Below are 55,813 nucleotides of genomic sequence, written 5' to 3'. Positions count from 1 at the left end.
CTCGGCGGGAGCAGCAGTGTGTAACGTCAGCAGGCTCTCGGCCACCATGTCGGCGACCAACACCCGGGCGACGCCAAGCGGCATCCGGGTGTACGCGGCGATCTCCGCCAACGACTGTGCTCGGCCCTCACAGACCGTGGCGATGCGGTGCTTGTCGTGCCCGGCGAAGCGGGACTCGGCCACCTGGGTGAGAGACGCGGTGAGGACTGCCTCGAGGGCGATGTCCTGGCGAGGCTCGGTCCGACCACGGGTGACCGCGTACGGACGTACCAGTGCGCCGCGCGGGTCAGCGCGTCGTTGGTCCATCCCTGATCACCTCCTCGTTGCCGGTGGAGCCGGTGTGTGCCGTCTCCCGTCTCTGACTCGGCGCGGTCCGGGCGCCGTTTCGTGCTACGAGCGCACCGCGTCCCGCGGCAGCGGCACCAGCGCGGCGCCCACCCGCTCGACCAGCAGCGCCATCTCGTAGCCGACCTGGCCCACGTCGCAACTGCGCGCGGCCAGCACGGCCATCGACGAACCGTCGCTGATCGACATCAGGAAGAGATACCCGCTGTCCATCTCGATGACTGTCTGCAACACCCCACCCGCGCTGAACATCCGGGCAGCGCCCTCGGTCAGGCTCACCACGCCGGAGGTGATCGCGGCGAGCTGGTCGGCCCGGTCCCCCGGCAGATCCCGGGAGGACGCGAGCAGGAGCCCGTCGGCGGACACCGCCACCACGTGGGCGATGCCCGCCACGCTGTCGGCGAAGTTGGTGAGCAGCCAACCCATGTCCTGCATGGCAGCTGGCCTGTTCATCGGCTCTCCTTGGTCGAGGTGCTGTTCAGGTCCGTTCCGGCCGTCCGACCACGTTGTACACCGCGGTGGTAGGCCGACAACAGACCTCGTACTTCATCGGGGGTCCGCCGGCTGCGGTCCCGACCGCTCTTCGGTTCGATGCCGCCCGGCACGAGCTGCGCCTGCGGCACCCGCTTGGGCAGCCCGGAGCGGGTGGTCCCGGCCGGAGCCGGCTCGGCGGCCCGGCTGGCCCGGGACCAGCCCTCGTCCGCGGCCGTCCGCCAGGCATCCGGGTCCACGGGTGGGGCGGCGGGCGCGGCGGGGGCGGCGGGCGCGGCCGACCGGGCGGCCGGCGGCGGGGAGTACGACTGCGGTGTGCCGAAACCACCGGCGGTCGCGCCGCCCCGGCCCGAGGTGCCCGGCGTGGTGACGCTGTCGGTGTTGGAGCTGCCCGGCGTGCGGGTCGGCAGGGGCGGTCGGGCCGGCGCCGCGGTCGGCCTGGGGGCGGCACCCGGCTGGGCGCGCAGCCCGGCATCGGCCGGAGCGGCGGTGGCGGGCGGTGGCGGCTCGTCGAACTTCGGCCGGGTGAAGATCGCGGTGGCGTCGTCACCGTGCGACCGGAACCAGACCGCCTCCATCTCCCGGAAGATCGGCGCCTCGGCGGGGAATTCGGGCCGGGTGCTGACCGGCGCGGCGGGTACCGACGGCGCGGGGGGCGGTGCCACCGCGCCGGCGCCGGCGACCGGCCCGACCGGCAGACCCGGTGCGTTGCGCCCGTCCGCGGCGTCCGCGGTCGAGCCGCGCCGGGGCAGCGGGTCGATCGTCGGATAGGCCACCGTCGGGCCGCCCGACGAGGTGCCCGCGCTGGTGCTGTACGCGGGCCGCGCCGGCGGGGTCGGGAGGACGGGCGCCGGGGCGGCCGGGGGCGGCGCCGTCGAGCGGGCACCGCTGTAGCCACCCGCGTGTACGGCCGGGGTGGTGTCCCGCGAGTCCAGCGGCGACTGCCACTGGGTGGGAGCGGGCGTGTTGGTGCGCCACTGGTCGGGCAGCGTCGCCGCCGAGGTCGCGGCACCGGCGAACTGTTCGGTGTGACCGGCCGGGGTGAGCGGCGTCTGCTCCACGGCCATCGGCTGACGCGGACGGGTGAGCACCTGCTCACGGCCCCGGTTGGTGGGCAGCACCACGGTGGCGGCGGGCAACGTCACCTGGGCGACGGTGCCGCCCTCGACGTTGCGGCGCAGCTCCACACGGATGCCGTAACGGGCGGCGAGCCGGCTGACCACGGCCAGGCCCATCAGCCGGAACGCGGCGACGTCGACGCTCGGCGGGGCGGCCAGCCGGCGGTTGAGCGAGTCGAGCTGCTCGTCGGTGAGGCCGAGCCCGCGGTCCTCGATCTGGATCAGGACGTAGTCGCGGATCCGGCGACCGTCGGCGACCACCGTGGTGTTCGGCGGTGAGAACCGGGTGGCATTGTCGAGCAGTTCGGCGACGAGACGGACCACGTCGTTGACGGCGTGCGCGGCGACCGAGACGTCGGTGTCCACGGTTCCGAACTCGATGCGGTTGTAGAGCTCCACCTCGGACTGGGCGGCGCGCAGCACGTCCACGACCAGGGCGTCGTCGCGACGCGGCACAGCGGAGTCGGCGCCGGCCAGGACCAGCAGGTTCTCGTCGTTGCGGCGCATTCGAGTGGCCAGGTGGTCGAGCTCGAAGAGTTGCGCGAGCCGCTTCGGGTCCTCCTCGCCGCGCTCGATCGCGTCCAGCTCGCCGATCATCCGGTCGACCAGGGTCTGACTACGACGTGCCAGGTTGAGGAACATCGCCGAGACGCTGGTCCGCAGCGCGGCCTGCTCGGCGGCGACCCGGACCGCCTCCCGGTGGACGACGTTGAAGGCCAACGCCACCTGGCCGACCTCATCGCGGCTGTTGAGCTGGATCGGGTCCCGAACCTGGCGGACGATCTCGTCCACCCCGCCGTCGCCCACGCTGCCCATGTTCTGCAGCCGCCGCACCGCGTCGGGCAGGTCGTGGTTGGCCACCGAGAGGGCGCCCTCACGCAGCCGGCGCAGCGAGTGGTTGAGCGAGCGGGCCAGCACCACGGCCAGCGACACGGCGATGATCAGGGTCAGCAGCACCAGGATCGACTCGATCACGGCCTGCCGAATGACGTTCGAGCGCGCCGTCTCGGCCTGCTGGAGCAGTCGGTCCTGCAGTTGGATCTCGGCCCAGCGCATCAGGTCGTTCACGGCGCCGATGGCGGCGGTGGCGTCCTGCGCGGTGACGAGCGGGCGCTGCCCGACCGATCGGCTGATGTCGGTGGCGACCCGGTCGGCCAGGCCGACCGCGTCACCGGAGACGGTGCTGTCGACCAGGGAACGCTGCACCGGGTCGGCGGCCAGCGAGAAGGAGACCAGCGCCTCCTGCTGGCTGGTGAGCGTCGCCACGAAGGAGGAGAACTGCTCCGAGTCGAGTTGGCCCGCCGTCAGCGCGGTGAACGCGACCGCCTCCTCCTCGGCGACGGACGCCTTGGCGCGGGCGAAGGCGGAGACGGCGCGGCGGCTGTCCGCCAGGCTCTCGTCGCCGGGCAGCTGAGCCAGGCCATCACCGTAGGAGACCAGGTCGGTGAGGATGACGCCGTAGCGGAGCACGACCTCGGACACCGCCATCTGCCGGCCGTCCAGCACCTCCTTACGGGTGTCGTCCAGGGTGGCCAGGTGCTCGTCGATGGCCTTGAGGCGGTCTCGCAAAGCCGCCGGCACTTCACCGATCCGGCCGCGCTCGGCGCGGTACCTGTCCACCTGCTGCTGCGTCTCGCGGACCCGCAGGTTGTACGCGTCGGCCGGCTGCTGTGGATTGGCCAGGTAGGCAGCCGCGGCCATCCGCTCGACCTGGAGGTCCTGGGTCAGCGCGCTGACGTCGATGGAGAGGGCCGTCAGTGACCGGGCTCGGGTGGCGTCGAAGGCGCCCTCGCCGACGGAGATCAGCCGGACCGTGGCCAGCGCGATCACCGCCGCCACCGGGACGACCAGGATCAACGCCAGTTTGGACCGGATCCGGGCGTCTCGCAGCCTCGGCATCCGCCGGCGCGTCGGTCGAGCGCTGTCGCCGAGCGCGGGCAGGGTCGTCGGTCCGGTGCTCACGACATCGCCTCCGTCGTTTCTTCCCCGCCTGACCCACTGAGCCATGCCGTAAGCGGAGGGGACCACGCGCGGCACGGCCGCGATTTCATCAGAGATGATCCTGTTTGGGAAGCCGCAGTGAGGTAGGAAACGGTCGGACGGAGCGCATCCCGTGATCCGGGCAACTGATACCTTCATTTCCGCAAGCCCCTGAACAGGGCATGTAACTCCTGAGTGGTCACGCGTGTATGCAAAGTGAGCTTTTGCAAACATTGCGTTACCCCAGCATGTGGGATGACCGTCCCGAAAATGCTACCGGGGTCCGCGCTTGACCACAGCGCCGGCCATTGGCAAGGTTTTGCAGGCTTCGCGCACACCGTACGGCAGAGGAGATCCCGTCTTCCACTGAGGACGGATTAGCGGCGGTGACCGGGCAGCGCCCGCGCCCGCACCTGGAGGACTGAGTTGAGCCCCATCCGCTCCGCGACCATCGCGGCGCTCGCATCGGCCGTAGTGGCCACCACGCTCACCGGCTGCCAGTTTGGCGGGGCGGAGCAGGACACGAGTCCGATCGTGATCGCTGCCGACCTCGAACTCTCCGGCGCCGCCGCCCCCGTCGGGCAGGCATACAAGCACGCACTGGAACTCAAGCGGGACCAGTTGAACTCCTCCGGCGCGCTAAACAACCGGAAGATCGAGCTGAAGGTGAAGGACAACCGTTCCGACTCGGCCGAGTCACTTCGCAACATCGTCGACTTCAGCAGCGATTCCCGGGTCAGCGCCATCATCATGGGTGGCTGCAACGAATGCGCCGTCGGCGCAGTTGGAACCATCAACGAGAAGCGGATTCCCACCATTGCGCTCGCCGCTTCCGGGGCCATCGCCAGCCCGGTCGCGCAACGACGCTACGTGTTCAAACTCGGACCCAACGCCCTGGACAGCGCGGCCGCGCTGACCACCGAACTGCGTCGCAACAACATCCGCAAGGTGGGCCTGCTCGTCAGCGACAACGACTACGGCCAGGAGGGCGCGGCCGCGCTCCAGAGCGAGCTGAACAAGGCCAACATCACGTTGCGCGAGCAGCGGGTCAGGACCACCGACACGGACGTCAGCCAGCAGGTCCGACAGCTCGTCACTGTGGGCAAGCCCGACGCGCTCGTCTTCTGGACCCCGCCGGAGCAGGCGACGCTTGCCGCCACGAGCGCCTCGCAGACCACCTTCCGCGGGTCGCTCTTCTTCGACGCGGGCGCGGCCGGTGACCTCTTCCTCGGCGCGGCGGCCAGGGCGACGGAGCGGGCCACGCTGATCTTCACTCAGACCATGGTGATCGACGACGTCATCGCGACCACACCCGCCAAGGCGGCACGGCGGCAGTGGTTCCAGGACTACACCGCGCGCTTCGGCGGCTACAACGGCTCGTCGTCCTTCGCGGCGGACGCCGTCCAGCTGATCGCCGACGCGGAACTTCGCGCCGGTGGTGAGGCCGGGAAGGTGAACCGTAACGGCATCCGGGACGTGCTCGAGACGTCCCAGATGGACGGCCTGTCGGGTCCGATCCGAATGACACCTGACAACCACAGCGGGCTGATGCCGCAGGCGCTCACCACGCTTGTCGCCCGTAACGGCCGTTGGCGCCTGGCGGGGTAACGGTCTCCGGGCCCACGCGCCACGGATGATCAACTCGACGTCCTTGATCTCGCGGTGATCGGGACGCGCAGAAACCCCGACGTCCCGAAAGCCGAGTCGATCAAGAAAGGGCCGGCCTCCCGATGGGAGGCCGGCCCTGCGCATTCCAGATATTGATCTTGCCGCTCGGGTCAGCGGCTGCTCGTGGTTTCGCGCACCCAGGGCAGCGCGATCCGTTCGATCAACAGAAGCGCCGAGTAGAGCAGAATGCTCACCAACGCCACCAACATGATCGCCGCCCACGCGGTGGCGGTGTCACCGACGCCCGCGTACTGCGTGATGACGTAGCCGAGGCCACTCTCGCCGGCCTGGAACTCACCGATCACCGCGCCGATCGCGGCCAGCGGCATGGCCACCTTGAGCCCGACGAAGATCTGCGGCAGCGCGGCCGGGAAGCGCACCTTGCGGAACGCCTGCCAGCGCGAGGCGTTCCAGGAGCGCACCAGCTCGGCCAGATCAGCGGGCGTGGTGGTGAGCCCGGTCGCGGTCGAGAGCACGATCGGAAAGAAGCAGAGCAGGAACACCATCGTCAGGATCGGTGTCTGACCCCAACCGAGCGCCACCACCAACAACGGGCCCAGCGTGATCTTCGGCACCGCGTTCACCGCGACCAGCAGCGGGGTGAACATCCGCTCCACCGTGCCGGAGCTGGCCAGGGAGAGTCCGATCAGGACACCGGCCACCGCCGAGAGCGCGAAGCCGATCAGGATCTCCAGCATGGTGGCCCAGGTGTGCTCCAGCATCTGGGCCGGCTTGTCGACGAACGCGGTGAGCACGTCGCCAGGCGGCGGCAGAGCCGCGGGATGGACCAGTTCCAGCCGGGCGATCAGCCACCACGCCGCCAGGGCGATCAGGAGGCCGGCCGCCGGCAGCAGCGCCGCCCCGGCCCCGGCGCGCAGACCGGCGCCTCGATCCGCCCGCCCCGCCCCGGCTCCGACACCCACGGGTGGGGATGCCGCCACCGCCGAGTCCACCGACCGGACGTCGGTCATCTTGTCCTCCTCGAAATCCCACGGCCCCCCGGGGGCCGACGAGCGACGGGGGTACGCCCCACCGGAAACCGGCGGGACGTACCCCCTGATGACGACCGGACGATCAGGCCTTCGGCGCGAGGCTGAAGTCGATGATCTGCTCGGGGGTGATGTTCTGCTTGAGCGCACCGGCGCCCTGCAGGATGGCGATGCTCTTGGCGACCCGGCCACTGTCCAGGGTGCCGATCGCGGTGCCGGTGTTGCCGGACCGGACGTACGCGGCCATCAGCTCCAGCTCGGCGGCGGCGGCGACCGGGTTGGCGGCGTCCACGTTCTTCTTCAGGATCTCGCCGGCCTCCTTGGGGTTGGCCAGGCTGTACTCCAGACCCTTGAGCAGCGCCCCGGTGAACTTCTTCACCATCTCGGGCTTCTCCTTGGCGATCTTGGAGGAGGTGATCAGCACGTTGCCGTAGAGGTCCTGCATCACGTTGCTGTACGGCAGCATGACGGCCTTCTTCTTGGCCACCGCCTCGATGGTCGGCTGACCGACGACGAACTGGCCGATGCCGTCCACCGCACCGGAGGCGAGCGTGCCGATCAGTGCCTGCGCCTCACCGTTGACCCAGGTCACCTTGCTCGCGTCCACACCGGCGAGCCGGGCGTACGTCGGGAAGAGGTTGCGGACCACGGACCCCGGGGTGTCGGCGAGCTTCTTGCCCTCCAGGTCCTTCGGCGAGGCGATGTTCTTGCCCTCGACCGAGGCGATGCCGGCCATGGTGCGCTGCTGGATCGCGGCCACCACGGTGAAGTCCTTGGCCTGGCCGTTGCCGACCTGCAGCAGGCTGCCGGTGAGGTCGACCGGGCCGAACTGGGCCTGGCCACCGACGATGGTCTGGATCACGCCGCCGGTGCCCTGACCTGGCTTGATCTCGACGTCGAAGCCGGCGTCCTTGAAGAAGCCCTTGTCCTTCGCCACCCAGGCGTAGGAGTCACGGCCGAAGTTGCCGAAGGAGGTGAGGTAGGTCACCTTCTCCAGTGCCCCGCCCTTGCCGCCCTTGGCGTCAGACGAGTCCGACCCGCTGCTGCAGGCGGAAACGAGAGCGAGGGCAGTGGCCAGCGCGGCCGTAGCGACCGTACGGGTCAGCCTTCTCATCAGTAGCACCATGTCCTTTCCAACCGGGGCCGAAAGGCCGCCGGAGGGGGTTGTCATGACGGGCCGGCGGGAGGGGTGGAAGCCGGACGCCGCCGTCGTGGGGGGACTCTTCGCGGGCACAGCGTACGAGAAACCCACAGTTGTGACGCCAGGCGTATCGGGTTGCGGAACGGAAACAACCTCATGACCACCCCGGACCGTGCGATACGAGGGCAGGCCAGCTAGCCTTTGCCGAATTCCTGACCGTCCACTCAGCGGAGGTCCGCCGGAGATGATCCAACTGGCCGGGGTGTCCCGTACCTTCGAAGGCCGATCAGGCCGGGTCGAAGCGCTGCGTGGCATCGACCTCGACGTCGCCGAGGGTGAGTTCGTCGCCGTGCTCGGCCGCTCCGGCTGCGGCAAGTCCACACTGCTGCGCCTGATCGCCGGGCTGCTCCCGCTGACCGCCGGTGAGATCACCGTGGCCGGCACGCCGATCTCCCGTCCCCGCCAGGACATCGCCATGCTGTTCCAGAGGCCGGCGCTGCTGCCCTGGCGCACCGTGCTGGACAACGTCCTGCTGCCGGTGGAGATCTTCGGCTGGAGCCGCGCCAAGCACCGCGAGCGCGCCCGGCAACTGCTCGACGTGGCCGGGCTGGCCGGGTTCGAGAAGCGGCTGCCGCACGAGCTCTCCGGCGGCATGCAGCAGCGGGTGTCGCTGTGCCGGTCGTTGATCGGCGAGCCCCGGGTGATGCTGATGGACGAGCCGTTCTCCGCGCTGGACGCGCTCACCCGCGAGGAACTCTCCGGCGAACTCCAGCGGGTCCACATGGAGAACAAGCCGACGATCGTCTTCGTCACCCACTCGATCGACGAGGCGGTGCTGCTCGCCGACCGGGTGGTCGTGCTGAGCCCCCGCCCGGGCCGGATCCGCAAGGTGGTGGACGTCACCATCCCCCGGCCCCGCACCCTGGGCCGCAACGCCCACCTGGCCGATGTCGCACGCGTCAGCGCCGACCTCCACGAGCTGCTGATGGAACGCGACCAGCCGGCGACCGCCGGCGCGGAAGGACGATGAACATGCGGGTGTCGGTCTTCACCGAACCGAACCGCGGCGCCAGCTACGACACGCAGCTCCGGTTCGCCCAACTGGTCGAGGCCTGCGGGTACGAGGGCTTCCTCCGCGCCGACCACTACCAGTCGATGGGCGCCGACCCGGGCCTGCCCGGCCCGACGGACGCCTGGCTGACCCTCGCCGCGCTGGCCCGAGAGACCAAGCGGATCCGACTCGGCACTCTGGTGACGTCGGCCACCTTCCGCCTGCCCGGCCCGCTCGCGGTGATGGTCGCGCAGGTCGACCAGATGAGCGGCGGCCGGGTCGACCTGGGCATCGGCGCCGGCTGGTACGAGCGCGAGCACACCTCGTACGGCATCCCGTTCCCGCCGGTCGGCGAGCGCTTCGACCGGCTGGCCGAGCAGCTTGAGGTGCTCACCGGGCTGTGGCGGACCCCGGTCGGGGAGACCTACAGCTTCAGCGGCGACCACTACCGCCTGGTGGACGCGCCGGCCCTGCCCAAGCCGGTGCAGGTGCCCGGACCGCCGATCATCGTGGGTGGGCGCGGCCCCAAGCGCACCCCCGAGCTGGCCGCCCGGTACGCCGACGAGTTCAACATGCCGTTCAAGTCCGTGGCGGACACCGCCGCAGCGTTCGACCGGGTGCGTGAGGCGTGCGAGCGCACCGGTCGGACGGAGTCCGGTCGTCCGCCGCTGGTGCTCTCCGCCGGGCTCGTCGTGGCCGTCGGCCGCACCGACGCCGAGGCCCAGCGTCGGGCCGCGCCTCTGCACGAGAAGAGCGCGTTGCCGCCGGAGGACCCGGTGGTCGGCTCCCCCGCGCAACTCGCGCAGCGCATCGGCGAGTTCGCCGCGATCGGCGCCACCCGCGTCCACCTGCGCCTGATCGACTTCGCAGACCTCGACCACCTTGAGCTGATCGCCGCCGAGGTGCTCCCCCAACTGGACGGAGAACGATGACCGACGTGATCGACGGAACCGAACTCGGGCCGGTGGGCCAGGAGATCGTGTACGAGAACGACCGGGTCCGGGTCTGGCACATCCGGCTCGAGCCGGGTGAGCGGCAGCCACTGCACAGGCATGACCACCCGTACCTGGTGGTGGCGATCGAGGGCGCGAAGAACGTCGTGCAGACGATCGACGGCACCCGGATCGACGCCGACGAGCCCACCGGCGGAGTGGTCTACCGGGACCCCGGGGCCGTACACATGCTCACAAATGTCGGAGACACGACTTACCTGGCCCGACTGGTCGAACTCAAGTAGACCCGCCGAACGCGAGCCGACGCGCGGCGCGGCGCGCCGGTGGCGGTCGGGTGTACGGGGTGCGTAACGTGCCGGACATGGCCTTTCGGACCTGGGGCAGACTGCTGCTCACGGCGCTCGGGGTGAGCGTGCTGGCCGGGGCCGGCCAGCTCGGCGTCGCGTACGGTTTCGGCATCGTCCGGTTGACCGGCGCCTTCACCGGTACGACCGTCAACCAGTGGCCGGCCCAGCTCGTCTGGGTGGGCTGGTTCGCCGCGAACGCCGCCGTCGCCGGCGCTGTCCTGACCGGACGCCTCGCGCGCGGCGATGCTCCGCCGGCAAGCACCGGCCGGCAGCTGGCGATCGGCGGCGCGGCGGCGCTCGGCGCCACCGTCATCGCCCCGCTCTGCATGCAGCCCGCCCGCGCCGCGGAGCTGGTCTCCGTCGACCCGGTCTGGGCGGTGGGCATCTGCGCCGTACTGGGCGCGGTGATCGGAGCGGGCGCTGCGATCGCCGTGCTGCTCCGGCCCGAGCTGGGCTGGAACATGGCGGCCGTGGCCGGCGTGGTCTGGCTGTTGGCGCTGATCTCCGTCCTGCCGTCGCTCGGCACGACCGGCCCACTGCCGACCGTCCGGCTCGGTGTGCTGGAGCCGAGCTGGCTGAGCGACTCCACCGCACAGCGGCTGGCGCTGCTCCTACTGCCCACCGTGGCACTGCTGGCCGGGGCCGCGACCGCCGGGTTGGCGCGTTGGCGGGGGCAGGACCCCCTGATCAGCGGGGCGACCGGGGTGGCCGGTCCGGTGCTGGTGGCGTTCGCCTACCTGACCGCCGGCCCGGGCGACTCCGTGGACCGCTACCAGGTCACTCCGTACTACGGCTCGTTGATCGCGATCCTCGCCGGTGCGCTCGGCGCGGCCGCCGCCGCGCTGCTGCGCTGGCCGGCGGGCGCCCGCACCCCGGATTCGCAGGCGATCGAGCCCAGCGACATCCTGGACGCGCTTCCCACCGGCCCGGCCCTGCCCAACGCCGCGTCGCCGAGTACGGCGAACGATCCGGACGCCGCCGAGCGACCCGCCGCGCCCTCGGCCGGCCTTGAGCCCACCCGGTCGCCAGCCGGCGGCGATCTGAGCGGCGCCACCTCGGGTCCGCGCGCCGCAGGCGGCTCCGATGGCGTACGCACCGTGCCCGCCCACTGGGACTGGCCGGCGGACGCCACAAGCGGCCAGCACGGTGTGACCCCCGCCGCTCCGGCGACGTCCGCGGCCTGGCGGACCGATCCGACAGGTGAGTTCACCGCCGGGAGGCGGACGCCCCCGGCGAGCCGGGACGACGTCACCTCCCCGATGGCTACCGCCGCCACCAGCCCGACCGACGCCACCCCGACAGGTGTTCCCCCAGTCGATGGGCCGACCGCTGGCGCGGCGGGCACGAGCGGTGGGCGGTCCGGCGGACGCAGCACCCGCAAGGACACCGTCACCACCAGCCCGACCAGCACGGAAACGGCCGACGCGGGCGCGACGAGCACGGAACCAGCCGCCGTGAACCCCACCAGCATGGGAACAGCCGGCGCGAACGCCACCGACGCGAAGAGGGCCACCACCACGGACGGGACCAGCACCGGAAGCGCCGACACGGGCGCGGCCAGCACGGCAGCCGCCGACGCAGGAGCGGCCAGTACGGCGACCGCCGACGCGGGCGCGGCCAGCACCGTAACCGCCGACGCGAACAAGGGCAGGACGGCAACCGTCGACGCGGGCGCGACCGCCGTCGACGCGGGCGCGGCTGGCACGGCAACCGTCGACACGAGTGGGGCCGAGCCTGGCAGGGCCGATGCGCCGTTGACGGTCAAGCCGCGTCGAGCCCGTAAGGCGAAGGCCAGCCCGCTCGACGCCACCACCGATCCAGCCGACAGCACGTCGGGGTCGAAGGTCACCGACGAGCCGGCTGCCGGCGCTACCGAGCCCGACAGGGAGAGCCGGGACACCACGTCCGGCCCGGCCCCCGGGGCCACCCCGACCACCGCGACCCCGGCCGGGGCAGCGGCCCCGACCAGCAGGACCGGTCGGACGAGAACCCCCGTGACCCCGACAACCACAGGTCCGACCGGGGTGCCGGCTACTCCGGCCAGCGCCAAGGATGCGGCGGTCGATCCACCGCGTACCCCGGACGCCGTCAGCGCCGCTCCCACCGCGCGACCGGCCGGGGAGTCGGCTGCCGCCGGGGTTGGCGACACCACCAGCGCCCGGCCCACCAGCGCCCGGCCCGCCAGGGACAGTGCCGCCAGCGCGCCGACCGTCGGGGACAGTGTTCCCACCAGCGCGCGGACCGCCGGGGACGCCTCCGCCGCCGGTGCGCGGACCGTCGGGGACAGTGTTCCCACCAGCGCGCGGACCGCCGGGGACGCCTCCGCCGCCGGTGCGCCGACCGCTGGGGACGCTTCCGCCGCCGGTGCGCCGACCGCCGGGGACGGTGTTCCCGCCGCCAGCGCGTGGACCGTCGGGGGCGGTGCCGCCGCGAGTGACCCGGACGCGGTCCTCTGGACGCCAGCGCCGTCCGCCTGGACGGTCACACCGGCCTGGACGGTGCCGCCGCAGGCCTCCGAGTCGGGAGCCACGGCAGCGGAGCCGCCGACCGGGCCGGACGAGTCGACCGGGCAGACGCCGAAGCCCCGCCACCGGGTGCCGCTGCCGGATCTGAGCCGGGCCGGCACCTGGAACGCGTTCGACACCACCCGGCGTGCCGCCCCGACCGGGTCGCCGGACAGCTCGACCCGGCCGGCGACAACCGGGCCGATCGTGGCCAGCGAGTTGGCCGCTCCGACCAGACATCCGATCCCGGCCGAGCCGCCGGTCGCGCCGGGCAGGGCTGGGGCGCCCACCGGCACGGGCAACCCGACCACCACCGGCGAACGGACAAGCACCGGCGACCCGGTGAACACCGACGACCGGGCAAGGACCGGCAACCCGGCCAGCACCGCCGACTGGGCGAACACCGGCGAGCGGGCAAGGATCGGCAACCCGGCCAGCATCGGCGGGCAGGCGAACACCGACGACCGGGCAAGGAACGACGACCCCGCGAGCACCGACGACCCGGCCAGCACCGACGCGACACCGGCTGGGCCGACCTCCGCGAAGGTGGCCGAGCAGCCCTCCCGGCGCGGACGGCTCGGCGGTCTGTTCCGCCGCAACAGGTCCCGCAGCGACGAGAAGGGCACGGAGACGTCAGACGCGACGGAGGCCCTGCCGACCCAGGACGAGGAGTTCGTCGACTGGGTCGCTGGTCTGGGCAAGCCGGTGTTGGACAACGAGCCGGAACAGGAGAGCGGCCGACGCTCGCTCCGCTCCACCGGCCGGCACCACCGCGACTAACCGGCCAGCACCACCACCACCACCACGGCCGGCGGACCACCACGACGGCCGGCGGACCACCCGCCCGTCGATCATGAGGTTATTGCCGTCCATCTCGGCGCGTCCTGACAATAACTCCATGATCGACGGGCGGAGTCCGAAGATCCGCGCAAGAGCCGTCCGTTTTGGCCGTTGGGTCCGCTCCGCACTTGGGCCGCCGCGCCGCAGGAAAGTCGGTCTAGTGATGATCGACTCGGGTTCATGGAGGTCGGGGCATTCCGGTGCCCGGATACCGCGTTATCAATGAACTCGAGTGGATCATCTCGGGACGGCGGGTTCGCCGCTCTCGGTGCGGGTCAGGTCAGGCCAGCGGCAGGTAGACCCGACTGCCGCCGGTGACGAACTCCTCCGACTTGTCCTTCATGCCGCGTGCGGCGTACTCCTTGAGCTCCTGGGTGATCTTCATGGAGCAGAACTTCGGGCCACACATCGAGCAGAAGTGCGCCGTCTTCGCGGGCTCGGCAGGCAGCGTCGCGTCGTGGTACGAGCGCGCCGTCTCCGGGTCCAACGAGAGGTTGAACTGGTCCTCCCAGCGGAACTCGAACCGCGCCTTCGACAACGCGTCGTCCCAGTCCTGTGCGCCGGGGTGCCCCTTGGCCAGGTCCGCCGCGTGGGCCGCGATCTTGTACGCGATCACGCCCGCCTTCACGTCGTCCCGGTCCGGCAGGCCGAGGTGCTCCTTCGGCGTGACGTAGCAGAGCATCGCGGTGCCGAACATGCCGATCATCGCGGCGCCGATCGCCGAGGTGATGTGGTCGTACGCCGGTGCGATGTCGGTGGTCAGCGGGCCGAGCGTGTAGAAGGGCGCCTCGTGGCACCACTCCTGCTGAAGGTCCACGTTCTCCTTGATCTTGTGCATGGGTACGTGACCGGGACCCTCGATCATCACCTGCACGTCGTGCTCCCAGGCGATCTTCGTCAGCTCGCCGAGGGTGCGCAGCTCGGCGAACTGCGCCGCGTCGTTGGCGTCGGCGATCGAACCGGGACGCAGCCCGTCGCCGAGGGAGAACGTCACGTCGTAGCGGGCGAGCAGCGCACACAGCTCCGCGAAGTTGGTGTAGAGGAAGTTCTCCTCGTGGTGCGCCAGGCACCACGCCGCCATGATCGAGCCGCCCCGGGAGACGATCCCGGTGACCCGATCCACGGCCAGCGGCACGTACGGCAACAGCACCCCGGCGTGCACAGTCATGTAGTCCACGCCCTGCTCGGCCTGCTCGATAACGGTCTCCCGGAACACCTCCCAGCTCAACTTCACCGGGTCGCCGCCGACCTTCTCCAACGCCTGGTAGATCGGCACCGTCCCGATCGGCACCGGCGAGTTCCGCACGATCGCCTCGCGGGTCTCGTGGATCCGCTTCCCGGTGGACAGGTCCATCACGGTGTCCGCGCCCCAGCGGGTGGCCCAGGTGAGCTTCTCCACCTCCTCGGCGACCGACGAGCTGACCGCCGAGGTGCCGATGTTGGCGTTCACCTTGACCAGGAACGCCTTACCGATGATCGCCGGCTCGCACTCCGGGTGGTTCACGTTGAGGGGCAACACCGCCCGACCTGCGGCGATCTCGGCCCGGACCAGTTCCGGGTCGACGTTCTCCCGGATCGCCACGAACTCCATCTCCGGCGTCACCACACCGGCCCTCGCGTACGCGAGCTGCGTCGGCCGGCGACCCTCCGCTCCGGCGAGCGGCGTACCCGCGCCCCGCACCGGCGCCACGTCACCCCGCTCGGCGATCCACGGTCCGCGCATCGCGGGCAGCCCCACCTCCGGGTCCGACCCCGGGCCGGACGTGTCGTAGAGCCGCACCGGTGGTAGGTCCCCGGTCAGCCCCACCTCCGCGAACGGCACCCGGACATCGGGTCGTGAACCCTCGACGTACACCTTGCCTCGTGCCTGCATGACAGCCTCCCTGGTGATCAAGCGGACCAACCGAAGTGGTCCAGCGGTCCACGCCCCGCGCCCAGCTCCCAACCCCGTGCGCCGGTCAGCGCACGGAGCACGTACTCCTTCGCGGCCCCCACCGCCGCCGGCACCGGATCGCCGAACGCGAGCCGCACGGCGATCGCCGCCGAGAACGAACACCCGGTGCCGTGGGTGTGCCGGGTGTCCACCCGGGGGGCGCGCAGCAGGGTGGTCTCGCCGCCGCCGTGCAACACGTCGACCGCCTCGCCGCCGTCCAGGTCACCGCCGGTGACCACGACGTACTCCGGGCCGCCGGCCCCGAGGGCCTCGGCGGCCACGACCATCCCGGCCACGTCGTCCACTCCGCGTCCGGTGATGGCCGCGGCCTCCGCGCAGTTCGGTGTCGCCACCCGGGCGTACGGCAGCAGCCGCTCCACCGCACCCACCACGCCGAGCCGGTGTCCACTCGTGGCGACCAGCACCGGGTCGACGACGAGCTGCGGCAGCCGGCCGTCCCGGGCGGCCTCGGCTACCGCGTCGGCGACCGCCTCGGTGCCGAGCATCCCCGTCTTGACCGCACGCACGCTGAAATCCGTGAGTACGCTGTCCAACTGCTCGACGACCGTGCGCGGCGGCAGCGGCAGCACGGCGTCGACACCCCTGGTGTTCTGCGCGGTGACCGCGGTGAGGACGCTCGTGCCGTACGCGCCGAGCGCCGCGAAGACCTTGAGGTCGGCCTGGATGCCCGCGCCACCACCGGAGTCCGAGCCGGCGATGGTGAGGATGGTGTGGGGGGTCACTTCTCCTCCTTGGTTGCGGTTGGGGGTTGGTTGTCTGTGGTTGCGGTTGAGGGCTGCGGCGTGGAGACCTTGGTGACCCCGCGCCGGGTTTGGGTCAGCTCTGGGGTGACCGCCTCGACATAAGCGCTGGCCAAAATCGCGGCTGTCTCGGTTGGGTCTTTGGCTCGCATCAGTGCGCCCAGGACTGCTACTCCGACGGCTCCTGCTTGGACGCAGGCGGTTACCTGGTCCGGCGTTTCCACTCCGCCGAGGGCCAGCAGGGGCACCGGGCTGGCGCGCACCAGACTGCCCAGCCCCGCAATGTCCAGGGGTGGGCCGTAGCCGGGCTTCGTCTTGGTGGGGTGGATTGGGGAGACGGTGGCGTAGTGCTCGGTGGTCAGGCGGTTCAGCTCGGTTTCGTCATGGCAGGAGCGGCCGACCAGGCGGTGGGTCGGCGGCGGGTACGGGCCGGCCGCCGGCAGGTGGACGGCGTCGCCGCCGAGCGGGTCGGGACCGGCCACGACGAGGGTTCCGCCGACGTCGGCGAGGATCGCGCGCAGGGCGACGGCGAGGGCGGCGCGCTCGACGCGGGGCAGGTCCTTCTCCCGCAGCACCACCCACCGCACTCCCCCAGCCACAGCACCCGCGACAACCCGCTCGAGCCCGCCGCGAGCGACAAGCCGATCGGTAAGAACGACAACCCCAGACGGCACGGTCCTCAACGAGATCTTGGAAGGAATGGGCCCCTCCAGGAGCGGTTTGCTTCCAAGATCTGCCGGCGGCGGCGCGCCTCCCGGCGGCAGCGGCCCGGTCACAGGTCGGGTCTTCCCTCGTCGGGGGTGGAGGCGAGCGCGTGGAAGCGGCGCTCGATCCGGCCCGCGCCGGCCGCCAGATGCCCCGCCTCGACCGCGTACCGCATCGCGGTGGCCATCGCCACCGGGTCCGCGGCCCGGGTCACCGCGCTGGCCAGCAGCACACCGTCGCAGCCCAACTCCATGGCCAGGGCCGCGTCGGAGGCGGTGCCGATGCCGGCGTCGAGGATCACCGGCACGTCGACGCCCTGCCGGATGAGCCGGATGTGGTGCGGGTTGGCGACGCCGAGCCCCGAACCGATCGGGGAGCCGGCCGGCATCACCGCGGCACAACCCACGTCGGCGAGTCGGCGGGCGAGCACCGGGTCGTCGCTCGTGTACGGCAGCACGGTGAAGCCGTCGGCGACCAGCTCCTCGGCGGCGCGGAGCAACTCCACCCCGTCGGGCAGCAGGGTCCGCTCGTCGCCGATCACCTCCAGCTTGACCCAGTCGGTGTCGAACGCGTCCCGGGCCAGCCGGGCCACCTTCACCGCCTCGGTCGCGGTGTGGCAGCCGGCGGTGTTGGGCAGCAGCCGTACCCCGCAGCGGTCCAGCAGGTCCAGCAGCCCGCCAGCCGTGCCCGGGGCGGTGTCCACCCGGCGCAGGGCCAGGGTGACCAACTCGGTGCCGGACGCCCGGATCGCCTGCTCCAGCACGTGCAGGTTGGCGGCACCACCGGTGCCGAGGATCAGTCGCGAGGTGAACGTCCGCCCACCCAGCTCGAACGACACGTTCCTCACCCGCCCTGCGCCGCGGTGAGCACCTCGACACGGTCCCCGTCGCGCAGCGCCGTGGTCGCCCAGCCCGCCCGGGGCACCACCTCGCCGTTGACGGCGACGGCCACCCCACGCGGTTGCGGGGCGACGGCACCGACCAGGTCGGCCACGGACATCTCACCCGGGACGCTTCGTCCGGCCCCGTTGACAGTCAACTCCACTGGTCCCCCTTCATCGTCGGTTCGGGCCCGCCACCGGCAGCCGCACCGGCGAACCGGTCCGGCCGGAAGGACGCGAGCAGCGGATCGGGTACGCCTGTGCACACCAGGTCGGCGATCAGGTCGGCGGTGACCGGGGTGAGCACGATGCCGTGCCGGTGGTGACCGGTGGCGGCCAGCACGTCCGGCCGGTCGGGCAGCGGCCCGAGGATCGGCGCGTTGTCCGGGGTTCCTGGGCGCAGCCCGGCGACCGCCTCGACCAGGTCGTACTCGGCCAGCTCGGGCAGCAGGTCGACGCCGGCGCGGAGCAGGCGTTGCACCGCGCCGGCGGTGACAGTGGTGTCCGACAGTTCCTCGACCGTCGCGCCGAGCACGACCTCGCCGTCGGGTCGGGGCACCAGGTAGACGGGTTCACCGTCGGCGTACCCCCGGATCACGTGCCGGAAGCCCGGCGCGACGCCGCCGGGCGCGCGGAGCCGGAGGATCTGGCCCTTCACCGGCCGCACGGGCAGGCCGGTGAGCGCGGCGGCCCCGCAGCCGGCGGCGACCACAGTGATTCGCGCGTCCACGTCGGACAGATTCGCGACGGCCTGCGGCACCAGCACCGCGCCGGCCCGCCGCGCGGCCGTGCGCAGCGCCGGCACCAGCAGTCGGGGGTCGACCTGGTGGTCGGTGGGCGCGAGCGCGCCGCCGCGCACCCGCGGGGCGAGCGCCGGCTCGCGGTCGCGCAGCTCGCTGGGGCGCAGCGGGGTCACCGGCAGACCCAACCCCTGCTGGTACGCCCAGAGCCGACGCGCCTCGGCCAGGTCGTCGGCGGTCAACCCGATCAGCAGGGTGCCCTCGGTCCGGTAGCCGATGTCGGCGCCTGCCGCTTCGGCCAGCTCGTCGGCGAACGTGGGCCAGCGGGCGGCGGACGCCAGCAGCAGCTCGGTCAGCCGGTGCTCACCGAAGTACGCCTCGGCGACCGGGGCGAGCATGCCGGCGGCCACCGCCGACGCCCCCGAGCCGGGCGCCGGATCGTGCACCACCACCCGCAGCCCCCGGGCGGCGCAGCGCCAGGCGATCGCCAGCCCGATCGGCCCGGCACCGACCACCGCCACGTCCGGCCGGGCCCGGTCGTTCGATGACGCCGACTCCGACCGGCCGGTCAGCACGTCAGGGCCTCGACCAGCGTGGCGGTCGCCCGCGCCGGGTCGGCGGCGGCCGACACCGCCCCGACCACCGCCACCCCGTACGCCCCGGCGGCCCGCAGCTCCGGCACCCGGGCTGCGGTCACGCCACCGATCGCGATGACCGGCGCGTCGACGGCGTCGGCCACGGCGCGGACCCCGGCCGGCCCGATCGGGTCCGGCAGGCCGGACTTGGTGCTGGTCGGGTGGCAGGGGCCGACGCCCAGGTAGTCGGCTCCCGCCGCGACGGCCTCGATCGCTGTCTCCGGTGCGCGGGCTGTTGCTCCCAGCACGCCGGTGGGGCCGAGCACCCGACGGGCGGCGGCGACCGGGAGGTCGTGTGCTCCGATGTGCCCGCCGGCCGCTCCCACCGCAAGCGCCACGTGCAGCCGGTCGTTGACCAGGCAGGTCGCGTCGTACGACACGCAGAGCGCCAACACCCGCCGGGCCAGGTCGTACGCCTCGCGGTCGGTGGCGGAGTCCTCGACCCGGACCTGCACCACCAGGTCGGCGCGGGCCACCGCGAGGGCAGCCCGGACCACGGTGAGCGGGTCCCGACCGGGTCGGGTGTCGGTGATCAGATGCAGTCGCCCCAGGGACGGCACGGCAACTCTCCTCCCTGCGCCGGCATTATCCGGATCAGGTTCGACGGTCGGGGGCTGTCAGCCCCCCTCTCAGCCCGGTACACCGGGCTCCCGTGGGTTACTTGCGTGTCACCGTACGACAGATCCGTCGGTCTGCCAAGGCGAGGTTCGGCGGCGGCCGGTGGGCCGGAACGCACCAAATCGAGCTAGATCTGTGTGGCGGTTCATGCGGTCCTGTTCGGAATGTCGCCTGCCGTTGCAGAACCGTTACCCGCTCGCATCTTGCCGGACATCGAGCCAGTCGAATTAATTTGTTTAGCGATTCGACAAAATGTCGGTGGGGGCACCTTGGCACGGTGTGACCACCGGCTCCATCAGGGACGGCCTTCGGCGTGCCGACTCCCGCGATCTCCGTCACTACGACACAGGAGGCGGCGTGTCCCGTTCTCGTCGTGCCCGCGTACCAATCACCGCAACCCTCATCTCCCTGGCCCTCGCCTCGACGACCCTGTTCAGCACGCCCGCGCAGGCAGCGCCGGCCGCCGCACAGGTCCCCCCACGGGAGGCAGCGGCCGGAACCCCGGTCACCCAGGTGGCGCCGAAGGCGCCCCAGCAGGCCGCCGACGATCCCTTCTCGGTCCTGGTCTTCTCCAAGACCGCCGGCTTCCGGCACGACTCCATCCCCACCGGTGTCGCCGCCATCCAACAGCTCGGCGCCACAAACGGTTTCACCGTGGACACCTCCGAGGACGGCGCCGCGTTCAGCGACACCAACCTCGCGAAGTACAAGGCCGTGATCTGGCTCTCCACCACAGGTGACGTCCTCAACGCCGAGCAGCAGGCGGCGTTCGAGCGCTACGTGAAGGCCGGCGGCGGTTACGTCGGCATCCACGCCGCGTCGGACACCGAGTACAGCTGGGCCTGGTACGGCGACCTGGTCGGCGCGTACTTCGCCAACCACCCGCAGAACCAGCAGGCCACGGTCAAGGTGGAGGACCACGCCCACCCGTCCACCGCCGAACTGCCGGACCGCTGGTCCCGGTTCGACGAGTGGTACAACTTCCAGACCAACCCGCGGCCGGACGTGCACGTGCTGGCCAGCCTGGACGAGAAGAGCTACACCCCGGGCGCGGGCGCGATGGGCGCCGACCACCCGACCTCCTGGTGTCAGGACTTCGACGGCGGTCGCTCCTGGTACACCGGCGGTGGGCACACCCGGGAGTCGTACGCCGAGCCCGAGTTCCTGTCCCACCTGCTCGGCGGCATCCGGACCGCGGCCGGTGTCGAGGACGCCGACTGCGGCGCCACGAAGACCTCGAACTTCGAGAAGGTCTCCCTGGACAGCAACACCAGCAACCCGATGGAGCTGGACATCGCCGGAGACGGGCGGGTCTTCTACATCGAGCGCGACGGTCGGGTGCAGATCATCAAGCCGGACACCGGCAACACCGTCACCGCCGTCGACCTGGACGTCTTCACCGGCAACGAGGACGGCCTGATCGGCATCCGGCTCGACCCGGACTTCGCCACGAACAAGTGGGTGTATCTCTACTACGCCCCGAACGACAACGTCACGCGCAACCTGCTGTCCCGGTTCACGGTGACCGGCGACACCATCGACCTGGCCAGCGAGAAGCAGGTCCTGCGGGTCGACACGCAGCGCAACACCTGCTGCCACGCCGGTGGCAGCATGACGTTCGACAGCGCCGGCAACCTCTACCTGGCCACCGGTGACAACACCAACCCGTTCGAGTCGAACGCGTACTCGCCGCTCGACGAGCGACCGGGCCGCCAGGACTACGACTCGCAGCGCACGTCGGCGAACACCAACGACCTGCGCGGCAAGGTGATCCGGATCCACCCGGAGGACGACGGGACGTACACCGTTCCGACGGGCAACCTCTTCGCTGCGGGCACCGAGAAGACCCGTCCCGAGATCTACGCGATGGGCTTCCGCAACCCGTTCCGGATCGGCACCGACCCGAAGACCGACACGCTGTACGTCGGGGACTACGGGCCGGACGCCAACGCGAACAACCCGGACCGGGGCCCCCGCGGTCTGGTCGAGTGGAACATCGTGACCCCCGGCAACTACGGCTGGCCGTACTGCACGGGGACGAACGAGGCCTACAACGACTACACGTTCCCGTCCGGCCCGAGCGGCGCGAAGTTCGACTGCGCCGCGCCGGTGAACAACTCGCCGAACAACACCGGCCTGACAAACCTCCCACCTGTCGTCCCGGCCACCGTCGACTACGGCTACGCCGGTGACGCGCGGTACCCGGAGATCGGTGGCGGTGGCGCGCCGATGGGCGGCCCGGCCTACCGGTACGACGCCAACCTCAACTCCACCCGCAAGTGGCCGGCGTACTACGACGGCAAGGCGCTGCTCGGCGAGTGGAACCAGAACAAGATGTACACGATGCAGGTGACCGCCGACGGCAAGTCGCTTGTGGACATCAACCAGTTGCTCACCGGGATGAGCATGATCCGGCCGATGGACTTCGAGTTCGGCCCGGACGGCGCGCTGTACCTGATCGAGTGGGGCAGCGGCTTCGGCGGCAACAACGACAACTCCGGCATCTACCGGATCGACTACACCGCCGGTGACCGCGCGCCGATCGCGGCGGCGTCCGCCAGCCCCACCTCGGGTCCGGCGCCACTGGCTGTCACCTTCTCCAGCGCCGGCTCCCGGGACCCGGACGGTGGCGCGCTCACCTACGCCTGGGCCTTCGGTGACGGGCAGACCTCGACCGAGGCGAACCCGACACACACCTACGCGACGGCGGGCAACTACACCGCCCAGCTCACCGTGACCAACCCGAAGGGCCGTACCGCGGTGGCCAACGTGCCGGTCACCGTGGGCAACACCGCACCGACGGTGAGCATCGAGTTCCCGCCGGACGGTGGCTTCTTCAACTGGGGCGACCAGGTCAAGTACACGATCAAGGTGACCGACCCCGAAGACGGGGAGATCGACTGCGCCAAGGTGAACCTCCAGGTGCTGCTCGGTCACGACGAGCACGCCCACCCGCTGGAGCAGCACACGGGCTGCACCGGCACCGTCCAGACGTCGCTCGCCTCCGGGCACGGCGCCGAGGCGAACGTCTTCGCGGTCTTCGAGGCCACCTACACCGACGAGGGTGGTGCCGGCGGCGCCGGTGCGCTCACCGGTCGGCAGATCGAGATCCTGCAGCCCAAGCAGAAGCAGGCCGAGTACTTCACCGCCACCGGGCGGACGCCGGTGAGCACCGGCGGCGGAGACGCCGGCGTGCAGCGTGAGGCCGGGGCCGACACCGCGGGTGGCGGCCAGAGCATCGCGTTCATCGAGGACGGTGACTGGTGGTCGGTCGCTCCGGCGGACCTGACAAACATCACCGAGATCCGGTTCCGGGCCGCCTCGGCCGCCGCAGGCGGTCGGATCGAGGTCCACGCGGGTGCTGTCGACGGACCGGTGGTCGCCACGGCAGTCGTGCCGTCGACCGGTGCGTGGCAGACGTACACGGACGTGAGCGCGCCGGTCACCGGTGCCGCGAGCGGCTCGCTGTTCTTCGTGGCCCGCGATCCGAACGGCGGAACGGGTTCGCTGTTCAACGTCAACTGGATGGACTTCGTCGGCCGCGGTGTCACCGAGAACGCGCCGCCCGCGGTCAGTGCCACGGCCACCCCGGCCACCGGCACCGCGCCGGTCACCGTCGCCTTCGACGGCACGGCCACCGACGCCGAGGGCAACACCCCGCTGACGTACGCCTGGGACTTCGGTGACGGCGGCTCGGCGACCACCCTGGACGCCAGCCACACCTACACCAACCCGGGCACCTTCACGGCCACCCTCACGGTGACCGACAGCTTGGGCGCCAAGGCGTACGCCACGGTGCCGGTGCGGGTGGACGCTCCGGACACGTCCTGCTTCGGGGCGCGCTCGGACGACTTCAACGGCAACAGCCTCGACAAGGCCCGCTGGACCAGCGTGATCCGGGAGAACCAGCTCTACTCGCAGAGTGGCGGCGCGCTGCGGCTGCCCACCGGCGTGGGTGACCTCTACGGGGCTCGCAACGACGCCACGAACCTGGTGCTCCAGGCGGCGCCGACCGGCGCCTGGGAGATGACCACGAAGGTCACCCTCCCGGTGACGGCCAACTACCAGCAGGCCGGCCTGCTGGTGTACGGCGACGACGACAACTACGCCAAGGTCGACCTGCTCTACAACGGCAGCCGGCGGGTGGAGTTCATCCGGGAGGCGGCCGCCACGCCGCGCAACGAGGCCGCCGACGCCACAAACGCACCGGCGGGTGACACCGTGTACCTGCGGATCACCAGCGACGGGACGAACCTGACCGCGTCCGCCTCGGGCGACGGGCAGACCTTCACCCCGGTCGGCCGTTCGGCCGCGCTCGCCGGCATCACCAACCCGCGGATCGGGGTCTTCGCCCTCAACGGAGGCACCGAGGCGCCGGTTGTCGACGCCGCGTTCGACTCGTTCCAGGTCACGCCGGACGCTCCGGCCGGCCCGGTCGACCCGTCGGACGAGTTCACCGGCAGCTCGCTGGACAAGTGCCGGTGGGACGCCATCACGCGGGAGGACCCGGCCGGTTACCGGGTCGCCGATGGCGCGCTGCGGATCGACGTGCCCAACGGTGACATCTACGGCACCGACAACACCGGGCCGAAGAACTTCATCCTCCAGACCGCGCCGTCCGGCGACTGGACCCTGGAGACGAAGGTCGACGGCAGCCTGCTGAACGAGCAGTACCAGCAGGCCGGTCTGCTCGTGCAGGCGGACGACGACAACTACATCAAGTTCGACTTCATCGCGGACAACCAGGCCGGCCAGGCGGTGACGCGGCGGATCGAGTTCCGCAGCGAGGTCGCCGGGGTGGTGCAGAACCCGCAGCCCGAGGCCACCAGCCTGACCTCGGCGGTGTGGCACCTGCGGCTGGCCCGCACGGGCGACACGTTCACCGCGTCGTACTCGGCCGACGGGACGACCTGGACCGCGTTGGAGGCACTTACCAACAGCGCGGTCGGGGCCACCCCGAAGGTCGGGCTGTTCACCCTCGGCGCCAACCAGACGGCGTCGAAGACCGCCTCGTTCGACTACTTCCGGCTCAGCACGGAGGTGGCCGACGAGACCGCGCCGGTCACCACCGCGGCGGTTTCCGGCACCCCGACCGACGGGTGGTACACCGGGCCGGTGACGGTCACGCTCACCGGCGCCGACGAGGCTGGCGGTAGCGGTCTCGCCGGTACGGAGTACCAGCTGGACGGGGCGACCGCCTGGACGGCGTACACCGCACCCGTGGCCATCAGCGGTGACGGCGAGCACACCCTGCGGTTCCGCTCGACCGACAAGGCCGGCAACGTGGAGGAGACGAAGACCGTCTCCGCCAAGATCGACGCCACCGCGCCGGTGACCACTGCGACGTTCGCTCCGGCGAACGACGCCGGCTGGCACAACGGGACGATCCCGGTCGTGCTGACCTCGACCGACGCCGGTTCCGGCGTGAAGACGGTGGAGTGGTCGCTGGACGGTGGCACCTGGACGCCGTACACGACGCCGGTCGAGGTGACCGGTGACGGGCAGCACGAGCTGTTGTTCCGCTCGACCGACAAGGCGGGCAACGTCGAGACGCTCAAGTCGGCGGTGCTGCGCATCGACGGCACCAAGCCGACGCTGCTGGTGTCCGGGATCGCCGACGGCCAGCTCTACGGAGACAGCCAGGACGTTCGGGTGTCCTGGCAGGCCGTCGACCCGACCTCGGGCATCGCGACCGTGGTCGGCACGTTGGACGGCCAGGCGTACACCAGCGGCACCCTGCAGGCCATGTACGAGCTGCCGCTCGGCCTGCACGAGCTGACCGTGACCGCGACCGACAAGGCGGGCAACCAGACCACCTCGACGGTCCGGTTCTTCGTCACCACCTCGTTCCGGGACATGCAGAACCTGCTGGACCGGTTCAAGGCGACGGGTCGACTGTCGGCCAAGGCGCACAAGCAGTTGACGGCGAAGCTCGACGCGGCCCGTCAGGCCGAGGCGGCCGGCAACGACAACAAGGCGATCAAGCAGTTGACCGCGTTCCGCACGCTCGCCGCCGACGCCACCCTGGTGGCCGAGGCGGAGGTCCGGGACGTCCTCGTCCGGGACACCGACGCGATGATCGTTCGTCTCGGCGGCGCGGCCAGCAAGGCCGGCGTCAAGGCGAACGACGGCGAACCGGTCAAGGGCACCGGGCGGCTCGGTGGCGATGCCACCCGGCTGGCACCTGGTCGCCAGCTCTGATCCGACGAGGCCCCTCCCCGACGCTTCGGCGTCGGGGAGGGGCCTCCCTCATTCGTAGTCGAGGAGATGTCCGTGACGGTTATCCGCAAGGTGTTGGCCGCCGTGTTCGCCGGCCTGGCCCTGACCCTGCTCTCCGCCGCCCCGGCGGCCGCCCGGGCCGACAAACTCAAGCTGACGGTGGCCGGCGACGGGGCGGAGGGAGTCACCATCCAGGCCACCTACACCGATGGTCGGCGGCTGGACCGGGTGGTGCGCCTGGTGCTCACCGCCATCGGCCCGGACGGGCAGAAGGTCGGGCCGGTGCAGTTGGAGCCGCAGCCCGAGGGGCAGGGCTTCTACAGCAGCGGGCCGGTGCTCAGCGCCGGCACCTGGAAGGTGCAGGTGGACTCCCCCGCTCCCCTGCCGGGCAAGGCCACCGCCACGGTGCAGGCCCGTGCCGCGCAGTCTCCGCCGGCACCCAAGCCGGTGGCGGTCAACAAGCCGGCCGACGGCGGTGGCGGGGCGGGTGCCGGCTGGTGGCCGTTCGCGGCGGCCGGCCTCGTGCTGGTCGCCGCGGCGATGGGGGCGGCCATGCTGTTCGGCCGCCGCCGCGCCAACACGCCGAACGACTGACCGACGAACACACCAGCGCCACAACCGGGCCGGGCCGCGACAAGCGGCCCGGCCCGTCGCGGTCCAAGCGGCCCGTGATCGACTCGGCCTGAGCGGCCCGTCGGCGCCCAAGCGGCCCGTGATCGACTCGGTTTCTTTGAAGTCGGGCCTTCCAAGGCCGCAGGTCACCCCGACTTCAAAGAACGCGAGTGGATCACGAGCGGCGCACGCGTCCCTCCCGGATCAGGCCAGCGCGTGCGCCGCACCTCGGTCAGAGGATGGCGCGCAGCGCCGCCAGGTCCTCGTCGCTCGGCTCCCAGGTGCCGGCGGCGGCGTTGGCGCGTACCTGCTCGGGCGTGGTGGCACCGGCGATCACCGAGGTCACCGCCGGCTGGGCGGCCAGCCCACCGATCGCCACCTGGAGCATGCTCAGACCTCGCTCGGCCGCGTACGCCTCGATCGCCTCGATGGTGTCCCAGTCGGCCGCGGCGAGCCGCTCCGCGTACCGGCCACCGCCGGACAGCCGACTGCCGGCCGGCGGCTGACCCGAGCGCTTGTACTTGCCGGTGAGCAGCCCGTTGGCGAGTGGGAAGAACGGCAGCATGCCGAGGCCGAACCGCTCGCAGGCCGGAATGATCTCGGTCTCCACCGAGCGCTCCAGCAGGCTGTAGTGGTTCTGCGCGCTGATGAAGCGGGCCCGGCCGTTGGACGAGGCGACCCAGTCCGCGTCGGCGATCTGCCAGCCGGCGAAGTTGGAGTTGCCCAGGTAGCGCACCTTGCCGTCGCGGACCAGATCGTCCAGGGCGGCGAGGGTCTCGTCGATCGGGGTGCCCGGGTCGGGCTCGTGCATCTGGTAGAGGTCGATGTGGTCGGTGCCGAGCCGGCGCAGCGACGCCTCCACCGCGCGGGCGATGTAGCGCCGCGAACCGCGGGCCCCGAAGTCCGGCCCGTTGAGGCCGTTCATATCCATGCCGAACTTGGTGGCCACCACCACGTCGTCGCGGCGTCCCTTGAGGGCCTGCCCGAGCAGTTCCTCGGAGCCGCCCTGCGGCTCGCCGTAGATGTCGGCGGTGTCGAACAGGGTGATCCCGGCATCCAGGGCGGCGTCCACCACGGCGCGCGTGCCGTCGAGGTCGAGCTTCCGGCCGAAGTTGTTGCAGCCGATGCCGACCACGGACACCACGAGCCCGGAGTCGCCCAGCCGGCGATAGGTCATCTCAGTCACGCGATCCACCCTATGCCGGCCGGACGCCGCCGGCCCGGGGACCGCTCAGCCCACGTCCCAGACCGGTTCCGGGGTCTCCACCACCTCGCTGTCGCCGCGGAACAGCACGAACCGGTCGAAGGATCGGGTGAACCAGCGGTCGTGGGTGACGGCGATGACCGTCCCCTCGAACGCGTTCAGGCCCGCTTCGAGTGCCTCCGCGCTGGCCAGGTCGAGGTTGTCGGTGGGCTCGTCGAGCAGCAGCAGCGTCGCCCCGGACAGTTCCAGCAGCAGCACCAGGAACCGGGCCTGCTGACCACCGGAGAGCGTGCCGAAGCGCTGGTCGCCCTGCGCGGCCAGCTCGTAGCGGCTGAGCACCCCCATCGCCGCCTGCCGGTCCATCCCGGTGCGATGCTCGTCGCCCCGCCAGAGGATCTCGACGAGCGTCTTCGACATCAGCTCCGGCCGGTCGTGGGTCTGGGAGAAGTGCCCGGGGCGGACCCGGGCGCCCAGCCGCACCGTGCCGTCGTGCGCCACCGGCGCGAGCGCGCCCGCCCCGTCGACCGGCCCGTTGGCCGGGTCCGGGTCGGTGCCACCCCGGGCCAGCAGCCGCAGGAAGTGCGACTTGCCGGTGCCGTTGGCACCGAGCACCGCCACCCGATCGCCGTACCAGATCTCCAGGTCGAAGGGGTAGGTCAGGCCGTCGAGCTCGAGCTGCTCGCAGATGACCGAGCGCTTGCCGGTCCGCCCGCCGCTGAGCCGCATCCGGATGTCCTGGTCCTTCGGGGGTACGGGCGGCGGCCCGGCCTCCTCGAACTTACGCAGCCGGGTCTGCGCGGCCTGGTAGCGCGAGGCCAACCCGTCGTTGTACGCCGCCTTCTGCTTGTACATCAGCATCAGCTCGCGCAGTTTCTGGTGTTCCTCGTCCCAGCGTCGACGCAGCTCGTCGAGGCGGGCGTGCCGGGCCACCCGCGCGGAGTGCCAGCTCGCGAAGCCGCCCGGGTGCACCCAGGCGCTGCCACCTTCGACGGCCACCACCCGGTCGGCGCTCTGGGCCAGCAACTCCCGGTCGTGCGAGACGTAGAGCACCGACTTGGTCGACTCGCGCAGTCGCGCCTCCAGCCAGCGTTTGCCGGGCACGTCGAGGAAGTTGTCCGGCTCGTCGAGCAGCAGCACCTCGTCGGGGCCGCGCAGCAGCAACTCCAACGCGAAGCGCTTCTGCTGGCCGCCGGAGAGGGTACGCACCGGTCGGTCCCGGACGGCGTCCCAGGGCTGACCGAGCACGATTGTCGCGACGGTGTCGAAGAGCACCTCCGCGTCGTACCCACCGGTTTCGCCCCAGGCGCCGAGCGCGTCGGCGTACGCCAGCTGGGCCTTGCCCGCGGCGTTGCTGAACTTGCCGTGCGCCTCGGCCGCCCGCATGGCAGCCTCGGTCTCGCCGAGCCGGCGGCCGGCGGCCCGCAGTGGCGGCGGGGCCAGGGAGAGCGCCAGGTCGGCGAGCGTCGACTCGTCGCCGATCATGCCGATGAACTGCCGCATCACGCCGAGGCCACCGGCCCGGGCGACCGCGCCGGTGCGCACCGGCAGGTCACCGGCGACCATCCGCAACAGTGTCGTCTTTCCCGCGCCGTTCGGGCCGACCAGGGCGACCTTGCTGCCCTCACCCACCCGGAACGACACGTCGGCGAAGAGTTCCCGACCGTCGGGCAGGATGTGCCCGACCGCTGCCACATCCACGTATCCCACGCCGGGATCCTGCCCCAGCGAGGGCCGGAGGGACATCCAATTACCGGGTGACCCGCAGCACCCGGAAGCCCTTCTGGCTGGCGTACCGCTCGACCTGCCAGCTCTGCTCGGTGAGCCAGCGTTGCAGCGAGTCGCCACCGAGGTGGCGGGCGACGACCAGCCAGCCGACGCCGTCCGGTGCGAGTCGGGGCAGCCAGCGCAGCAGCAGCTCGTGCAGCTCGTCCTTGCCGATCCGGATGGGCGGGTTGGACCAGATCTGGGCGAACCGGGTGTCCGCCGGCACCTCGTCCGGGGCGTGAACCCGGACCCGGTCGGCGGCGTCGACCCGGGCCGCGTTGGCCGCGGTCAGCTCGCGGGCGCGGGCGTTGACGTCGACCGCCCAGACCGTGCTCGCCGGCGCCAGGTCGGCCAGCACGCACGCGATCGGGCCGAACCCGCAGCCGAGGTCGAGCAGGTCACCGGCGGTGTCGGCGGCGGGCAACTCGGCCTTGCGCAGGAGTACGCCGGTGCCCGGGTCGAGACGGCTGGCGGAGAAGACGCCGCCGGCCGAGACGAGCCGGTAGTCGCGGTCGGCGACGGAGAACTCGACCTCGCGCGGCGGAGCGTCGCTGGCGGGCTGAGCGGTGAAGTAGTGGTCGCCGGTCACGCCGGCAATTCTCGCACCGGCCCGGGCCGACCATGACGCGACCCACGCGCACATTTCCCCGATATTACCCCCTAAAGGGACATTCGCTCCTACTCTGGGCGACATGGTGTATCGGTACGAGTCCGATGAGGACGCTTTCGAGGAGTACCCGGAGCCCGGGTCCGACCTGTCGGTGTTCGGCGCCGGTCCGCCCCCGCCGGCCGGGCCCTCTCCGTCACGCTTCCCCACGCCGTCGTTGCCCCGGGCGAACCAGCTCGCACTGCCGTCGACGCAACCACCGCCGACCCGTGCCGACATTCCGCAGGCCCCGCCCCGCAGCCAGGTCTACACCTCTGCCACCGCCTCGGAGCCCGGTGCCCGCCGTGGCAGCGGCCGGCTGTGGCAGGTGCTGATCGGCGGCGCGGCCGTCCTGGTGCTGCTCGCACTCTGCGGCCTCGGCGCCGCCGCGCTGCTCGACGAGCGCGACGGGCAACCGGCGGCCGAACCGACATACCAGCCGAACGCCACGCCGACGTCCGCCACGCCGGAACGGCTCGCCCTCGACTCCCGGGAATCCGACCAGGCCCCGCTCACCGCCAAGGAACTCTTCCCCGGCAAGGAGCTGAAACTCACCTCCGGCCAGCCGAGCTACCAGGTGCTCAAGACACAGTCCAGCGGAAGCTGCGCCGTCGCCGCCACCGGCGAGGTAGCCGACCTGCTGGCCCTCCTCGGCTGCAACCAGGTCGTCCGGGCCACCCTGCGTACGCCCGACGGCGCCCACCTGGTCACCGCCGGGTTGTTCAACCTCACCGACCGGGCCAGCGCGGAACGGGCCCGGGACCGGATCCGCCCACTCCTCGACGAACGGCAGGGCCGCTTCCGTGGCCTCACCGCCGGCGACGGAGAAGGAACCGACGTGCTGGCCAGCGCCCCCGCACGGGTCGGCTGGCAGGTGCGCGGTCACTACCTGGCGTACGCGCTTGTCGTCCGCGCCGACGGGGCGGCGATCAAGGCTGGCGACACCGCGGTCCGCGAGATCCTGTTCGACATGATCGACCTGCACCTCAGCCGGGGCGTCCTGCAACAGCGGGCCGACGGCGGCACCGCCGCCCAGCCGACACCGGAACCCACCACCGCCCAACCGACGCCGGAACCCACGGGCGGCAGCGGCGACGGCGGCCTGCCCGGGGAGTGAGCCCCCGCCGCGCCGTCGGCCCTCAGCCCTCGATCGGGACCCGCAGCCGACGGGTGAGGTCGGCCCGGCGGGCGTACTCGGACGGATCGGCGGGGTAGCCGACGGCGACCAGGGTCAGCCCGCGCGCGGGAGCCACCGTCACCTCGCTGGAGCGGTCCTGTCGGGTGAGCAGGCTGCCCGGCCACTCGACCGGACGGCGACCGTCCCCGGCCACCAGCATCGCCCCCACCAGACTGCGCACCATCGCCTGGCAGAACGCGTCGGCCTGCACGGTGGCGACCAGGATGCCGTCCGGATCACGGCGCCAGTCCAGCCTGGTCACCTCGCGCAACGTGGTCGCGTTCTCCTTGCGCCGGCAGTACGCGGCGAAGTCGTGCTCGCCGACCAGGCCGGCCGCGGCGGCGTTCAACGCGGCCAGGTCGAGCGGCTTCGGCCAGGCCAGCACCTCGTGCCGGCGTAGCGGCTCCGCGCCGAAGGGCGCATCGGTCACCCGGTACTCGTAGCGCCGGAAGGTCGCCGAGAACCGGGCGTCGAAGTCGGCCGGCACCTCGGTCATCGCGCGGACGCGCACGTCGGTGGGGAGCAGCCGGGCCAGGCGTCGCAACAGCCGCCCCTCGTGCTGCCGCCACACGTCGACAGGCAGGTCCAGGTGGCAGACCTGCCCGGTGGCGTGGACTCCCGCGTCGGTTCGCCCGGCGACCGTCAGCCCGGTGACCGTGCCGGCACCGAGGACCAGGTCCAGGGTCTCGACGAGCACACCCGCGACGGTGCGCCGGGTCGGCTGGGCGGCCCAACCGGAGAAGCCCGTGCCGTCGTACGAGACGTCCAGCCGCAGCCGGATCCGCTCGTCCACCTCGTACCTCCAGTTACGGATCGGGCCCGGCACCCCTGAGGGGTGCCGGGCCCGAACGACGCCCGAAATCAGGCCTTGTTCTCCTCGGTGGCGAGGTCGCTGTCCTCGCGCGCCGCAGCGGTGTCACCGGACGCCGACACCGGTGCCTCGGAGTCCTGGTCGGCCGAGGCCGACTGCGGGGCCTCGTCGGCCGGGGCGAGCGCCTCGACCTTGTCCTGCTGCGCGGCCTTGCGGGCGGCGGTCTTCTTGTTCACCTTGGGCTCGGCGACTTGAAGCTCTTCCACCAGCTCGATGATGGCCATCGGCGCGTTGTCACCCTTGCGCGGACCGGTCTTCACGATCCGGGTGTAACCGCCGGGGCGGTTGGAGTACCGGGGCGCGATCTGGTCGAACAGGGCGTAGACGACGTCCTTGTCCTTGACGACACCCAGCACCCGCCGCCGCGAGGCGAGGTCACCGCGCTTGGCCTTGGTGATGAGCTGCTCGGCCAGCGGGCGCAGCCGCCGGGCCTTCGTCTCGGTGGTCTGGATCTTGCCGTGCTGGAACAGCGCGGTCGCCAGGTTGGCGAGCATCAGCCGCTCGTGCGAGGGGCTGCCGCCGAGGCGGGGGCCCTTGGTGGGCGTGGGCATTTTTGGTGCTCCTCAGTTGTGGCGGCAGCGCGGACTAGAGCTGCTCGGTCTCGCGGTAGTCGTCGGTGTCGTAGTCGGCCTCGCCGAAGGTGTCCACGACGTGCGCCGGGTCGAAGTTCGGAGCCGAGTCCTTCAGCCCGAGACCCATCCCGGCGAGCTTCATCTTGACCTCGTCGATCGACTTCTGACCGAAGTTGCGAATGTCGAGGAGGTCGGCCTCGGTACGCCCGATGAGCTCACCAACGGAGTTGATGCCCTCGCGCTTGAGGCAGTTGTAGGAGCGGACGGTGAGGTCCAGCTCCTCGATCGGCAGGGCCAGGTCCGCCGCCAGCTGGGCGTCCTGCGGGGACGGCCCGATGTCGATGCCCTCGGCGGTCTCGTCCAGCTCCCGGGCAAGCCCGAACAGCTCCACAAGCGTCGAACCGGCGGAGGCCAGCGCGGTACGCGGACCCATCGACGGCTTGGTCTCGACGTCGATGATCAGCCGGTCGAAGTCGGTGCGCTGCTCGACACGGGTCGCCTCGACGCGGTAGGTCACCTTCAGCACCGGCGAGTAGATCGAGTCGACCGGGATCCGGCCGATCTCCGCGCCGGACTGCTTGTTCTGCGCCGCCGTCACGTAGCCCCGGCCCCGCTCGACGGTCAGCTCCATGTCGAGCCGGCCCTTGCCGTTGAGGGTGGCGAGCTTGAGATCCGGGTTGTGCACCGAGACGCCGGCCGGCGGCTGGATGTCGCCCGCGGTCACGTCGCCCGGGCCCTGCTTGCGCAGGTACATGCTGACCGGCTCGTCGTGCTCGGAGCTGACGCACAGCTCCTTGATGTTCATGACGAGCTCGACCACGTCCTCCTTGACACCGGGGATCGTGGTGAACTCGTGCAGGACACCGTCGATCTTGATCGAGGTGACGGCCGCGCCCGGGATCGACGACAGCAGCGTACGCCGCAGCGAGTTACCCAGGGTGTAGCCGAAGCCCGGCTCGAGCGGCTCGATGGCGAACCGCGACCGGGTCTCGTTGATCGACTCCTCGGAGAGGGAGGGTCGCTGGCTGATGAGCATCTTTTCTCTTCTCTTCCGGGGCGCCCGCTATTTGACGCCCACGACACAAACTGTTCCGGTGGCCCGCCCCGAAGGACGGGCCACCGAACGAGCTCGGACTACTTGGAGTAGAGCTCGACGATCAGCTGTTCCTGGACCTGCGTGTCGATGACCTGCCGGGCCGGGAGGGAGTGCACGAGCACCTTCATCTGGCTCGGGATGGCCTCAAGCCACGCCGGAACCGTCTTCGAGCCGGCCTGAGCCTGCGCGACGATGAACGGGGTGAGCTCCTTGCTCTTGCCCCGAACCTCGATGATGTCGTGCTCCTTGACGCGGTACGACGGGATGTCGACCTTCTTGCCGTTCACCGTGAAGTGACCGTGCTTGACCAACTGGCGGGCCATGTCCCGCGAGTGGGCGTAGCCGGCCCGGTAAACGACGTTGTCCAGCCGCGACTCGAGGATCTGCAGGAGGACCTCACCGGTCTTCGCCTGCTTGCCAACGGCTTCCTCGTAGTAACCGCGGAACTGCTTCTCCAGCACGCCGTAGACACGACGGGCCTTCTGCTTCTCGCGGAGCTGGAGCAGGTACTCCGTCTCCTTCGTGCGGCCGCGGCCGTGCTGCCCGGGCGGGAACGGCCGGGACTCGAACGGGCACTTCGGACCATCGCACTTGCTGCCCTTGAGGAACAGCTTCATCTTCTCCCGCCGGCAACGGCGGCAGTCTGCACCGGTGTAACGAGCCATCTCTCTCTACCTCTCAGACCCGGCGACGCTTCGGCGGACGGCACCCGTTGTGCGGCTGCGGGGTGACGTCGGCGATCTGCCCGACCTCGAGGCCCACGGCCTGCAGCGAACGGATGGCGGTTTCCCGGCCGGAGCCGGGGCCCTTGACGAACACGTCGACCTTGCGCATGCCGTGCTCCATGGCGCGACGCGCGGCAGCCTCGGCGGCCAGCTGCGCGGCGAACGGAGTCGACTTGCGGGAGCCCTTGAAGCCCACCTGGCCAGCGGAGGCCCAGGAGATGACCGCACCGGTCGGGTCCGTGATGGACACGATGGTGTTGTTGAACGTGCTCTTGATGTGCGCCTGCCCGTGGGCGACGTTCTTGCGTTCCTTGCGCCGGACCTTCTTGACAGCGGCTCCGGCACGAGCCTTCGGTGGCATAAGTCTGTGCGCTCCTAGTTGACTTTCCGGATTGGGTTGCGGCCTGACCCACCTCGGCGGCGGCCGACCCCGTCATCCGGTCAAGAACTACTTCTTGCCGGGCTTCTTCTTGCCGGCGACGGTCCGCTTCGGGCCCTTGCGGGTCCGTGCGTTGGTCTTGGTCCGCTGGCCACGCACGGGCAGGCCCCGGCGGTGCCGGATGCCGGCGTAGCAGCCGATCTCAACCTTGCGGCGGATGTCAGCGGCGACCTCGCGGCGCAGGTCGCCTTCAACCTTGTAGTTGCCCTCAATGTGGTCGCGGAGCTGCACGAGCTCCTCGTCCGTGAGGTCCCGAGCGCGCTTGTCCGGCGAGATGCCGGTAGCGGCGAGTGTCTCCTGGGCGCGGGTGCGACCGAGCCCGAAGATGTAGGTGAGCGCGATTTCCATCCGCTTCTCGCGGGGGAGATCCACGCCGACTAGACGTGCCATGTGCGGGCGTACTCCTCATGATGTGTGGCGGAGGTGTGGACCCGTCCCGTCCCGCTACCGGCCGTCCCGTCTTTCCGACGCGGTGAGCGCCGGCGACCGGGATCGGTCGCTGCCCGAGCGGGCCCCGGCCTCCGACCGGGGGTCAGCCACGAAGGAGTACGACTCGCGTACCGCTCGCGGCTGGGACGAGCATGTGTGATGTGTGTGTCGCTGAGGATCCGCCTGGACCAACGCCACCCGGCCGGTGTTACGGCCGGACGGGCTGAGTCAGCCCTGGCGCTGCTTGTGGCGCGGGTCGCTGCAGATGACCATGACCCGGCCGTGCCGTCGGATAACCCGGCACTTCTGGCAGATCCTCTTGACGCTCGGCTTGACCTTCACGGTTGCCTTACTTCCCATCTGGCCCGGGGCCGCGGTGCGCGACGCCGGACGTCGAAGACGGACACGGGACTTCCCGGCCGTCGTCAGGACTACTTGTAGCGGTAGACGATGCGCCCGCGGGTCAGGTCGTACGGCGAGAGTTCGACGACGACCCGGTCCTCCGGAAGGATGCGGATGTAGTGCTGCCGCATCTTGCCGCTGATGTGAGCCAACACCTTGTGGCCGTTCGCGAGCTCCACCCGGAACATGGCGTTCGGCAGGGGCTCGATGACCCGACCCTCGATCTCAATGGCTCCGTCTTTTTTCGGCATGTCCTCCGCTGTCCTGACGTCGATTGCTCCGGGCGGCCCACAACGTCTTACACGGAAATCTGATCAGAATCAGAAGACCGCGCCAGCCGCGGCTCCAGGTCCCACCGAAGCGCAGGGTGGGCATGCCGGAGTGGACGCTGTGCGCCGATCTGAAAGTGTACGCCGGCCTGCGGGCACCCGCCAAACCGGCCACCCCCAACCCACGCGCCGCCCCACCCAACCCCAGCCCACCCCCTGAACCCCACCCCCGTTGATCATGGAGTTATTGTCGCGACACGCCGGGATTGGTGGCGATAACGTCATGATCAACAGGGTGGGGATGGGGTTCAGGGGGTTGGTGGGGTGTCGTCTGGCTTGATGGCGCGCTTTGCCTTCTTACGCTCTCGGCGGCGTTGGCGCTTGATGGCCTGACGCTGGGGCTCCTTCGCGGCCAGCCCGGAGACCGTACGGATCACCAGCACCGCGCCCCAGGGCCCCGCCACCCAGACCGGCCAGAAGTAGAGCAGATCCTGGCTGAGCAGCGACGTCACCGCCCAGATGGTCACCACGATGGCGATCACCCGTAGGTACGGGAACCACACCTCAGCCAACCAGCGGGCCGTGACGCCCCTGGTGGAGGCCGGACCGCGCTGGTCGTCCAGCGGGCTCACGGTCTGCCCGGCGGCCAGCGCCAGGCCCGACCGCTGCGCCGGCGCCACCGGGGGCAGGTCGGTGAGCAGGGCCTCCAGCTCGGCGTACGTACGCGCCGCGTAGGCCCGCTGCACCCGCTCGTCGTACTCGTGCAGGTCCAACCGGCCCTCGCCGAGGGCGACCCGCAGCCGGTCGGCAACCACCTCACGGTCCGCGTCCGCCGCCCGCATCTCGTCGCGCCCGTCCATGCCGGCAAGCATGCCACCGCTGCGCCACTCCCGTCCGACCCGGGAGCCCGGTCGATCATGACGTTATAGCCACCGTTCCCGGCGTGTCATGACTACAACATCATGATCAACGCGTGGGGAGGGGGTGGGGTGGGGTGGGGTGGGGTCAGGGGGTGGTGGAGGCGGCGGGTTGGCGGGCGGTCACCAGGTCGCCCAGGCGGGCGCGGCCCCCGTCGAAGGCCGTGAGCACCCACACGCCGTCGGGCAGCAGCGCCATCGAGTGCTCGACGTGCGCCGCGATCGAGCCGTCCCGGGTGACGACCGTCCAGCCGTCGGCCAACTCGACCGTACGCGGGGACGCCATCGTGATCATCGGCTCGATGGCCAACGCCATGCCGGGCACCAGACGTGGGCCCTTGCCCGGCCGGCCGTGGTTGAGCACGTGCGGATCCTGGTGCATCTCGGTGCCGATGCCGTGCCCGCCGTAGCCGTCGACGATGCCGTACCGGCCGCCCTTGCGAACCGCGCTCTCCACCGCGTGCGAGATGTCGGTGAGCCGGCCCTTGCCACTGGCCGCGCCACGGGCGGCGGCGGCGATGCCGGCCCACATGGCGTCCTCGGCGACGACGGCCATCTTCAGCAGTGCCGGGTCGACGTCGCCGACCCCGACGGTGATGGCGGAGTCGCCGTGCCACCCGTCCAGCACCGCACCGCAGTCGATGGAGATCAGATCACCGGCCTGAAGCACCTGCTTCGGCGACGGGATCGCGTGCACGATCTGCTCGTTGACCGAGGAGCAGATCGACGCCGGGAACCCGTGGTAGCCCTTGAACGACGGCACGCCACCCGCCTCGCGGATGGTCGATTCGGCGATGGCGTCCAGATCGGCGGTGCTCACACCAGGGGCGACAGCCTCCCGCATCCGGCGGAGCGCCTCGGCGACCACCAGACCGGCGGCGCGCATCTTCTCGATCTGGTCAGGGGTCTTCAGCTGGATGTCCAGCTGGGGACGACGCATGGAGCGATTACCTTTCGTTGCCGAAGAGCGGGGCACGTCTCGCGTACCCCGCTCTTCGCACTCTATCCGCCGTGGTCCGGCGGGACCTCAGCCGCCGTACGACCGCAGTGCGTCGATGGCCCGGGTGGTGACGTCCTCCACCGGACCGGTGGCGTCGATCCCGACCAGCTTGCCCTGAGCGCCGTAGTAGTCGACCAGGGGTGCGGTCTTCTCGCTGTACTCACGAAGCCGGGTGGCGATCGTCTCGGGCTTGTCGTCGTCGCGCTGGAACAGCTCGGCGCCGCACCTGTCGCAGATGCCCGGCCGGGTGGTGGCGTCGAACTCGACGTGCCAGATCTTGCCGCAGCCCCGGCAGGTACGCCGACCGGACAGCCGCCGGATCACCTCGTCGTCGTCGACCACCAGCTCCAGGACCAGATCCAGCGCGGTGCCCAGGTCGGCGAGGAGCTTGTCCAGGGCGGCCGCCTGCGGAGTGGTCCGCGGGAAGCCGTCGAGCAGGAAGCCCTCGCTGGCGTCGGGCTCGGCCAGCCGGTCCCGGACCATGTTGATGGTGACCTCGTCCGGAACCAGCTCGCCTGCGTCCATGTAACGCTTGGCCTCGACGCCGAGCGGCGTGCCCTGGGTGACGTTCGAACGGAAGATGTCTCCGGTCGAGATCTTGGGTACCGACAGGTGCGCAGCGACGAACTCAGCCTGCGTGCCCTTACCCGCACCCGGCGGGCCAACCAGAACGAGTCTCATCTACCGCAGGAACCCTTCGTAGTTCCGCTGCATGAGTTGGCTCTCGATCTGCTTCACGGTCTCCAGACCGACGCCGACCATGATGAGCACAGCGGTGCCACCGAACGGGAAGTTCTGGTACTGCTGGCTGTCCAGCCAGATGAAGAAGAAGTTCGGCAGGATCGAGACGATGCCGAGGTAGAGCGCGCCCGGCAGGGTGATCCGGCTGAGGATGAAGTCCAGGTAGTCGGCCGTCGGCTTGCCCGGCCGGATGCCCGGCACGAACCCGCCGTACTTCTTCATGTTGTCCGCGACCTCGGTCGGGTTGAACGTGATCGAGACGTAGAAGTACGTGAAGAAGATGATCAGCAGGAAGTAGACCGAGATGTAGATCGGGCTGTTCGGAGCGACCAGGTTGTTCTGGATCCACGCCTGGACCTTGCCCGGATCGTTCTGGTCGAAGAACTGCAGGGCCAACTGCGGCAGGTAGAGCAGGGACGAGCCGAAGATGACCGGGATCACACCCGCCTGGTTGACCTTCAGGGGGATGTAGGTCGAGGTGCCGCCGTACATCCGCCGGCCGATCATCCGCTTGGCGTACTGCACCGGGATCCGGCGCTGCGACTGCTCGATGAAGGTGACTGCGGTGATGACCACCAGGACCAGCGCGATGACCAGGGTGAACTTGCCCCAACCCTTGGCGGACAGGATCTGCCCACCCTCACCGGGCAGCCGGGCCGCGATGGAGGTGAAGATCAGAACGGACATGCCGTTGCCGACGCCCCGGTCGGTGATCAGCTCGCCGAGCCACATGACCATGCCGGTGCCGGCGGTCATGGTGATCACCAGGATGGCCAGGGTCAGCCAGTCCGGGATGCCGGTGCCGGTCGGGATGATCGGGAACTGGTCGCACTTGTTCTGGAACAGCTGCCCGGAGCGGGCCAGGGCCACGAAGGCCGAGGCCTGGAGCACACCGAGGCCGAGGGTCAGGTAGCGCGTGTACTGCGTGATCTTCGCCTGGCCGGCCTGGCCCTCCTTGCGGAGCTGCTCCAGCCGGGGGATCACGACGGTCAGCAGCTGCAGGATGATCGACGCGGTGATGTAGGGCATGATGCCCAGCGCGAAGACCGAGAGCTGTAGCAGCGCTCCGCCGGAGAAGAGGTTGAGCAGATTCAGCGGGCCCGTCGTGTCACCCGAGATGGAGTCGAGGCACTTCTGCACGTTGCCGTACGAGACGCCCGGGCTGGGGAGCGTCGCACCCAGCCGGTAGACCGCGATGATGCCTACTGTGAACAGCAGCTTCTTGCGCAGGTCAGGCGTACGGAACGCACTGAGAAAGGCGGACAGCAACTTCTTCCTCCTGCGCGAGGCGGGCCGCCGGTGAACCCTGGCGGGTGGGTGTGGATCACGGGCGAGTGCCCGCAATCCATGGCTGGGATGGGACTCTAACAGTCCGACCCCGGTCCGGGCAGATGCGCCCGACTACATAAATCGATTCCGATGTTACCGGGCGCGTGAGAGCCCAGGCAGACCATGGCGCCCGCCAGTTGCTCACAACTGGGCGGGCGCCATGGGCGGTACGCCTTACAGCTCGGTGGCGGAGCCACCGGCGGCGGCGATCTTCTCCTTGGCCGACGCACTGAACGCGTGCGCAGACACCTGGAGCGCCACTCCGCCGAGGTCCCCGGTGCCGAGGACCTTGACCGGGTGACCCTTGCGGACCGCGCCGGACTCGACGAGCTCCAGCGGGCCGACCTGACCACCGTTCGGGAACAGCTCAGCGAGTCGGTCCAGGTTGACCACCTGGAAGACGACCTTGAACTTGTTCTTGAAGCCCTTCATCTTCGGCAGGCGCATGTGGATGGGCATCTGCCCACCCTCGAACGCCGCCGAGATGTTCTTCCGGGCCTTGGAACCCTTGGTACCGCGACCAGCGGTCTTGCCCTTGGAACCCTCACCGCGACCCACACGGGTCTTCGCGGTCTTGGAACCGGGCGCCGGGCGCAGGTGATGCACCTTGATCGTCATTACTCGACCTCCTCGACCTTCACGAGGTGGCTCACAGTGAAGATCATGCCGCGGATCTCGGGCCGGTCCTCCTTGACCACCACGTCGTTGATCCGCTTGAGACCGAGCGAACGCAGCGACTCACGCTGGTTGTGCTTGGTCCCGATACCGGACCGGAGCTGGGTGACCTTCAGACGTGCCATCAGCGCGCCACCCCCGCACGCGACGCCAGCATGGCGGCCGGCGCGACGTCCTCCACCGGCAGACCACGACGCGCCGCGACCTGCTCGGGGGACTCAAGCCCCTTCAGGGCCGCCACGGTGGCGTGCACGATGTTGATCGGGTTCGACGAGCCGAGGCTCTTCGAGAGCACGTCGTGGATCCCGGCGCACTCCAGCACGGCGCGCACCGGACCACCGGCGATGACACCCGTACCGGCCGAGGCCGGCTTGAGCAGCACGACGCCAGCGGCGTCCTCACCCGTCACCGGGTGCGGGATCGACTGACCGATCCGCGGGACCTTGAAGAAGTGCTTCTTGGCCTCCTCGACACCCTTGGCGATGGCCGCGGGCACCTCCTTGGCCTTTCCGTAGCCCACGCCGACCGTGCCGTCGCCGTCGCCCACGATCACCAGGGCGGTGAAGCTGAAGCGACGACCACCCTTCACGACCTTGGCGACGCGGTTGATCGCGACGACCCGCTCAAGGTGCGGGGTCTTCTCGACGGGCGCGTTTCCGCGGCCGCCCTCACGGCGGTTGTCGCGGCGACCACCCTCGTTGCCACCGGACCCGCCGCCACGGCGCTGTTGACCTGGCATCAGCAGCCTTCCTTATCTCTCGTGACGGGGTTGTTAGAACTCGAGCCCGGCTTCGCGGGCGGCGTCGGCAAGCGCGGCGACTCGCCCCGCGTACCGGTTACCGCCGCGGTCGAAGACGACCTTGGAGACGCCGGCGGCCTTGGCCCGCTCGGCGAGCAGTGCGCCCACCTTGCCGGCGAGGGCGCTCTTGTCGCCCTCCGTACCGCGCAGCGAGGCGTCCAGGGTCGACGCCGACGCCAGGGTGTGGCCCTTGGTGTCGTCGACGATCTGGGCGACCATGTGCCGCAGCGAACGGGTGACGACCAGGCGCGGACGCTCGGACGTACCGCTGACGTTCTTGCGGACGCGGAAGTGTCGACGCGCACGCCCAACGGCGCGCTTGGCGGCGACACCGCGGCGGCGCTTGAGCAGCGTGGCGCTCACTTCTTACCTGCCTTTCCGGCCTTGCGGCGGATGACCTCGCCCTGGTACTTGACGCCCTTGCCCTTGTACGGCTCCGGCGGGCGGATCTTCCGGATGTTGGCGGCGACCTCACCGACCTGCTGCTTGTCGATGCCAGCCACGTGGAACAGGGTCGGCCGCTCCACCGTGAAGGTGATGCCCGCCGGGGCGGGAACGACCACCGGGTGCGAGAACCCGAGCGCGAACTCGAGGTCCGAGCCCTTGGCGGTGACCCGGTAACCGGTGCCGGCGATCTCCAGGCTCTTGCGGTAGCCCTCGGTGACCCCGACGATCATGTTGGCAACCAGCGTACGGCTCAGGCCGTGGAGCTCCTTGGCCTTGCGCTCGTCGTTCGGCCGGTTGACGTTGAGCTGCCCATCCTCGGCCCGCTCGACCGTGATCGGCTCGGCGAGGGTGTGCTCAAGCTGGCCCTTGGGGCCCTTGACCTTGACGGTCTGCCCGTCGATCGTGATGTCGACGCCGGCCGGTACCGGGATCGACTTACGTCCAATTCGCGACATTTCTACCAGTCTCCCGTTACCAGACGAAGGCGAGGACTTCCCCGCCAACACTCCGCTTGCGGGCCTGCCGGTCGGTCAGCAGCCCCTGGGACGTCGAAATGATCGCCACGCCCAGCCCACCGAGCACCCGCGGGAGCCCGTCCGACTTGGCGTACACCCGGAGACCGGGCTTGGACACGCGCTTGATGCCGGCCAGGCTCCGCTCGCGGTTCTGGCCGTACTTCAGCTCGACGACCAGTCGCTTGCCGACGGCACCCTCCTCGGGCTCCTCGACCGACCAGGTGGCGATGTAACCCTCGGCCTTCAGGACCTCGGCGATGTTCGCCTTGATCTTGGAGTAGGGCATCTTCACCTGATCGTGGTACGCCTGGTTGGCGTTACGCAGACGCGTGAGCATGTCTGCGATCGGGTCGGTCATCGTCATGGATTTCGTCAGCCTTTCTCGCCGGGGTTCCCGGGGCATCAGCCCCGGGCCTACGGCGAAGAGCAATACCTAATCGGTGCAGGAGTTCCCGGCCGACGGCCGGGACGCGGTCGCCCTTACCAGGAAGCCTTGGACACGCCCGGCAGCTCACCGCGGTGAGCCATCTCCCGGATGCAGACCCGGCAGAGCCCGAACTTGCGGTAGACCGCCTTCGGACGCCCGCACCGCTGGCAGCGGGTGTACGCGCGAACCGAGAACTTCGGCTTCGCGGCCGCCTTGATGATCAGCGCCTTCTTGGCCATCTCAGTTCTCCTTGAACGGGAAGCCCAGGAGCTTGAGCAGCGCCCGGCCCTCGTCGTCGGTCGTGGCGGTCGTGACCACCGTGATGTCCATGCCCCGCTGGCGATCGATCCGGTCCTGGTCGATCTCGTGGAACACCGACTGCTCGGTCAGACCGAACGTGTAGTTGCCGTGCCCGTCCAGCTTGCGCCCGTCCAGACCGCGGAAGTCGCGGATACGCGGCAGCGAGATGGACAGCAGCCGGTCCAGGAACTCCCACATCCGGTCGCCGCGAAGGGTCACCTTCGCACCGATCGGCATGCCCTCACGCAGCTTGAACTGCGCGATGGACTTGGTCGCCCGCCGCACCTGCGGCTTCTGGCCGGTGATCGTGGCGAGGTCGCGGACCGCGCCGTCGATCAGCTTGGCGTCGCGAGCAGCCTCGCCGACACCCATGTTGACGACGATCTTGACCAGCCGCGGCACCTGCATGGGGTTGCCGTAGCTGCGCTGCTCGCGCAGCTGGGCCACGATCTCGTTGCGGTACCGCTCCTTGAGGCGCGGCAGGGTCTTTTCGGTAGCCGTGGTCATCACAGGTCCTTACCGGTGCTACGCGCGATGCGGACCTTCTGGCCGTTGTCGTCGATCCGGTAACCGACGCGGGTCGGCTTGCCGTCGGAGTCCAGGACCTGCACGTTCGAGACGTGGATCGGGGCCTCCTGAGTGACGATGCCGCCGGTCTTGGCGCCACGCTGGGTGGTGCTGATGCGGGTGTGCTTCTTGACCCGGTTCACGCCCTCGACCAGGACCTTGTCCTGCCGCGGGTAGGCCTGAATGACCTTGCCCTTGGCACCCTTGTCCTTGCCGGCGATGACGACGACCGTGTCGCCCTTCTTGACCTTCACGGTCACAACACCTCCGGCGCGAGGGAAATAATCTTCATGAACCGCTTGTCCCGCAGCTCCCGGCCCACCGGGCCGAAGATGCGGGTACCACGCGGGTCCCCGCCGTCCTTGATGATGACGGCGGCGTTCTCGTCGAAGCGGATGTACGAGCCGTCCGGCCGACGCCTCTCCTTGGCCGTGCGAACGACGACCGCCTTGACGACGTCGCCCTTCTTCACACCGGCACCCGGGATGGCGTCCTTGACCGTGGCCACGATGACGTCGCCGATGCTCGCGTAGCGCCGACCCGAGCCACCGAGAACCCGGATGCACAGGATCTCCCGGGCACCCGTGTTGTCGGCGACGCGCAGTCGCGACTCCTGCTGAATCACGTCTATCTCCTATGTCTGCCGGTTCTCCGGCCGCCGTAGCGGCCGGAGCCTGGCGGAACCTACGCCCGACGCAACGCCGGGCGAGCTCGAGCCTTCGCTACTTGGCCTTTTCCAGGATCTCCACGATCCGCCAACGCTTGGTGGCGCTCAGCGGCCGGGTCTCCATGATGAGAACCCGGTCACCGGTGCCAGCGGCGTTCTGCTCGTCGTGCACCTTCAGCTTGGCCGTACGGCGCATGATCTTGCCGTACAGCGCGTGCCGAACCCGGTCCTCGACCTCGACGACGACGGTCTTGTCCATCTTGTCGCTGATCACCAGGCCCTCGCGGACCTTGCGGCGCGACCGCGCGGCGGCGGTGGCGGTCTCTTCGGTCATGATGCAGTCACCTCAGTCGGCGCGGCCGAGAGCCCCAGCTCGCGCTCACGCATGATCGTGTAGATCCGGGCGATCTCCCGACGGATGACCTGCAACCGCCGGTTGTTGTCCAGCTGCCCGGTTGCGGCCTGCACGCGGAGGTTGAACAGCTCCGCCTTGGCCTCCCGCAGCTTCGTGACCAGCTCCTCTTCGGAGAGCTCACGCAGCTCGGTCGCCTTAACGCCCGCTGCCATCAGGATTCACCCACTTCGCGCGTAACAATGCGGCACTTCATCGGGAGCTTGTGGATCGCGCGACGCATGGCCTCTCGCGCGGTCTGCTCGTTGGGGAAGGACATCTCGAAGAGAACCCGCCCCGGCTTGACGTTGGCGACCCACCACTCGGGCGAACCCTTACCGGAACCCATCCGGGTCTCGGCAGGCTTCTTGGTGAGGGCCTGGTCCGGGAAGATCGTGATCCAGACCTTGCCACCACGCTTGATGTGGCGAGTCATCGCGATACGTGCCGACTCGATCTGCCGGTTCGTCACGTACGCCGGCTCGAGAGCCTGGATCCCGAACTCGCCGAACACCACCCGGTTACCACCCTTGGACGCGCCACTGCGGTCCGGGTGGTGCGGCTTGCGGAAGCCCTTCGGGGGCTTGCGCGGCATCAGCATCTGTCAGCCCTCCTGCTGCGTTTCTGCCGGAGCAGCCGCGGCGGCGACAGCTGCGCTGTCCACCGGCTCGCCGCTCGGCGTCTCGGCCTGCTGCGCGATGGTGGTCGCAGCAGCCCGCCCGGCCTCGGTGCCACCGGCCGTGGTGCCGGACGAACCCGACCGACCACGACGCGGACGCTCGGGACGGTCGCCACGCTCACCACGACGCGGGCGGGACGGACCGGCCTCGGCCGGAGCCTCCCGGCCCGGGACGGCGTCGCCCTTGTAGATCCAGACCTTCACACCGATCCGACCGAACGTGGTACGGGCCTCGAAGAAGCCGTACTCGATGTTGGCCCGCAGCGTGTGCAGCGGAACCCGGCCCTCACGGTAGAACTCGGTCCGGCTCATCTCGGCGCCGCCGAGGCGGCCCGAGACCTGAACCCGGATGCCCTTGCAGACCGGGTTCTTCATCGCCGACTGCATGGCCTTGCGCATCGCCCGACGGAAGCTGACCCGGCTGGACAACTGCTCGGCCACGCCCTGCGCGACCAGCTGAGCGTCCGACTCGGGGTTCTTCACCTCGATGATGTTCAGCTGAACCTGCTTGCCGGTGAGCTTCTCGAGCTCGCCGCGGATCCGGTCGGCCTCCGCACCCTTACGGCCGATGACAATGCCCGGCCGGGCGGTGTGGATGTCGACCCGGACCCGGTCGCGGGTGCGCTCGATGTCGACCTTGGAGATGCCGGCACGCTCGAGGCCCTTGGACATCATCCGGCGAATCTTGACATCTTCGCCGATGTAGTCCTTGTAGAGCTTGTCCGCGAACCAGCGGGACTTCCAGTCGGTCGAGATGCCGAGCCGGAACCCAGTGGGGTGAACCTTCTGACCCATTACTCGGCGTCCTCCGTCTTGCTCTGCGCTTCGGCCGGTGCGGCCTCCGTGGCCGGGGCGGCCTTCTTCGCCGCGGCCTTCCTCGGCGCTGCCGGCGCGACCGCTTCGACCGCCACAGTGATGTGGCAGGTGCGCTTGCGGATTCGGTACGCCCGACCCTGCGCCCGCGGCTGGAACCGCTTCATCGTCGGGCCCTCGTCCACGAAGGCCTCGCTGACGAGCAGCGCGTCGGGGTCCAGCCGCTCGTTGTTCTCCGCGTTGGCGATCGCGCTAGCGAGCACCTTGTACACCTGCTCGCTCGCAGCCTGCGGCGCGAACTGCAGCACCGTGAGCGCCTCCTTCGCGGGCAGGCCGCGGACGAGGTTGACCACCCGGCGCGCCTTCATCGGCGAGATGCGCACGTGCCGCGCAACCGCCCGCGCGCCCGGAAGCACCGGAGCGTCGCCCTTTCCTGGCATCGCTGTAACCCCTTGTTCCCTCTATCCGTATGCCCGCGGCGTCAGCGCCGACGGCTCTTCCGGTCGTCCTTCTCGTGACCCTTGAAAGTGCGGGTCAGCGCGAACTCGCCGAGCTTGTGCCCGACCATCGCCTCGGTCACGAACACCGGGACGTGCTTGCGTCCGTCATGAACGGCGATCGTGTGCCCCAGCATCTCGGGGATGATCGTCGAACGCCGCGACCAGGTCTTGATCACGTTCTTGGAGCCCTTGTCGTTCTGAACTTCCACCTTCTTGAGCAGGTGGTCGTCGACGAACGGGCCCTTCTTCAGGCTGCGAGGCATGTCTTATCTCCCTCAGCCGCGCTTACGCGTGGCGTAGCGACGGCGGACGATCAGCCGGTCACTCGGCTGGCCCTTACGGCGGGTGCGGCCCTCGGGCTTACCCTGCGGGTTGACCGGGTGGCGACCACCGGAGGTCTTACCCTCACCACCACCGTGCGGGTGGTCGACCGGGTTCATGGCGACACCACGGACGGTCGGGCGCTTGCCCTTCCACCGCATCCGGCCGGCCTTGCCCCAGTTGATGTTCGACTGGTCGGCGTTGCCGATCTCGCCGACGCTGGCGCGGCAGCGGACGTCCACCCGCCGGATCTCGCCGGACGGCATACGAAGGGTCGCGTACGCGCCCTCGCGGCCGAGCAGCTGGATACCGACACCGGCGGACCGGGCCAACTTGGCCCCGCCACCCGGACGCAGCTCCACGTTGTGGATCGTGGTACCGACCGGGATGTTGCGCAGCGGCAGGTTGTTGCCGGGCTTGATGTCGGCGCCCGGACCGGACTCGACGCGGTCGCCCTGCTTCAGGTCCTTCGGCGCGATGATGTACCGCTTCTCGCCGTCGGCGTAGTGCAGCAGCGCGATGCGCGCCGTGCGGTTCGGGTCGTACTCGATGTGAGCGACCTTCGCCGGCACGCCGTCCTTGTCGACCCGCTTGAAGTCGATCAGACGGTACTGGCGCTTGTGACCGCCGCCGTGGTGCCGCGTGGTGATCCGGCCGTGGGCGTTACGCCCGCCCTTCTTCGGCAGCGGAACCAGCAGCGACTTCTCCGGCGTGGACCGGGTGATCTCGGCGAAGTCAGCGACACTCGAGCCACGTCGGCCCGGCGTCGTCGGCTTGTACTTACGGATAGCCATTGTCTACACCCCTCAGCTGACCGGGCCGCCGAAGGCCTCGATGCGGTCACCGTCAGCCAGCTTCACGATCGCCCGCTTGGTCGCCTTGCGCTGACCGAAGCCGGTCTTGGTGCGCTTGCGCTTACCCTGGCGGTTGAGCGTGTTGACCGTCAGGACGCGGACGTTGAAGATCTGCTGGATAGCGATCTTGATCTCGGTCTTGTTCGCGTCCGGGTGCACCAGGAAGGTGTACCAGTTCCGGTTCAGCTCGCTGTAGCTCTTCTCCGAGACGACCGGCGCCACGATGATGTCGCGCGGGTCGGCGATCGTGCTCACTTGCCACCCTCCTCGGTGGTCTCGGCGGGCACGCCCAGGAACTCGTCCAGGGCGTCCTTGGTGAAGACCACGTCGTCGGCCACCAGCACGTCGTACGTGTTCAGCTGGCCGGACTCGATCAGGTGCACGCGCGGCTCGTTGCGCAGCGACACCCAGTTCAGCTCGTCGGTGCTGCTCAGCACGACCAGGACCCGACGGGCCTCGGTGAGCTTGGTCAGCGTGGCCAGGGCCGCCTTGGTCGACGGCTTCTCGCCCGAGACGAACGCCTCGACGACGTGCACCTGCCCGGCGCGGGCCCGGTCGGAGAGGGCACCCCGCAGAGCGGCGGCCTTCATCTTCTTCGGGGTCCGCTGGCTGTAGTCGCGCGGCACGGGACCGTGCACGACGCCACCGCCGGCGAACTGCGGCGCGCGGATCGAGCCCTGCCGGGCGCGACCGGTGCCCTTCTGCTTGTACGGCTTCTTGCCGCCACCAGCAACCTCGGCGCGGGTCTTGGTCTTGTGCGTGCCCTGTCGGGCCGCCGCGAGCTGGGCCACCACGACCTGGTGCATCAGCGCGACGTTGGCCTGCACGTCGAAGATGTCCGCCGGCAGCTCGACGGAGCTGCTGGTGGTGCCTTCGACGGTGCGCACGTCAACGGTGGTCACTTGGCCGCACCGCCCTTCTTCACCTTGATCTTGGCCGCGGTACGGACCAGAACCAGCGCGCCCTTGGGGCCAGGAATGGCACCCCGGACGAGCAGGAGGTTGTTCTCGGTGTCGACCGCCTGGACGGTCAGGTTCTGCACGGTGTAGCGAACGCCACCCATCCGGCCGGCCATCCGGGTGCCCTTGAAGACACGACCCGGGGTGGCGCAGGCACCGATGGAACCGGGCGAGCGGTGCTTGCGCTCGACACCGTGGCTGCTGCCCAGACCGTGGAAGCCGTGCCGCTTCATCGCGCCGGCGAAGCCCTTGCCCTTGGTCTTGCCGGTGACGTCGATGGTGACGCCGGCCGGGAACTCCTCGACAGTGACTTCCTGGCCGAGCGAGTATTCCCCCGCGTCCGTGGTGCGCAGCTCGACGATGTGCCGGCGCGGCGCCACGTCCGCCTTGGCGTAGTGCCCGCTGATCGGCTTCTTGACCTTGCGCGGGTCGATGGTGCCGTAGGCCAGCTGGACCGCGGAGTAACCGTCCTTCTCGGCGCTACGAACCTGGCTGATGACGCACGGGCCGGCCTCGACCACGGTCACGGGAACAACGCGGTTGTTGTCCCAGACCTGGGTCATGCCGAGCTTGGCGCCCAGGATCCCCTTGACTTGCCTGTCCATTTGTCCGGTCCCTACAGCTTGATCTCGATGTCGACGCCAGCCGGCAGGTCGAGGCGCATGAGCGAGTCGACCGTCTTCGGGGTCGGGTCGATGATGTCGATCAGCCGCTTGTGCGTGCGCATCTCGAAGTGCTCGCGCGAGTCCTTGTACTTGTGCGGCGAGCGGATAACGCAGAAACGGTTGATCTCCGTGGGCAGCGGCACCGGGCCCGCGACCTGCGCCCCGGTGCGCGTCACCGTCTCGACGATCTTCCGAGCCGAGGAGTCGACGACCTCGTGGTCATAGGCCTTGAGCCGGATGCGGATCTTCTGTCCCGCCATGGTGGCTTCTGTTCCTTCTCTCGATGCCGCTGTGTTGCGGGCGCCTGTGCCGGCTGGCACAGGCCCACTTCGCCGACCCCCGCGGTCGGGCGTGTCGCGCCCTCGGGCCGGGCTCCGCCCCGTGGTTCCGGAGTGGTGCTGACCGCGCGGTGGGTCAAGGCGCCGATCGCATTACCGCGACCTGAACGCCGTGCGAGGGTGGTTGGCGACTGGGCCGCCAACCACCCTACGCTCGACTGCCTCGCCACCCGGAGGTTCAGCAAAGCCGAACACAGGCGACGAACTGTCGTTACGCAACCTGACTAGTATGCCGCACGACTGGCGGCGGGTCTAATCGGGGTTACCTAGTTCACTTGATGATCTTGGTGACGAACCCGGCGCCGACGGTACGGCCACCCTCGCGGATCGCGAACTTGAGGTTCTCCTCCATGGCGATGGGCTGGATCAGCTTCACCGACATGGACGTGTTGTCACCCGGCATGACCATCTCGGTGCCCTCGGGGAGGGTGACGACACCGGTGACGTCCGTGGTCCGGAAGTAGAACTGCGGACGGTAGTTCTGGAAGAACGGGGTGTGCCGGCCGCCCTCCTCCTTGGAGAGGATGTAGACCGTCGCCTCGAACTCCGTGTGCGGGGTGTTCGAGCCCGGCTTCACGACGACCATGCCGCGCTCGACCTCGTCGCGCTTGGTGCCACGCAGCAGCAGGCCGACGTTCTCGCCTGCGCGGGCGTCGTCCAGGGTCTTCCGGAACATCTCGATCGCGGTGACCTTGGTCTTGAAGCTCTTCTCCTTGATACCGACGAGCTCAACATCCTCGTTCGGCAGGAGAACGCCGCGCTCCACGCGACCGGTGACGACGGTGCCACGACCGGTGATCGTGAAGACGTCCTCAACCGGCATCAGGAACGGCATGTCGACCTCGCGCTCCGGCTGCGGGATCGAGGTGTCGACAGCGGTCATCAGGTCCAGCAGCTTGCCGGTCCACTCGGGGTCACCCTCGAGGGCCTTCAGCGCCGAAACCCGAACGACCGGCAGGTCGTCACCCGGGTACTCCTGCGAGGAGAGCAGCTCACGGACCTCGAGCTCGACGAGCTCCAGGAGCTCCTCGTCATCGACCATGTCGCTCTTGTTGAGCGCCACGACGATGTACGGCACACCAACCTGACGGGCCAGCAGCACGTGCTCGCGGGTCTGCGGCATCGGGCCGTCGGTCGCCGCGACCACCAGGATCGCGCCGTCCATCTGCGCGGCACCGGTGATCATGTTCTTGATGTAGTCGGCGTGCCCAGGGCAGTCGACGTGCGCGTAGTGCCGCGACTCGGTCTGGTACTCGACGTGCGCGATCGAGATCGTGATGCCGCGGGCCTTCTCCTCCGGCGCCTTGTCGATCTCGTCGAACGGCGTGTAGGGGTTCAGGTCCGGGTACTGGTCGTGCAGGACCTTGGTGATGGCCGCCGTCAGCGTCGTCTTACCGTGGTCGATGTGACCAATGGTGCCGATGTTGACGTGCGGCTTAGTCCGCTCGAACTTAGCCTTCGCCACTGGTGTCCTCCTGTGGACTTCTTGGTTCGTACGCCCGGCGCGCCGGTCGGCGCTTAGGACTCTGTCGACAGCCTTTCCGACCAGACGGTCGGAGAGCCTTTGTGGGTTCTGCGGCGATGAAGCCTACAGGCCCGGTCTCACGCGATCCGATCGTGGTGGCCGCGGGCGGGTTGAACCTCCCGCGACCAACCACGAATCACCTGCTCAGGGCGTTACTCGCCCGTTGCCTTGGCGATGATCTCCTTTGCGACGCTCTGCGGAACCTCGGCGTAGGAGTCGAACTGCATGCTGTAGCTAGCCCGGCCCTGGGTCTTCGACCGCAGGTCGCCGACGTAGCCGAACATCTCCGACAACGGCACCAGAGCCTTGACGATGCGGGCGCCACTGCGCTCCTCCATCGCCTGGATGATGCCACGGCGGGAGTTGAGGTCACCGATGACGTCACCCATGTTCTCCTCAGGAGTGGTGACTTCAACGGCCATCATCGGCTCGAGCAACGCGGGATCGGCCTTGCGGGCCGCATCCTTCATCACCATCGAGCCGGCGATCTTGAATGCCATTTCCGACGAGTCGACCTCGTGGTACTGGCCGTCCAGCAGCGTCAGCTTGACACCGACGAGCGGGAAGCCCGCCAGGATGCCGTACTGCAGCGCGTCCTGCGCACCGGCGTCCACCGACGGGATGAACTCCCGGGGGATCCGGCCGCCGCTGACGGCGTTCGCGAACTCGTAGGTCGGCGAGTCGTTGTCCAGCGGCAGCGGCTCGACGCTCACGATCACGCGGGCGTACTGGCCGGAACCACCGGTCTGCTTCTTGTGGGTGTACTCGACCTTGTCCACCTTGCGGCGGATGGTCTCGCGGTACGCCACCTGCGGCTTGCCGACGTTGGCCTCGACGTTGAACTCGCGGCGCATCCGGTCGACCAGGATGTCCAGGTGCAGCTCACCCATGCCGGAGATGACCGTCTGACCGGTCTCCTCGTCCAGCTGGACGCGGAAGGTCGGGTCCTCCTCGGCCAGGCGCTGGATCGCGGTGCCCAGCTTCTCCTGGTCGGACTTGGTCTTCGGCTCGATCGCCACCGAGATGACCGGCTCCGGGAAGGTCATCGACTCCAGGATCACCGGGTTCGCCGGGTCGGAGAGAGTGTCGCCGGTCGTGGTCTGCTTGAGACCCTGGACGGCGATGATGTCGCCGGCCTGCGCCGACGGACGCTCTTCCCGCTTGTTGGCGTGCATCTGGTAGATCTTGCCGATCCGCTCCTTGCGGTCCTTGGTGGAGTTGACCACCTGGGAACCGGAATCGAGCGTGCCGGAGTAGACCCGCACGTAGGTGAGCTTGCCCAGGTGCTTGTCCGTCTGGATCTTGAAGGCCAGGCCGGAGAAGGGCTCCGAGTTGGACGGCTTCCGAAGCAGCGGGGTCTCGCCGTCGGTGGCCGTACCCTCGATCGCCGGAACGTCCAGCGGCGACGGCAGGAAGTCGACCACGGCGTCGAGCATGGGCTGGACGCCCTTGTTCTTGAACGCCGAGCCGCACAGCACCGGGTTGGCCTTGCCGGCGATGGTGGAGCGCCGGATGGCGGCCTTGATCTCCTCGACGGGGATCTCTTCGCCTTCCAGGTACTTCTCCATCACCGCGTCGTCGACGTCGGCCAGGGTCTCCATCAGCTTCTCGCGCCACTCGGCCGCGGAGTCGGCCAGCTCGGCCGGGATCTCCTCAACCGCGTAGTCCTCACCCTTCTGGGTCTCCCCGCGCCAGGTGAGCGCGCGCATGCCGATCAGGTCGACGACACCGATGTGGTCACCCTCGAGCCCGATCGGGATCTGGAGCACCAGCGGGGTGGCGTTCAGCCGGTCGATCATCATCTGCACGCAGCGGAAGAAGTCGGCGCCGGTCCGGTCGAGCTTGTTGACGAAGCACATCCGCGGGACGTTGTACTTGTCGGCCTGCCGCCAGACGTTCTCCGTCTGCGGCTCCACGCCGGCGACACCGTCGTAAACCGCGACCGCACCATCCAGGACCCGCAGCGACCGCTCGACCTCGACCGTGAAGTCGACGTGACCGGGCGTGTCGATGATCTGGATCGTGTGGTCTTTCCACTCACACTTGGTAGCAGCGGAGGTGATGGTGATACCACGCTCCTGCTCCTGCTCCATCCAGTCCATGACGGCAGCGCCCTCGTGAACCTCACCGATCTTGTACGTGATGCCGGTGTAGAACAGGATTCGCTCGGTGGTCGTGGTCTTACCGGCATCGATGTGCGCCATGATGCCGATGTTGCGTACCTTGGCGAGCGCGTCTGCGGCGGCCACTTCAATCCCTACTTATCGTCGTCTCGACTCAACTGGTGGCGGTTCCGGCGCCCGGAGGCGCCGGAACCAGGGTGTTACCAGCGGTAGTGCGCGAAGGCCTTGTTCGACTCGGCCATCTTGTGCGTGTCCTCGCGCCGCTTGACGGCGGCACCGAGGCCGTTGCTCGCGTCCAGCAGCTCGTTCATGAGCCGCTCGACCATGGTCTTCTCGCGCCGGGCGCGAGAGTAGGTGACCAGCCAGCGCAGGCCCAGGGTGGTCGCCCGGGTCGGGCGGACCTCGACCGGCACCTGGTAGGTGGCGCCACCGACACGACGGCTGCGCACCTCGAGGGTCGGCTTGACGTTGTCCATCGCCCGCTTGAGGGTGACGACCGGGTCGGTGCCGGACTTCTCGCGGCAGCCCTCGAGGGCCGCGTACACGATGGTCTCGGCGAGCTGGCGCTTGCCGCGCAGCAGGATCTTGTTCACCAGCTGGGTGACCAGCGGCGAGTTGTACACCGGGTCAGCGACCAGTGGCCGCCGCGGAGCGGGTCCCTTACGCGGCATGTCAGCTCTTCTCCTTCTTCGCGCCGTAACGGCTGCGCGCCTGCTTGCGGTTACGGACACCCTGGGTGTCGAGCGAACCGCGAACGATCTTGTAACGCACGCCGGGGAGGTCCTTCACCCGGCCACCGCGCACGAGCACGATCGAGTGCTCCTGGAGGTTGTGACCGACGCCGGGGATGTAGGCGGTCACCTCGATCTGGCTGCTGAGCTTCACGCGAGCGACCTTGCGCAGCGCCGAGTTCGGCTTCTTCGGGGTGGTGGTGTACACGCGGGTGCACACGCCGCGCCGCTGAGGGGAACCCTTCAGCGCCGGGGTCTTGGTCTTGGTCGTCTTCGCCTGGCGGCCCTTTCGGACCAGCTGCTGGATCGTGGGCACCGGGTTTCTCCGCTCCCTTCGGCCGCTTTCGCGACCGCGCCGTCTGCTCGTTAGCCGGCCTGATGACCGGCTCTCCTACATTCCGACCAGGGCCACCTCACGGAAGCCCCGGCACCCGCGGTCGGGCGTGTCGCCTTTCCGCAGCCCCGTTGGGGACGCTTGCGCGTGCCATCGGGTTTTGTGTCACCGGCACGCGAGTCGCCCCGCCCCGGATCTTTGGTCTGTCGTGCCCGCCGTCCGGAAGCCGGAAACAGCGCACGCACGAGTTGCCCGGGCATGCCCGGGCACAAGGGGAAAGAGTACCTACCACAACCGCCCAGGTCAAAACGGAAGGGCCCGGCGACTGTCACACACCCGCCGGCCGAATCTCGTCCTGCCCCGTCGCCCGCGATGGGCACCTACCGACACAAGTGTACCGGCTTCCCCGCGGGACCACCCGTCGGCCCCGGGCCGGGGCGGCGGCAGGCGCGGGGAGAGCGGGTCTGGTGCCGGAGCGGACGGTGACCAGCCTCAGGTGAGGGCGAGCAGCAGCGCCACGCCGAGGCCCAGGAGGCTGATCAGGGCCCCCGCCGCGCCACAGCTGATTCCGGCCACCGCGAGCCCTCGGCCCGTGAACCGGACCGCGGGGGGCGCGACGGGCCGGCGAATCTGCCGCCGGCCGAGCAGCCCGGTGACGACCGCCGCCACGCCGGCCAGCACCCCGAGCGCGGCGAAAGCCCCGGAGGCCCAGGCCCCGCCCTCGTTGGCGAAGGCCACCCCGAAGCAGATCACCAGCAACGACACCAGGATCGACGCGATCCCGGCCACCAGGGCCCCGATGGCCAGCCCCGACGTGACCGGGGCCACCTCCAGGTGCACGACCCCGAACGGGGTGCCCGGCACCGCCTCCACCCGTTTCGGCGGCCGATGCTCGGCGTCGCCGGGTGGCGGAACCGGACGGCCCGCCATCCCCGCCCAGGCGGGCGCGTGACCGGACGACGGCGGACCCCAACCCGGCGGCACACCAGGCCCAGACGACGGCGGACCCCAACCCGGCGGCACACCAGGCCCAGACGACGGCGGACCCCAACCCGGCGGCACACCAGGCCC

61 protein-coding genes and 1 riboswitch (1 of these 62 running past the window's edge) are annotated in these 55,813 nt (G+C 70.0%); of the genes, 8 read left to right on the top strand and 53 right to left on the bottom strand.

Features of this window, described 5'->3' with window-relative positions; translation table 11 throughout:
- From ACLQ29_RS03700 to ACLQ29_RS03690, 3 genes are all read right to left on the bottom strand, one after another.
- Positions 1–306, bottom strand: partial view of a DUF742 domain-containing protein gene (locus ACLQ29_RS03700; RefSeq protein ID WP_124778091.1) — the 5' portion only. 60 nt of this gene lie to the left of the window's left edge; only the first 306 of its 366 coding nucleotides appear in the window; its start codon is at positions 304–306; the stop codon falls past the left edge of the window.
- Between the two features lie 84 nt (positions 307–390).
- Positions 391–798 carry a roadblock/LC7 domain-containing protein gene (locus tag ACLQ29_RS03695; RefSeq protein ID WP_007465177.1) on the bottom strand — a complete coding sequence of 136 codons (408 nt, stop codon included), beginning with the start codon at positions 796–798 and terminating at the stop codon, positions 391–393.
- On the bottom strand, positions 795–3,917 hold the full coding sequence (locus ACLQ29_RS03690; protein ID WP_425770213.1) for a nitrate- and nitrite sensing domain-containing protein: 3,123 nt from the start codon (positions 3,915–3,917) through the stop codon (positions 795–797). Before ACLQ29_RS03690 ends, ACLQ29_RS03695 begins: the two co-directional genes overlap by 4 nt.
- Positions 3,918–4,361: 444 nt before the next feature.
- Here ACLQ29_RS03690 and ACLQ29_RS03685 point away from each other — a divergent pair, with 444 nt between their 5' ends.
- Positions 4,362–5,543 carry an ABC transporter substrate-binding protein gene (locus ACLQ29_RS03685; protein WP_425770212.1) on the top strand — a complete coding sequence of 394 codons (1,182 nt, stop codon included), beginning with the start codon at positions 4,362–4,364 and terminating at the stop codon, positions 5,541–5,543.
- Positions 5,544–5,713: 170 nt separating this feature from the next.
- On the opposite strand, the gene ACLQ29_RS03680 is transcribed toward ACLQ29_RS03685, so the two are convergent.
- Both ACLQ29_RS03680 and ACLQ29_RS03675 read right to left on the bottom strand, forming a co-directional pair.
- On the bottom strand, positions 5,714–6,574 hold the full coding sequence (locus tag ACLQ29_RS03680) for an ABC transporter permease (protein WP_425770211.1): 861 nt from the start codon (positions 6,572–6,574) through the stop codon (positions 5,714–5,716).
- Positions 6,575–6,677: 103 nt separating this feature from the next.
- The gene (locus tag ACLQ29_RS03675; protein WP_425770210.1) at positions 6,678–7,706 is read right to left on the bottom strand and encodes an ABC transporter substrate-binding protein; all 1,029 of its coding nucleotides are present in this window, start codon (positions 7,704–7,706) and stop codon (positions 6,678–6,680) included.
- A 271-nt stretch (positions 7,707–7,977) separates the two neighbouring features.
- On the opposite strand from ACLQ29_RS03675, the gene ACLQ29_RS03670 reads away from it, so the two are divergent.
- From ACLQ29_RS03670 to ACLQ29_RS03655, 4 genes are all read left to right on the top strand, one after another.
- Complete coding sequence (locus tag ACLQ29_RS03670) at positions 7,978–8,763, top strand: ABC transporter ATP-binding protein (protein ID WP_425770209.1); 786 nt, start codon at positions 7,978–7,980, stop codon at positions 8,761–8,763.
- A gap of 2 nt (positions 8,764–8,765) precedes the next feature.
- Entirely contained in the window at positions 8,766–9,716 is a 951-nt protein-coding gene (locus ACLQ29_RS03665; RefSeq protein ID WP_425770749.1) for an LLM class F420-dependent oxidoreductase, read from the top strand.
- A complete protein-coding gene (locus tag ACLQ29_RS03660; protein ID WP_007465195.1) occupies positions 9,713–10,021 on the top strand; it encodes a cupin in 309 nt (102 codons plus the stop codon). The genes ACLQ29_RS03665 and ACLQ29_RS03660 overlap by 4 nt, the downstream gene beginning before the upstream one ends.
- A 77-nt stretch (positions 10,022–10,098) precedes the next feature.
- Positions 10,099–13,368 carry a hypothetical protein gene (locus ACLQ29_RS03655; protein WP_425770208.1) on the top strand — a complete coding sequence of 1,090 codons (3,270 nt, stop codon included), beginning with the start codon at positions 10,099–10,101 and terminating at the stop codon, positions 13,366–13,368.
- 340 nt (positions 13,369–13,708) lie between these two features.
- Here ACLQ29_RS03655 and thiC read toward each other — a convergent pair whose 3' ends face one another.
- The 7 genes from thiC to thiE form a co-directional block, all read right to left on the bottom strand.
- On the bottom strand, positions 13,709–15,301 hold the full coding sequence (gene thiC, locus ACLQ29_RS03650; RefSeq protein ID WP_425770207.1) for a phosphomethylpyrimidine synthase ThiC: 1,593 nt from the start codon (positions 15,299–15,301) through the stop codon (positions 13,709–13,711).
- Positions 15,302–15,318: 17 nt separating this feature from the next.
- Complete coding sequence (gene thiD, locus ACLQ29_RS03645) at positions 15,319–16,104, bottom strand: bifunctional hydroxymethylpyrimidine kinase/phosphomethylpyrimidine kinase (RefSeq protein ID WP_425770206.1); 786 nt, start codon at positions 16,102–16,104, stop codon at positions 15,319–15,321.
- Positions 16,101–16,805, bottom strand: coding sequence for a thiamine phosphate synthase (locus tag ACLQ29_RS03640; protein WP_425770748.1), 705 nt, complete (start codon positions 16,803–16,805; stop codon positions 16,101–16,103). The genes thiD and ACLQ29_RS03640 overlap by 4 nt, the downstream gene beginning before the upstream one ends.
- Before the next feature lie 89 nt (positions 16,806–16,894).
- On the bottom strand, positions 16,895–17,674 hold the full coding sequence (locus tag ACLQ29_RS03635) for a thiazole synthase (protein ID WP_425770205.1): 780 nt from the start codon (positions 17,672–17,674) through the stop codon (positions 16,895–16,897).
- Positions 17,671–17,871 (bottom strand): sulfur carrier protein ThiS, encoded by a 201-nt coding sequence (gene thiS / locus ACLQ29_RS03630; protein WP_393370297.1) that lies wholly within the window; start codon positions 17,869–17,871, stop codon positions 17,671–17,673. The genes ACLQ29_RS03635 and thiS overlap by 4 nt, the downstream gene beginning before the upstream one ends.
- Positions 17,862–19,022: a glycine oxidase ThiO gene (gene thiO, locus ACLQ29_RS03625; protein WP_425770204.1), complete on the bottom strand. Its 1,161-nt coding sequence runs from the start codon at positions 19,020–19,022 to the stop codon at positions 17,862–17,864. The genes thiS and thiO overlap by 10 nt, the downstream gene beginning before the upstream one ends.
- Complete coding sequence (thiE, locus tag ACLQ29_RS03620; RefSeq protein WP_425770202.1) at positions 19,016–19,642, bottom strand: thiamine phosphate synthase; 627 nt, start codon at positions 19,640–19,642, stop codon at positions 19,016–19,018. The genes thiO and thiE overlap by 7 nt, the downstream gene beginning before the upstream one ends.
- A riboswitch (TPP riboswitch) is annotated at positions 19,637–19,746 on the bottom strand. It overlaps the preceding gene by 6 nt.
- A gap of 311 nt (positions 19,747–20,057) precedes the next feature.
- On the opposite strand from thiE, the gene ACLQ29_RS03615 reads away from it, so the two are divergent.
- Entirely contained in the window at positions 20,058–25,901 is a 5,844-nt protein-coding gene (locus ACLQ29_RS03615) for a ThuA domain-containing protein (RefSeq protein ID WP_425770201.1), read from the top strand.
- Between the two features lie 72 nt (positions 25,902–25,973).
- Positions 25,974–26,513: a hypothetical protein gene (locus tag ACLQ29_RS03610; RefSeq protein ID WP_425770200.1), complete on the top strand. Its 540-nt coding sequence runs from the start codon at positions 25,974–25,976 to the stop codon at positions 26,511–26,513.
- A 250-nt stretch (positions 26,514–26,763) separates the two neighbouring features.
- Here ACLQ29_RS03610 and ACLQ29_RS03605 read toward each other — a convergent pair whose 3' ends face one another.
- Genes ACLQ29_RS03605 through ACLQ29_RS03595 form a run of 3 tightly spaced genes read right to left on the bottom strand, consistent with a single transcriptional unit; the run spans position 26,764 to position 30,088 of the window.
- Positions 26,764–27,726: an aldo/keto reductase gene (locus ACLQ29_RS03605; RefSeq protein WP_425770199.1), complete on the bottom strand. Its 963-nt coding sequence runs from the start codon at positions 27,724–27,726 to the stop codon at positions 26,764–26,766.
- Positions 27,727–27,762: 36 nt separating this feature from the next.
- The gene (locus tag ACLQ29_RS03600) at positions 27,763–29,442 is read right to left on the bottom strand and encodes an ABC-F family ATP-binding cassette domain-containing protein (protein ID WP_425770198.1); all 1,680 of its coding nucleotides are present in this window, start codon (positions 29,440–29,442) and stop codon (positions 27,763–27,765) included.
- Positions 29,443–29,482: 40 nt separating this feature from the next.
- A complete protein-coding gene (locus tag ACLQ29_RS03595) occupies positions 29,483–30,088 on the bottom strand; it encodes a class I SAM-dependent methyltransferase (protein ID WP_425770197.1) in 606 nt (201 codons plus the stop codon).
- Positions 30,089–30,191: 103 nt separating this feature from the next.
- Here ACLQ29_RS03595 and ACLQ29_RS03590 point away from each other — a divergent pair, with 103 nt between their 5' ends.
- The gene (locus ACLQ29_RS03590; protein WP_425770196.1) at positions 30,192–31,262 is read left to right on the top strand and encodes a hypothetical protein; all 1,071 of its coding nucleotides are present in this window, start codon (positions 30,192–30,194) and stop codon (positions 31,260–31,262) included.
- 22 nt (positions 31,263–31,284) lie between these two features.
- On the opposite strand, the gene truA is transcribed toward ACLQ29_RS03590, so the two are convergent.
- From truA to ACLQ29_RS03400, 38 genes are all read right to left on the bottom strand, one after another.
- Complete coding sequence (truA, locus tag ACLQ29_RS03585; protein ID WP_393370273.1) at positions 31,285–32,115, bottom strand: tRNA pseudouridine(38-40) synthase TruA; 831 nt, start codon at positions 32,113–32,115, stop codon at positions 31,285–31,287.
- A gap of 68 nt (positions 32,116–32,183) precedes the next feature.
- Complete coding sequence (gene rplQ / locus ACLQ29_RS03580) at positions 32,184–32,744, bottom strand: 50S ribosomal protein L17 (RefSeq protein WP_393370270.1); 561 nt, start codon at positions 32,742–32,744, stop codon at positions 32,184–32,186.
- Positions 32,745–32,778: 34 nt separating this feature from the next.
- On the bottom strand, positions 32,779–33,801 hold the full coding sequence (locus ACLQ29_RS03575) for a DNA-directed RNA polymerase subunit alpha (RefSeq protein ID WP_007465227.1): 1,023 nt from the start codon (positions 33,799–33,801) through the stop codon (positions 32,779–32,781).
- 98 nt (positions 33,802–33,899) lie between these two features.
- Positions 33,900–34,526 carry a 30S ribosomal protein S4 gene (gene rpsD, locus ACLQ29_RS03570; protein WP_030489600.1) on the bottom strand — a complete coding sequence of 209 codons (627 nt, stop codon included), beginning with the start codon at positions 34,524–34,526 and terminating at the stop codon, positions 33,900–33,902.
- Between the two features lie 13 nt (positions 34,527–34,539).
- Positions 34,540–34,947: a 30S ribosomal protein S11 gene (gene rpsK / locus ACLQ29_RS03565; protein ID WP_030329919.1), complete on the bottom strand. Its 408-nt coding sequence runs from the start codon at positions 34,945–34,947 to the stop codon at positions 34,540–34,542.
- Positions 34,948–35,034: 87 nt separating this feature from the next.
- On the bottom strand, positions 35,035–35,415 hold the full coding sequence (gene rpsM, locus ACLQ29_RS03560) for a 30S ribosomal protein S13 (protein WP_088950226.1): 381 nt from the start codon (positions 35,413–35,415) through the stop codon (positions 35,035–35,037).
- 267 nt (positions 35,416–35,682) lie between these two features.
- Positions 35,683–35,796, bottom strand: a complete 114-nt coding sequence (gene rpmJ, locus ACLQ29_RS03555; RefSeq protein WP_088952025.1) for a 50S ribosomal protein L36 — start codon at positions 35,794–35,796, stop codon at positions 35,683–35,685.
- An 89-nt stretch (positions 35,797–35,885) separates the two neighbouring features.
- On the bottom strand, positions 35,886–36,107 hold the full coding sequence (infA, locus tag ACLQ29_RS03550; protein ID WP_007073013.1) for a translation initiation factor IF-1: 222 nt from the start codon (positions 36,105–36,107) through the stop codon (positions 35,886–35,888).
- A gap of 326 nt (positions 36,108–36,433) precedes the next feature.
- A complete protein-coding gene (locus tag ACLQ29_RS03545) occupies positions 36,434–36,985 on the bottom strand; it encodes a DUF1707 SHOCT-like domain-containing protein (RefSeq protein WP_425770195.1) in 552 nt (183 codons plus the stop codon).
- Positions 36,986–37,130: 145 nt separating this feature from the next.
- Positions 37,131–37,982, bottom strand: a complete 852-nt coding sequence (map, locus tag ACLQ29_RS03540) for a type I methionyl aminopeptidase (protein WP_425770194.1) — start codon at positions 37,980–37,982, stop codon at positions 37,131–37,133.
- Between the two features lie 87 nt (positions 37,983–38,069).
- On the bottom strand, positions 38,070–38,723 hold the full coding sequence (locus ACLQ29_RS03535) for an adenylate kinase (protein ID WP_007465256.1): 654 nt from the start codon (positions 38,721–38,723) through the stop codon (positions 38,070–38,072).
- Positions 38,724–40,052, bottom strand: a complete 1,329-nt coding sequence (gene secY / locus ACLQ29_RS03530; protein ID WP_425770193.1) for a preprotein translocase subunit SecY — start codon at positions 40,050–40,052, stop codon at positions 38,724–38,726.
- Between the two features lie 234 nt (positions 40,053–40,286).
- Positions 40,287–40,730, bottom strand: coding sequence for a 50S ribosomal protein L15 (gene rplO, locus ACLQ29_RS03525; protein ID WP_088950230.1), 444 nt, complete (start codon positions 40,728–40,730; stop codon positions 40,287–40,289).
- The gene (gene rpmD / locus ACLQ29_RS03520; RefSeq protein ID WP_007465262.1) at positions 40,730–40,912 is read right to left on the bottom strand and encodes a 50S ribosomal protein L30; all 183 of its coding nucleotides are present in this window, start codon (positions 40,910–40,912) and stop codon (positions 40,730–40,732) included. Before rpmD ends, rplO begins: the two co-directional genes overlap by 1 nt.
- Positions 40,912–41,526 carry a 30S ribosomal protein S5 gene (rpsE, locus tag ACLQ29_RS03515; protein WP_007465263.1) on the bottom strand — a complete coding sequence of 205 codons (615 nt, stop codon included), beginning with the start codon at positions 41,524–41,526 and terminating at the stop codon, positions 40,912–40,914. The genes rpmD and rpsE overlap by 1 nt, the downstream gene beginning before the upstream one ends.
- A 33-nt stretch (positions 41,527–41,559) precedes the next feature.
- Positions 41,560–41,949 (bottom strand): 50S ribosomal protein L18, encoded by a 390-nt coding sequence (rplR, locus tag ACLQ29_RS03510; RefSeq protein WP_357080808.1) that lies wholly within the window; start codon positions 41,947–41,949, stop codon positions 41,560–41,562.
- Positions 41,946–42,488, bottom strand: coding sequence for a 50S ribosomal protein L6 (rplF, locus tag ACLQ29_RS03505; protein ID WP_266246314.1), 543 nt, complete (start codon positions 42,486–42,488; stop codon positions 41,946–41,948). The genes rplR and rplF overlap by 4 nt, the downstream gene beginning before the upstream one ends.
- 16 nt (positions 42,489–42,504) lie before the next feature.
- Positions 42,505–42,912: a 30S ribosomal protein S8 gene (gene rpsH, locus ACLQ29_RS03500; RefSeq protein ID WP_007465270.1), complete on the bottom strand. Its 408-nt coding sequence runs from the start codon at positions 42,910–42,912 to the stop codon at positions 42,505–42,507.
- A 116-nt stretch (positions 42,913–43,028) separates the two neighbouring features.
- Positions 43,029–43,214, bottom strand: a complete 186-nt coding sequence (locus ACLQ29_RS03495) for a type Z 30S ribosomal protein S14 (RefSeq protein ID WP_007465272.1) — start codon at positions 43,212–43,214, stop codon at positions 43,029–43,031.
- A 1-nt stretch (position 43,215) separates the two neighbouring features.
- Positions 43,216–43,782: a 50S ribosomal protein L5 gene (rplE, locus tag ACLQ29_RS03490; RefSeq protein ID WP_110563094.1), complete on the bottom strand. Its 567-nt coding sequence runs from the start codon at positions 43,780–43,782 to the stop codon at positions 43,216–43,218.
- Positions 43,782–44,102, bottom strand: a complete 321-nt coding sequence (rplX, locus tag ACLQ29_RS03485) for a 50S ribosomal protein L24 (protein WP_172899047.1) — start codon at positions 44,100–44,102, stop codon at positions 43,782–43,784. Before rplX ends, rplE begins: the two co-directional genes overlap by 1 nt.
- The gene (gene rplN / locus ACLQ29_RS03480) at positions 44,099–44,467 is read right to left on the bottom strand and encodes a 50S ribosomal protein L14 (RefSeq protein ID WP_007465279.1); all 369 of its coding nucleotides are present in this window, start codon (positions 44,465–44,467) and stop codon (positions 44,099–44,101) included. Before rplN ends, rplX begins: the two co-directional genes overlap by 4 nt.
- Before the next feature lie 97 nt (positions 44,468–44,564).
- Positions 44,565–44,843, bottom strand: coding sequence for a 30S ribosomal protein S17 (gene rpsQ, locus ACLQ29_RS03475; protein ID WP_030489590.1), 279 nt, complete (start codon positions 44,841–44,843; stop codon positions 44,565–44,567).
- Positions 44,840–45,076, bottom strand: a complete 237-nt coding sequence (gene rpmC, locus ACLQ29_RS03470; protein WP_007465283.1) for a 50S ribosomal protein L29 — start codon at positions 45,074–45,076, stop codon at positions 44,840–44,842. Before rpmC ends, rpsQ begins: the two co-directional genes overlap by 4 nt.
- Positions 45,076–45,501, bottom strand: coding sequence for a 50S ribosomal protein L16 (gene rplP / locus ACLQ29_RS03465; RefSeq protein WP_053653940.1), 426 nt, complete (start codon positions 45,499–45,501; stop codon positions 45,076–45,078). The genes rpmC and rplP overlap by 1 nt, the downstream gene beginning before the upstream one ends.
- A gap of 3 nt (positions 45,502–45,504) precedes the next feature.
- Complete coding sequence (gene rpsC, locus ACLQ29_RS03460; RefSeq protein ID WP_007465294.1) at positions 45,505–46,374, bottom strand: 30S ribosomal protein S3; 870 nt, start codon at positions 46,372–46,374, stop codon at positions 45,505–45,507.
- The gene (rplV, locus tag ACLQ29_RS03455; RefSeq protein ID WP_007465297.1) at positions 46,374–46,832 is read right to left on the bottom strand and encodes a 50S ribosomal protein L22; all 459 of its coding nucleotides are present in this window, start codon (positions 46,830–46,832) and stop codon (positions 46,374–46,376) included. Before rplV ends, rpsC begins: the two co-directional genes overlap by 1 nt.
- Before the next feature lie 41 nt (positions 46,833–46,873).
- Entirely contained in the window at positions 46,874–47,155 is a 282-nt protein-coding gene (rpsS, locus tag ACLQ29_RS03450; RefSeq protein WP_007465299.1) for a 30S ribosomal protein S19, read from the bottom strand.
- A gap of 12 nt (positions 47,156–47,167) precedes the next feature.
- Positions 47,168–48,007, bottom strand: a complete 840-nt coding sequence (gene rplB, locus ACLQ29_RS03445) for a 50S ribosomal protein L2 (RefSeq protein WP_110563095.1) — start codon at positions 48,005–48,007, stop codon at positions 47,168–47,170.
- 12 nt (positions 48,008–48,019) lie between these two features.
- Complete coding sequence (rplW, locus tag ACLQ29_RS03440) at positions 48,020–48,322, bottom strand: 50S ribosomal protein L23 (protein WP_007465304.1); 303 nt, start codon at positions 48,320–48,322, stop codon at positions 48,020–48,022.
- Positions 48,319–48,969, bottom strand: a complete 651-nt coding sequence (gene rplD, locus ACLQ29_RS03435) for a 50S ribosomal protein L4 (protein WP_110563096.1) — start codon at positions 48,967–48,969, stop codon at positions 48,319–48,321. Before rplD ends, rplW begins: the two co-directional genes overlap by 4 nt.
- Positions 48,966–49,631: a 50S ribosomal protein L3 gene (gene rplC / locus ACLQ29_RS03430; RefSeq protein WP_184178725.1), complete on the bottom strand. Its 666-nt coding sequence runs from the start codon at positions 49,629–49,631 to the stop codon at positions 48,966–48,968. The genes rplD and rplC overlap by 4 nt, the downstream gene beginning before the upstream one ends.
- 11 nt (positions 49,632–49,642) lie before the next feature.
- Positions 49,643–49,951, bottom strand: coding sequence for a 30S ribosomal protein S10 (rpsJ, locus tag ACLQ29_RS03425; RefSeq protein ID WP_007073037.1), 309 nt, complete (start codon positions 49,949–49,951; stop codon positions 49,643–49,645).
- Positions 49,952–50,300: 349 nt separating this feature from the next.
- On the bottom strand, positions 50,301–51,494 hold the full coding sequence (tuf, locus tag ACLQ29_RS03420; protein WP_393370254.1) for an elongation factor Tu: 1,194 nt from the start codon (positions 51,492–51,494) through the stop codon (positions 50,301–50,303).
- A 212-nt stretch (positions 51,495–51,706) separates the two neighbouring features.
- The gene (gene fusA, locus ACLQ29_RS03415) at positions 51,707–53,803 is read right to left on the bottom strand and encodes an elongation factor G (protein ID WP_425770192.1); all 2,097 of its coding nucleotides are present in this window, start codon (positions 53,801–53,803) and stop codon (positions 51,707–51,709) included.
- A 74-nt stretch (positions 53,804–53,877) separates the two neighbouring features.
- Positions 53,878–54,348 carry a 30S ribosomal protein S7 gene (gene rpsG, locus ACLQ29_RS03410; protein WP_030489583.1) on the bottom strand — a complete coding sequence of 157 codons (471 nt, stop codon included), beginning with the start codon at positions 54,346–54,348 and terminating at the stop codon, positions 53,878–53,880.
- 1 nt (position 54,349) lies between these two features.
- Positions 54,350–54,724, bottom strand: a complete 375-nt coding sequence (gene rpsL / locus ACLQ29_RS03405) for a 30S ribosomal protein S12 (protein ID WP_007465318.1) — start codon at positions 54,722–54,724, stop codon at positions 54,350–54,352.
- Positions 54,725–55,234: 510 nt separating this feature from the next.
- Positions 55,235–55,615, bottom strand: coding sequence for a hypothetical protein (locus ACLQ29_RS03400; RefSeq protein ID WP_425770747.1), 381 nt, complete (start codon positions 55,613–55,615; stop codon positions 55,235–55,237).
- Positions 55,616–55,813: the final 198 nt, after the last annotated feature.

The organism is Micromonospora sp. DT228 (assembly GCF_049841595.1).
Lineage (GTDB): Bacteria > Actinomycetota > Actinomycetes > Mycobacteriales > Micromonosporaceae > Micromonospora.
Note: the sequence above shows the minus strand (reverse complement) of the source record. Positions and strands in the feature narration are given on the sequence as shown.

Bases quoted from the DNA above. Each gene is read 5' to 3' on its own strand.
- ACLQ29_RS03695 (WP_007465177.1), bottom strand. From the start codon at position 798: ATGAACAGGCCAGCTGCCATGCAGGACATGGGTTGGCTGCTCACCAAC.
- ACLQ29_RS03680 (WP_425770211.1), bottom strand. From the start codon at position 6,574: ATGACCGACGTCCGGTCGGTGGACTCGGCGGTGGCGGCATCCCCACCC.
- ACLQ29_RS03675 (WP_425770210.1), bottom strand. From the start codon at position 7,706: ATGAGAAGGCTGACCCGTACGGTCGCTACGGCCGCGCTGGCCACTGCC.
- ACLQ29_RS03670 (WP_425770209.1), top strand. From the start codon at position 7,978: ATGATCCAACTGGCCGGGGTGTCCCGTACCTTCGAAGGCCGATCAGGC.
- ACLQ29_RS03665 (WP_425770749.1), top strand. From the start codon at position 8,766: ATGCGGGTGTCGGTCTTCACCGAACCGAACCGCGGCGCCAGCTACGAC.
- ACLQ29_RS03660 (WP_007465195.1), top strand. From the start codon at position 9,713: ATGACCGACGTGATCGACGGAACCGAACTCGGGCCGGTGGGCCAGGAG.
- ACLQ29_RS03655 (WP_425770208.1), top strand. From the start codon at position 10,099: ATGGCCTTTCGGACCTGGGGCAGACTGCTGCTCACGGCGCTCGGGGTG.
- thiC (WP_425770207.1), bottom strand. From the start codon at position 15,301: ATGCAGGCACGAGGCAAGGTGTACGTCGAGGGTTCACGACCCGATGTC.
- ACLQ29_RS03590 (WP_425770196.1), top strand. From the start codon at position 30,192: ATGGTGTATCGGTACGAGTCCGATGAGGACGCTTTCGAGGAGTACCCG.
- rplQ (WP_393370270.1), bottom strand. From the start codon at position 32,744: ATGCCCACGCCCACCAAGGGCCCCCGCCTCGGCGGCAGCCCCTCGCAC.
- ACLQ29_RS03575 (WP_007465227.1), bottom strand. From the start codon at position 33,801: ATGCTCATCAGCCAGCGACCCTCCCTCTCCGAGGAGTCGATCAACGAG.
- rpsD (WP_030489600.1), bottom strand. From the start codon at position 34,526: ATGGCTCGTTACACCGGTGCAGACTGCCGCCGTTGCCGGCGGGAGAAG.
- rpsK (WP_030329919.1), bottom strand. From the start codon at position 34,947: ATGCCACCGAAGGCTCGTGCCGGAGCCGCTGTCAAGAAGGTCCGGCGC.
- rpsM (WP_088950226.1), bottom strand. From the start codon at position 35,415: ATGGCACGTCTAGTCGGCGTGGATCTCCCCCGCGAGAAGCGGATGGAA.
- infA (WP_007073013.1), bottom strand. From the start codon at position 36,107: ATGCCGAAAAAAGACGGAGCCATTGAGATCGAGGGTCGGGTCATCGAG.
- ACLQ29_RS03545 (WP_425770195.1), bottom strand. From the start codon at position 36,985: ATGGACGGGCGCGACGAGATGCGGGCGGCGGACGCGGACCGTGAGGTG.
- map (WP_425770194.1), bottom strand. From the start codon at position 37,982: ATGCGTCGTCCCCAGCTGGACATCCAGCTGAAGACCCCTGACCAGATC.
- ACLQ29_RS03535 (WP_007465256.1), bottom strand. From the start codon at position 38,723: ATGAGACTCGTTCTGGTTGGCCCGCCGGGTGCGGGTAAGGGCACGCAG.
- rplO (WP_088950230.1), bottom strand. From the start codon at position 40,730: ATGACGATCAAGGTGCATCACCTGCGCCCGGCGCCCGGTTCCAAGACC.
- rpmD (WP_007465262.1), bottom strand. From the start codon at position 40,912: ATGGCACGTCTGAAGGTCACCCAGCTCCGGTCCGGTATCGGGACCAAG.
- rpsE (WP_007465263.1), bottom strand. From the start codon at position 41,526: ATGCCAGGTCAACAGCGCCGTGGCGGCGGGTCCGGTGGCAACGAGGGT.
- rplF (WP_266246314.1), bottom strand. From the start codon at position 42,488: ATGTCGCGAATTGGACGTAAGTCGATCCCGGTACCGGCCGGCGTCGAC.
- rpsH (WP_007465270.1), bottom strand. From the start codon at position 42,912: ATGACGATGACCGACCCGATCGCAGACATGCTCACGCGTCTGCGTAAC.
- ACLQ29_RS03495 (WP_007465272.1), bottom strand. From the start codon at position 43,214: ATGGCCAAGAAGGCGCTGATCATCAAGGCGGCCGCGAAGCCGAAGTTC.
- rplE (WP_110563094.1), bottom strand. From the start codon at position 43,782: ATGACCACGGCTACCGAAAAGACCCTGCCGCGCCTCAAGGAGCGGTAC.
- rpsQ (WP_030489590.1), bottom strand. From the start codon at position 44,843: ATGACCGAAGAGACCGCCACCGCCGCCGCGCGGTCGCGCCGCAAGGTC.
- rpmC (WP_007465283.1), bottom strand. From the start codon at position 45,076: ATGGCAGCGGGCGTTAAGGCGACCGAGCTGCGTGAGCTCTCCGAAGAG.
- rplP (WP_053653940.1), bottom strand. From the start codon at position 45,501: ATGCTGATGCCGCGCAAGCCCCCGAAGGGCTTCCGCAAGCCGCACCAC.
- rpsC (WP_007465294.1), bottom strand. From the start codon at position 46,374: ATGGGTCAGAAGGTTCACCCCACTGGGTTCCGGCTCGGCATCTCGACC.
- rplV (WP_007465297.1), bottom strand. From the start codon at position 46,832: ATGCCAGGAAAGGGCGACGCTCCGGTGCTTCCGGGCGCGCGGGCGGTT.
- rpsS (WP_007465299.1), bottom strand. From the start codon at position 47,155: ATGCCTCGCAGCCTGAAGAAGGGCCCGTTCGTCGACGACCACCTGCTC.
- rplB (WP_110563095.1), bottom strand. From the start codon at position 48,007: ATGGCTATCCGTAAGTACAAGCCGACGACGCCGGGCCGACGTGGCTCG.
- rplC (WP_184178725.1), bottom strand. From the start codon at position 49,631: ATGGACAGGCAAGTCAAGGGGATCCTGGGCGCCAAGCTCGGCATGACC.
- rpsJ (WP_007073037.1), bottom strand. From the start codon at position 49,951: ATGGCGGGACAGAAGATCCGCATCCGGCTCAAGGCCTATGACCACGAG.
- rpsG (WP_030489583.1), bottom strand. From the start codon at position 54,348: ATGCCGCGTAAGGGACCCGCTCCGCGGCGGCCACTGGTCGCTGACCCG.